The following is a 56,399-nucleotide window of genomic DNA, read 5'->3' on the forward strand; positions in this document are numbered from 1 at the left end:
CAGACCCTCGTGGCGCGCGCCGCCGGCAACGTTCGCGTGGTCTGCCCCGACGTGGCGGGGCGCGGCCGAAGCGACTGGGTGCGCGACCCGGCCCTCTACCAGGTGCCGGTCTATGCGGCCGACATGCTGGCGCTCGTTGCACAGCTGCACCGCGAACAACCGATCGGCACGCTTGACTACCTGGGCACCAGCATGGGCGGGCTGATCGGCTTCGTGCTGGCGGGGCACAAGCAATTGCCGCTGGCCCGGCCGATCCGCCGCTTCATCGTGAACGACGTGGGTCCGACGATCGAGGCCGCGGCGCTCCAGCGCATCGGCGCCTACGTGGGGCAGGGCGGCCGCTACGACAGCCTGCAGTCGGCGGCCGACGCCATGTGGGCGATCTCGACCAGCTTCGGCCCCCATACACCGGACCAGTGGCTTTCGCTGTCGCAGCACATGGTGGTGCCCGCATCGCAGCGCACGGCCGATGGCGCCGGCAAGGTGGAGCCCGGCGAATCCCAGAACGATGCAGCAGGCCCCTGGCTGCTTCACTACGACCCGGCCATTGCCGTTGCGCTGCGCGCCATCACGCCCGAAGCTGCGGCCCAGGGCGGTGCCGTGATGTGGAGCCTCTATGACGCCATCGATGCGCGCACGCTCGTGACGCGTGGCGCCGAGTCGGACCTGCTCTCGCGCGAAACGGCCCTGGCCATGACGCAGCGCGGACCCCGCGCGGCGCTGATCGAGTTCGAGGGCGTGGGCCATGCGCCCACCTTCGTCGACCCCGGGCAGGTGGGCGCCGTCACCAACTTCCTGTTCGATTGAGGCCAACGTGAAGCGCGAGTCTTCGAGTCTCCAAACGGCGCATGCCCCAGATACGGCGGTGGTGGACTATCCCTTGTCCGCCGCCACGGCCGACCGCACGCCGGTGATGGAGAACATGCTCGCGCGTGCGCGCGCTTTCGCCGAGCCGCTGATCGCCGACGAAAAGCTCGACACCGGCGAGAACACGCTCGCGCATGCCGACGCCGTCGCGGCCATCGTCGCGAAGATGGGCGGCTCCGAGGCCATGCAGGCCGCGAGCTATCTGGTCTATGCCTGCCAGCACCTCAACCGCCCGCAGGAGGTCATTGCCAAGGTGTTCGGCGACAACTTCGCGGCGCTGGCGGTTGAGACCACCAAGCTGGTGCGCGTGCAGGAGCAGGCCCGCTCGGCTTCGCAGGGCCATCACCTGGCCGAAGGCGCGGCGGGCGCGCAGACCGAGAACGTGCGCAAGATGCTGCTCGCGTTCTCGCGCGACCTGCGCGTCGTCATGCTGCGCCTCGCATCGCGGCTGCAGACCCTGCGGCATGCCGCCGCCAGCAAGCAGCCGGCTCCCGAAAGCGTGGCGCGCGAGTCGCTGCAGGTGTTCGCGCCGCTCGCCAACCGCCTCGGCATCTGGCAGGTGAAGTGGGAAATCGAAGACCTCTCGTTCCGCTTCCTGGAGCCCGAGACCTACAAGCTGATCGCGCGCCTGCTCGACGAGAAGCGGATCGAGCGCGAAGGCCACGTCGAGCAGCTGCGCTCGCAGCTCGAAAGCGAGCTGCAGGCCGAGGGCGTGCGCGCCACGGTGCAGGGCCGGCCGAAGAACATCTACAGCATCGTCAAGAAGATGCGCGGCAAGTCGCTCGACTTCGCGCAGGTGTTCGACATCCTCGCGCTGCGCGTGGTGGTGCCCGACGTGAAGGACTGCTACGCGGCGCTGGCCTGGGTGCATTCGCATTTCCAGCCGATCGACGAAGAGTTCGACGACTACATCGCGCGGCCCAAGCCCAACGGCTACCAGTCGCTGCACACCGTGGTGCGCGAGATGGTCGATGGCAAGCCCGGCAAGCCGATCGAGATCCAGATACGCACGGAAGAAATGCACGACCATGCCGAGCACGGCGTGGCGGCGCACTGGGCCTACAAGGAAGCCGGCCACAAGGGCTATGCGGGCGTGTGGGCGAGCGGCGAATACGACGCGAAGATCGCGGTGCTGCGGCAGCTGCTGGCGTGGGAGCGCGACCTTTCGGGCGGCTCGCAGGGCCAGGGCCTCTTCGACGACCGCATCTACGTGCTGACGCCCGACGCGGCCATCGTCGAACTGCCGCAGGGCGCGACGCCGGTCGACTTTGCCTACACCGTGCACACCACGCTGGGCCATCGCTGCCGCGGAGCGCGCGTCGATGGGGCCATGGTGCCGCTCAACACGCCGCTGTCCAACGGCCAGACGGTCGAGATCATCGCGGCCAAGGAGGGCGGCCCTTCGCGCGACTGGCTCAACGCAGAGCTCGGCTATCTTGCGAGCCACCGCGCACGCGCCAAGGTGCGCGCATGGTTCAACGCGCAGATCACGCACGAAACCGTGGCACGCGGACGCGAGGCCGTCGAGAAGCTGCTGCAGCGCGAAGGCAAGACCTCCACGCGCCTCGAGGACCTGGCTTCGCAGCTGGGCTTCAAGTCGGCGGACCATCTGTTCGAAGTGGTCGGCAAGGACGAGTTCTCGCTGCGCAACATCGAGGTGCTGCTGCGTCCGCCCGAGCCCGCGCCGAACCCCGACGACGGCGTGCAGATCAAGAAGCCGCGCGCGAGCGAGAAGTCCGGCAAGGGCGGCGTGCTGGTGGTGGGCGTGTCTTCGTTGATGACGCAGCTCGCCAAGTGCTGCAAGCCCGCGCCGCCCGATGCCATCCGCGGCTTCGTGACGCGCGGCCACGGCGTCAGCGTGCATCGCGTCGACTGCAGCAACTTCCGGATGATGGCCTCGCGCGACAGCGAGCGCGTGATCGATGTCGAATGGGGCGCCGCGAAGAGCGGCGAAGCGCCGGTCTATGCAGTCGACGTGGCCGTCGAGGCAGCCGACCGCCAGGGCCTGCTGCGCGACATCTCCGATGTGTTCGCACGCGAGAAGATGAACGTGATCGGCGTGCAGACCCAATCGGTCAAGGGCACGGCATGGATGACGTTCACCGTGGAAATCTCCGATGCGGCGCGGCTCACGCAGGTGCTTGGCGTGGTGACGGCGGTTGCCGGTGTGCGATCTGCACGTCGGCGCTGAAAAAGCGCGTTTTCTCCTGCTACAATAGCTGCTTCTCGGACACATCCTTAGGCGCGTAGCTCAGCTGGTTAGAGCACCACCTTGACATGGTGGGGGTCGTTGGTTCGAGTCCAATCGCGCCTACCAATTTCTGTTTCGACTTCCGGCCAACCACCGGGTCTGTCGAACAGAGCTTTCACCGGGTTCCCCGGTGTTTCAATCGTCCTTGCGGTGAAGCAGACAAAGACCATGGCCATGTTGTTGTGCTACCTTGGCCGCTCTGCAAACCTTTTCCAAATTTCTTGACAAGCGATCTGATGAATACGCGATCAACGCTGGTTGATCGGGCTCATGCCGATATGCGCCTGGCCGCATTGCTCAGGCAGGCTCCCATCGAATTTGCGCGCGCCGTCTATGGCATCAACGACCACGCAGGCGGCCGTACCGACACCATGGCGGCACGCGAAATAGCCCGCGCGATCCGGCAGGGCACGCCCGTCACTCAGGAGCGTGCCGAGCAGCGCTCGCGCGCCTACTTGCCCACCGCCGGCCAGGAACACTGTCCGCGCTGCTGGGTGGTCTACGGCCACAAGAGTCCGCTGCGTTTCAGGGAGGCCACCGAGGAACGCCCCGAGACCGCCACCTGCAGCGGCTGCGGCGCCGAGTACGCAACAACGCTCGGTTGAAGCGGCGCAGGCACGGTCAGGGTAAACCTTGTCGCGATGCAGCAAAACCGCTACCTAGAATCATCGGATGACATGGGCATCCATGTGAAGGAGTCCGCAGTGCAGAGCAAGAAGTCCGGGGTCAAGCCGGTGCAACGTGTAATCAAGAAGTACCCCAACCGAAGGCTCTACGACACCGAGACATCCACGTACATCACGCTCACCGAGGTGAAGCAGCTGGTCATACAGAATGCCCAGTTCGTGGTGCGCGATGCCAAGACCGGCGACGACCTTACACGCAGCATCCTGCTGCAGATCATCCTTGAGGAAGAAGCGGGCGGTGCGCCCATGTTCACCGAACAGGTGCTGGCCAACATCATCCGCTTCTACGGACAGGCGATGCAGGGCTACATGGGCCCCTATCTCGAAAAGAACATCCAGGCCATGACCGAGGTGCAGGCCCAGCTCGCCGAAAAGGCGGAGGGCCTCACGCCCGAGATGTGGTCGCGCTTCATGACCATGCAGTCGCCCATGCTCCAGGGACTCATGGGCAACTACGTCGAGCAGTCCAAGAACGTGTTCCTGCAGATGCAGGAGCAGATGCAGAAGAATACCGAGCAGGTTCTGGGCGCATTCGGCATCAAACGCCCCTGAAATCCCGGCCCCGGCCGATAGCTGGGACAATAGGGGCATATATGAGCGAAGTTGCCTCCCCCGAACGCATGGCCACGCCGGCCGCCCCCAAGGTCGGCTTTGTGAGCCTGGGCTGCCCCAAGGCCCTGACCGATTCCGAACTGATCCTGACCCAGCTGAGCGCTGAGGGCTACCAGACCGCCAAGACCTTCGAGGGGGCCGACCTGGTGATCGTCAACACCTGCGGCTTCATCGACGATGCCGTGAAGGAAAGCCTCGACACCATCGGCGAGGCGCTGGCGGAAAACGGCCGCGTGATCGTCACAGGTTGCCTGGGCGCCAAGACCGGCGACCAGGGCGGCAACCTGGTTCGGCAGATGCATCCCAGCGTGCTGGCCGTGACCGGTCCGCACGCCACGCAGGAAGTCATGGACGCGGTCCACGCCAACCTGCCCAAGCCGCACGATCCCTTCGTCGACCTGGTTCCCAACACCTTCGGCATCGCAGGCTTGAAGCTCACGCCGCGGCACTATGCCTATCTGAAGATCAGCGAAGGCTGCAATCACCGCTGCACCTTCTGCATCATTCCCTCGATGCGCGGCGACCTGGTGTCGCGCCCGGTCGGCGACGTGCTCAGCGAGGCCAAGGCCCTGTTCGAAGGCGGGGTGAAGGAACTGCTGGTGATCAGCCAGGACACCTCGGCCTATGGCGTGGACGTCAAGTACCGCACCGGCTTCTGGGACGGCAAGCCGGTCAAGACGCGCATGCTCGAGCTGGTGCGCACATTGGGCGAGATCGCCGAGCCTTATGGCGCCTGGGTCCGGCTGCACTATGTGTATCCATATCCGAGCGTGGACGAGATCATTCCGCTGATGGCCAGCGGCCAGGTGCTGCCGTACCTCGACGTGCCGCTGCAGCACAGCCATCCCGACGTGCTCAAGCGCATGAAGCGGCCGGCCAGCGGCGAGAAGAACCTGGAGCGCCTGGCGCGGTGGCGCGAGGTCTGTCCCGAACTGGTGATCCGCAGCACCTTCATCGCGGGCTTCCCTGGCGAAACCGAACAGGAGTTCGAGCATCTGCTCGACTTCATCCGCGAAGCGCAGATCGACCGCGCCGGATGCTTTGCCTACAGCCCGGTCGAAGGAGCCACCGCCAACGACATTCCCGGCATGCTGCCGCCGGCTGAACGTGAAGCCCGCCGCGCCCGTTTCATGGAAGTGGCCGAAGCGGTGTCGATCGCCAAGCTGCGACAGCGCGTCGGTGCAACCATGCAGGTGCTGGTGGACTCGGCGCCCGGCATGGGCCGCAAGGGCGGCGTGGGCCGCACCTATGCCGACGCACCCGAGATCGACGGCACCGTGCGCCTACTGCCGCCCGAGAAGATCAGCAAGACGCTCAAGGTGGGTGAATTCACGCGGGCCCGCATCGTGGGCGCCGAGGGCCACGACCTGATCGCGTTGCCGATCTGAACCGTCGCCATCCTGGCGAGAGCGAGAAAGCAGCGCGGCGATCGCCGACTTGAGAACCACGGGCTGAGCGACAGGCGAAAAAGTTGTACGCCTACAGACGCGTGTGGCCTGGGGTTTGAACGTGGCGGCTTGTGTTCTCCAGGAGGTCCCATGTTCTTCCAGCTCTTTCAACCCGGATCCAGCCTTCATCTCAAGAGGGCTGCCACGCTGCTTCAGGAAGCCCAGATGGCGCGACTCGAGCACCAGGCTGCGGCGGAGCATCACGCGGCCCTGGCCAAGATGTATGCGGAGCGCGTGAAGCGCCTTTCCGGCGAGGTCTATCCGCTTCCGGCTCCCAGCGCCGAGGCAGCGGGCACGAAGACCGAGCAGGACAAGCCGGCGATCTATTCGATCGAGAGCAACCGCAGGCCCAAGTCCAACCTGCTGACGTAGTTCAAGAAAAGGAAAAGCCCGCTGGATGCGGGCTTTTCTGTGGGCATGGACAGGGCTGCAAGGGCGCGGCAGTTCTTCTTCTCAGTCATCCGAGCGAGAAACGACCAGGAGGCTCATGAACAACGCCCCGAGAAACATGCCGACTAACAAGGTAAATGCTGTGATCACAATGGTCTCCGCTAAATTGGATATTTTCAAATCAAACGTAACCTTGTGTACACATTCAAGTTACTTCTTGAATCGTTTTTGATGTGAAAGTGTGACTTTTGCTACACCTTGGGGCCGAAAGTCGGAAGCGCATCGCCAGTCTTGGGCGGACGGCCCGGATACAGGTACCTGGAATACTCGCCCGACCGGCCGTACAGCCGCGCCGCGAGTTCCACGGGATCCTCGTTGCGGTGCTTCTCGTAGAGCACGGGGCCCCAGATGATGAATCCATCGATGCTCAGCGAGCGGGGCGCGGGCTCGATGGCCTTCCATGCATGCGCGAACTTTGAAATCCATGCCAGTGCTTCGGCCAGCGCATGGTTGCGAGCAGGGGAGGTGGTGGGTTCGGATGTCGACATGGCGGTTATCCTTTGTGAAAAGACTGTATAAATATACAGTAAAATTCACAATGTCGAGAATTGTTGCCGCCGATCCCAGCCTACTTTTGCGTGCCGAACCAGGCCCAGAGCGCGGCCCCCAGGCCGATCCAGACCGCCAGGACGAGCACGGCGCCGGCAATGCTTCGCGGCTTCGCGCCTTGTTCCTTCATCCACAGGTCGGCGCGCTGGCGGCATTCCTTGAGCACATCGGCCGGAATGAGCCGGATGTTCAGCCAGATCAGGCCGGGCAGCAGCAAGGCGTCGTCGAGGTAGCCCAGAACGGGAATGAAATCGGGGATGAGGTCGATCGGGCTCAGCGCATAGGCGACGACGAAGGCCGCGAGCAGCTTGGCGAACCACGGCGTGCCCGGATGGCGATAGGCGAACCACAGGGTGACGCCATCGCGCTTGATGCGCGAGGCCCATTGCTTGATGCGTTGGAAAATGGTCATGCTCGCAGGCTGCCGACCCGGTGCATTGTTTCGCGTGTTAAGGTGCATCCCGGCTTCAAAGCTGTCGCAACCCCTGCAGATCCGCCGGCAATCCCCCGCGGCGAGCCAATGCCGCGCTCAACAGGAGGGGTTGTGCGGTTCACCTCTACTGCCAACACGGTGTTATCGATTCGGTTGCTCTGCTTCTCGAGACTCTGCGCGATCATTCGTCGATGTACTGCGTCAGAATGGCGGAAAGCCGCTTCTCCACGAGCGGGTTGCTGCATCATTTCATGAGACGAAGCCCGTTCCATTTGTTCGAATCCGTGCCGCCGACAAGCGCTTCGCAGAATGTTCCACCTCAGGATCACGACGCTGTGCGCGGACGCGGCACACAACCGTCGGTGCGGCCAATCCTGGCCGCGATCGGCATCCGTGAGGGAGAACATCCCTCGATCATGTTCCCAGGGAAAAGAAAAAACCCCTGTAAATCGATGATTCACAGGGGTTTCAGCTTGGTAGGGGTGGTGCCCAGAAGAGGACTCGAACCTCCACGATGTTACTCGCTAGTACCTGAAACTAGTGCGTCTACCAATTCCGCCATCTGGGCCCACATAGCTGCCGAAGCAGTTATGTTTTGAATTTCAGGAAAGAGAGAATCATATCAAAAATAATGGCCATTCCAGCGGTCTGCTGGATGAATTTGAAGGAACTGTTCAAGGGCATCGCGACGGACACGGTTTCGTGCAGCGCGACGACGGCGAAGCCGACATCTATCTGCCCCCGAACGAGATGCGTGCGGTGCTGCACAAGGACCGCGTCAAGGCGCGCGTGGTGCGGCAGGATCGGCGCGGACGTCCCGAGGGGCGGGTGGTCGAAATCGTCGAGCGCCCCGAGCAGCCGATCATCGGCCGCCTGCTGCATGAAGGCGGCGTGTGGCTCGTCGCGCCCGAAGACAAGCGCTACGGACAGGACGTCCTGATTCCCAAGGGTGCCACCGGCCCCGCCAAGGTGGGGCAGGTCGTCGTGGTGCAGCTCACCGAGCCGCCGGCGCTGTTCGGCCAGCCGGTCGGGCGCGTGAAGGAAGTATTGGGCGAGATCGACGATCCCGGCATGGAGATCGAGATCGCGGTGCGCAAGTACGGCGTGCCGCACGAATTTTCCGAGGCCTGCCTGGCCGAAGCCAAGGCGCTGCCTGAGAAGGTTCGCCCTGCCGACAAGAAAGGTCGGATCGACCTGACCGACGTGCCGCTGGTCACCATCGACGGCGAGGACGCGCGCGACTTCGACGACGCCGTGTACTGCGAGCCAGCCAAGGTCGGCCGCGGCAAGGGCTGGCGCCTGCTGGTGGCCATTGCCGACGTCAGCGCCTATGTGCAGACCGGCTCGGCCATCGACATCGATGCCTACGACCGCGCCACCAGTGTCTACTTTCCGCGCCGCGTGATCCCGATGCTGCCGGAGAAGCTGTCGAACGGCCTGTGCTCGCTGAACCCCGAGGTCGAACGCCTGTGCATGGTGTGCGACATGCTCGTGGCCGCCGACGGCGAGATCTATGCCTACCAGTTCTACCCCGCGGTGATGTTCAGCCATGCCCGCTTCACCTACACCGAAGTCGCGGCCATCCTTGGCAACACGCGCGGCCCTGAAGCCGCCAAGCGCAAGGACCGCGTCAAGGACCTGCTGAACCTGGCCGACGTGTACAAGGCGCTGCTCAAGCAGCGCGGCAAGCGCGGCGCGGTCGACTTCGAAACCACCGAGACGCAGATCATCTGCGACGACGCGGGCCGCATCGAGAAGATCGTGCCCCGCACGCGCAACGAGGCGCACCGCCTCATCGAAGAGGCCATGCTCGCGGCCAACGTGTGCAGCGCCGACTTCATCGCCGAGGGCAAGCACCCGGGCCTGTTCCGCGTGCACGAAGGCCCGACGCCCGAGAAGAAGGAAATCCTGCGCGGCTACCTGAAGGCCATGGGCGTGGGCTTGAGCATCACCGACGATCCGCGGCCCGGCGAGTTCCAGGCGATTGCCGAAGCCACCAAGGAGCGCCCCGACGCGCAGCAGATCCACACCATGCTGCTGCGATCGATGCAGCAGGCGATCTACACGCCGATCAACAGCGGCCATTTCGGCCTGGCGTACGAGGCCTACACGCATTTCACGAGCCCGATCCGGCGCTACCCCGACCTGCTGGTGCACCGCGTGATCAAGGCCATTCTCGGCAAGACGCGCTACCAGCTGCCGATGCTGCCGACGCCGGGCGAGGCGCATGCCAAGCTCGCCAAGCGGCTGGCTTCGCGCGTCAAGGCGCCGACCACCAAGCCGCAGAAAGCCACGGTCGCGCCGACCAAGGAAGTGCTGGCCTGGGAAGCGGCCGGCCTGCATTGCAGCGCCAACGAGCGCCGCGCCGACGAAGCCAGCCGCGACGTCGAAGCCTGGCTCAAGTGCAAGTACATGCGTGAGCACCTGGGCGAGGAGTATGGCGGCGTGGTCACGGCGGCCACGACCTTCGGCATCTTCGTGACGCTCGATGCAATGTACGTCGAGGGGCTGGTGCACATCACCGAACTCGGCGGCGAATACTTCAAGTTCGACGAGATGCGCCAGGAACTGCGCGGCGAGCGCACCGGCATCCGCTACGCCATCGGCACTCGCGTGCGGGTGCAGGTGAGCCGCGTCGACCTGGACGGGCGCAAGATCGATTTCCGCCTGGTGCGCGAGGGCGAAGACCTCACCACGCGCGCCATGAAGGACAAGGGCGCGGCCCCGGCCGGCGTGCCGGTCAAGGCATCGGCCAAGCGCAGTTCGCGCCACAAGGCCGAAGCCGTTCCAGAGCAGCGCGTCGAGCGCAGCGCCGCCGTTGCCGCTGCGGGCCCGCAGTCGGCGATGCAGGCTTTCAAGTCGGCCGTCAAGAAGGCCGCCAACAAGATGAAGGGCCGCAAACCCCGCCGCGCATGACGCACGGCGCCGCATTGCATCCCATCCATATAGACAAACCGAGAAGGAGACACCGAGCATGAGCGTGGAAAACAACAAGGGCCGCATCGCAATCGTCACGGGCGCCGGCACGGGCATAGGCCGCGCCGCGGCGCTGGCATTGCTGGCCGACGGCTGGAGCGTGGCCCTGGCGGGGCGCCGCCTCGAGCCGCTGGAACAGGTCGCCGAAGAGTCCGGCGCCGGTGCGCGCGCCTTCGCGGTGCCCACCGACGTGGCCAATGCGGAATCGGTGCAGGCGCTGTTCGCCGCCGCGGTGGAGCGCTTCGGCCGCGTCGACCTGCTGTTCAACAACGCCGGCGTGGGCAATCCGCCGGGTCCGTTCGAGGACTGGACGCCCGAGCAGTGGCGCGGCGTGGTCGACATCAACCTGAGCGGCATGTTCTTCTGCATCCAGCAGGCGTTCCGCACGATGAAGGCGCAGACGCCGCGCGGCGGCCGCATCATCAACAACGGCTCCATCTCCGCCACCGCGCCGCGGCCCAATTCCGCGGCGTACACCGCGACCAAGCACGCGGTCGAGGGCCTCACCAAGACCGCTTCGCTCGACGGGCGCAAGTACGACATCGCGGTCGGCCAGATCGACGTGGGCAACGCCATGACGGAACTGGCTGCGCGCATGGCCAAGGGCGTGCCGCAGGCCAACGGCGAACTCGCGATCGAGCCGCTGATGGACGTGAAGATCGTGGGCCAGTCGGTGCTCTACATGGCGAACCTGCCGCTGGAGGCCAACGTGCTGTTCCATACGGTCATGGCGACGAAGATGCCCTTCGTCGGTCGCGGCTAGAACTCGTCAGCAGGGCGCCTGGCGCGCCAGCGCGCCGGCCGTCAGCGGGGGCGCGCCGGCCGGCCAGGTGTCGGCGATGCGGCCGTGGTGCCAGACGGCTTCGCAGGCCGCCTCGAATGGTGGCCGCCGCGCCGCCAGTGCGGCGCCGATCATTCCCGCGAGCACGTCGCCGGTGCCGGCGGTTGCCAGCTTCGCGTTGCCAGTCGGATTGAGCACCGGCGGCGTGCCGCCGCCCTCGGCAATCACTGTTCCCGATCCCTTGAGCACGGCGACCACGCCGTAGCGCGACGCGAGCTGGCGGGCGGCTGCGAGCCTGTCGGCCTGGATGTCGGCGGCCGTGCAGTTCAGCAGGCGTGCGGCTTCGAGCGGATGCGGGGTGATCACCGTCGGCCTGCCGCGCCGGGCGCGCGATGCCAGCTGGGCCTGCAGCGCGCCATCGACCGCGATGGCATTCAGTGCATCGGCGTCGAGCACCAGCGCGGCCGCCGTCGCCAGCACGCGCGGCAGCACCGCGCGGATGTCCGCGCCGCCGCCGCATCCGCAGACCGCTGTCATGCCCGAGAGATCGAGCGACTTGGCGTCTCGCAGCATCAGTTCGGGCTGCGCCAGGTCGACCGGGGCCGCGCTCGCGTCGAGCAGTCCGACGAACACGCGGCCCGCACCCGCATGCAGCGCGGCGGAGCCGGCCAGCAGCGCGGCGCCCGCCATGCCGGATGCACCGCCGATCACCGCGACATCGCCATAGCTGCCCTTGTGCGAGGCGTGGCTGCGCGGGGTATCCGCCGGTGCGCCCGCCAGGCGCGCGACCGGCGCCTCGCCGGCGCTGCTGCAGCCCAGGTCGTCGAACCAGACCGTGCCCGCGGCATCGCGGCCCTGCGCTGTGACCAGGCCGGGCTTGAGGGTCAGGAAGCTCAGGCAGAAGCGGCGCGAAGCGTCAGCTGCACGGGGCTCGGCGTTTGAAGCGCCGGTGTCGGCATTCAGCCCGGAGGGCACATCGACGCTGAGCACCGGCGCGGCCATCTCATGCATCCGCCGCAGCCAATCGGCCATGAGCTTTTCGGGAGGCCGGCTCGATCCGATGCCGAGCAGCGCGTCGATCGCCAGATCGCAGCTCACAGGCGGCTCCGGCGCGAAGATCACCCCGGTATCGCGGGCCCGTTGCAGCGACGCCCTGGCATCCGGCGGCAGCCGGTCTTCATCGCCCGCGAAGGTCGCGATGGGCAGGAAGCCGCGGTGCTGCAGCTGCGCAGCAGCTTCGAATCCGTCGCCGCCGTTGTTGCCCGGCCCGCAGGCGACCCAGATCGTCCGCGCATGCGGCGCCAGTGCCATCGCGAGCCGCGCTACGGCCAGGCCCGCGCGCTGCATCAGCGTGTGAGGGGGCAGGGCGGCCGCCGCTTTCTGTTCGATGCGACGCGTTGCCGCAATGTCGAACAGGTCACAGGCGGTGGCGGGCGTGATGCGTTGCATGGGCCGATTCTGCCCGCCTGAAGCCGCGCCTGCGCAGCTGCGGCCCAGCCTACTGGGCGAGCCGCTCGATGCCCAGGCCTTCGAGGTCGACGCCAGCGTCGCGGCCGCCGATCAGGTCGGCCACCACGCGTGCGCTGCCGCACGACAGCGCCCATCCGCTCGAACCGTGGCCCAGATTGAGCCAGACGCCCGGTACGCCGCTGGTACCGAGCACCGGCGGGCCATCGGGCAGCATCGGGCGCGCGCCCTTCCATTGCTGCACGCCCGACTGCAGCGTTGCGGCGCCCGGAAACCAGTCGTGCAGCACCTTGTAGAGCGTTTGCACGGCCGAGGCATTCATCGAACTCAGGGAGCCGCCGATCTCGGCGCCGCCGGCCACGCGCACGCGCTGGCCCAGGCGCGAGATCGCAACCTTGTAGCGCTCGTCCATCACGGCGCTGCGCGGCGCGTTGAGCGATTCGCGGATCGGCGCGCTGATCGAATGGCCGTACACCGGCGCCAGCGGAATCCGCAACCCGAGCGGCCGCAGCAGCGTGGCCGAGGCAAGACCGGCGCACACCACCACCGCATCGAAGCGCAGCGGCGGCGAGCCACTGGCGAGCGAGACGGAGGTGGGGGCCGCGCGGCTCAGCGGCGCAATGTCGCAGTTGAAATGGAACTGGGCGCCGAGCGCCTCGGCTTCCCACTTGAGAAGCAGTGCGAACTGGCGGCAGTTGGCCACTTCGTCCTCGGGCAGGTGGATCGCACCCGCAAGCGCCGTTTCGGTGCTGAGCGCGGGCTCGATGCGGCGGGCCTCGTCGGCGTCCACCTCCCTGAAGACGCTGCCGGCCGCGCGCAGCACCTCGAGGCCTGGCTGGACCAGTTTTTTCTCGCGCTTGGAGCGCAGCAGCACGAGGTAGCCGTCGCTGCGTTCGTAGCTCAGTTCGCGCGCTTCGGTCACTTCGTGCAGCCGGGTGCGGCTGTAGAACGCCAGGCGCTGCATGCGGGCGCGGTTGGCCAGGTAGGTTTCGAGCTTGCAGGCCTTCTGCCAGCGCGACATCCAGCCGAGGTCGCGTGGGCTCAGCGGCCAGCGCAGCTTGATGGCGCCGTGCGGCGACAGCAGTGAGCGCAGCACCTTGGCGCGCATGCCCGGCGCGGCCCAGGGCGTGACGTAGCCCGGCGCGACCACTCCCGCATTCGCAAAACTGGATTCCTCGGCGGCGGCGCCACGGCGCTCGAACACGGAAACTTCATGGCCATCCGAAACCAGTTCCCAGGCGGTTGTGACGCCGATGATGCCGGCGCCCACGATCGCGATTTTCATTGAATTTTTGAGTAAGAAGAGATGGCCAGCGCCCGTCGATCGGTGCGCGAGGCTATTGTTTTTGCAGCGCTTTTTCTGCTTGCAGCGCGACCGCCAGGACGGCGTCGTCGTGCAGCGAGGCATGCCACAGCATCAGGCCCACCGGCAACTCGCCGGCGGCGTGGCAGGGCAGCGAGATGGCGCAGCCGTCGAGCATGTTGACGATCGACGGGTTGCGCAGCAGCAGCGCATTGATGCGGAAGAATTCGTCATCGCGCTCGGCGCCCGGGGCGACGCCCGCAATGGCGGGCGCGGTGATCGGCACGGTGGGCGAGAGCACCGCGTCGAAAGGGGTCAGCGCCGCCTCGACGCGGATGATCCAGTCGCGCCGGGCGTGCACGAGATCGATGTATTCGTGCGCCTTCATGGAGGCGCCCCGCAGGATGCGCTGGGCCACGCGAGGGTCGTAGCCGGCACCGCTGCGCTCGAGCAGCAGCCGGTGCCAGGCATAGGATTCAGCCGCCGAAAAACCGCCGGTGGCGTTGATCGCCTGCAGTTCCGCGAGTTCCGGCAGCTCGATCTCCTCGATCCGGGCACCACCATCGCGCAGTGTTCGCAACGCATCTTCGAAGGCTCGGGCCACAGCGGGCTCGATGCCGTCGAAGAAAACGTTCTTCACGACGGCAAGCCGGTATGCTCCCAGCGAGGCCGCACCGGCGGTCACACGGCGCGCCGCAAGGATCTCGTGCACGGCGACGGCGTCGCGCACCGAGCGCGTCATCGCGCAGACGGTGTCGAGCGTGGTCGACAGCGGCAGGGCGCCCTGGGTCGGCACCAGCCGGGCGGTGCTCTTGAAGCCCACGATGCCGTTCAGCGCCGCGGGAATGCGGATCGAGCCGCCCGTGTCGGAGCCCAGGCCGATGAAGGCCGCCCCGCTGGCGACCGAGACGGCGGCGCCGGAGGACGAGCCGCCCGGGATGCGCGGCGTGGCCGCATCGCTCGCGTTGGCCGGCGTGCCGTGATGCGGGTTGACTCCCACGCCGGAAAAGGCGAATTCCGTCATGTTGGTGCGGCCCGTCAGCACGCCACCCGCGGCGCACAGCCGTGCCACCGCGACGGCATCGGCCTTGGCGGCCGGCGCATGCGAAAGCACCACGGAGCCCGCCGGAGTCGGCTGCCCCTCGACGTCGAACAGGTCCTTGGCGGTGAAGGCAAGGCCGGCGAGCCGGCTCTGCGGCGCCGAGCCGGCGGCCTGCCGGCGGGCTTCGTCGAACAGCGTGCGGGTGAATACGTGGCTGCAGGCCGGGGACTGGGCAATGCCGATGGCGCGCTCCAATTCGGTGCATGCATCGGTGCCACCTGCCAGAAGGTTCAGACGGGTGGCGTGGAGGTCGTTCATGGGTGGGCTGGGAGGGCGCGGACGGCTCGGTTCCGGGGTGGACAAGGAGAAGGGGCGAAAGAGGGCCGTGCTATACTCTTTGGGTTTCGCTGAACATGTGACGGCTTTCGTCGCACCCAGCCAAACACATTCGCAAACCGGCCCATTCAAGGTGTTGTGACTCCATTCGAAGGAGGCACAAAACGGGCTGGATTTTAGACCCAACCTTTGGAGTAATTTTCAATGTCTACCACCATGCGCGAAATGCTGGAAGCCGGTGTCCACTTCGGTCACCAAACCCGCTTCTGGAACCCCAAGATGGCCCCGTACATCTTCGGCCATCGCAACAAGATTCACATCATCAACCTGGAAAAGTCGCTCCCGATGTTCCAGGACGCGATGAAGTACGCCAAGCAGCTCACCGCCAACCGCGGCACGATCCTGATGGTCGGCACCAAGCGCCAGGCCCGTGAAATCGTGGCTGCCGAAGCCCGCCGCGCCGGCGTGCCTTTCGTCGACACCCGCTGGCTCGGCGGCATGCTGACCAACTTCAAGACGGTCAAGACCTCGATCAAGCGCCTGAAGGACATGAAGGCCCAGCAGGAAGCCGGCCTCGAAAGCCTGAGCAAGAAAGAGCAGCTCACCTTCACCCGTGAAATCGAGAAGCTCGAGAAGGACATCGGCGGCATCCAGGACATGACCGCGCTGCCTGACGCCATCTTCGTGATCGATGTGGGCTTCCACAAGATCGCCGTGGCCGAGGCCAAGAAGCTGGGCATTCCGCTGATCGGCGTGGTCGACTCCAACCACTCGCCCGAAGGCATCGACTACGTGATCCCGGGCAACGACGACTCGTCGAAGGCCGTCACGCTCTACGCCCGCGGCATCGCCGACGCGATCATCGAAGGCCGCAACAGCGCCACCGGCGACGTGGTCAAAGCCATTGCCGAAGGCAGCGATGAATTCGTCGAAGTCGAAGAGGGCGCCTCGGCCTGATCGAGTGCTCTCACGCGCCTGAAGAAGGGGCTTGGTGCCCCTTTTTTTTAATCTGATTTTTTGGACACGGAGATAGAACAATGGCTGCAATCACCGCAAGCATGGTCGGCGAACTGCGCGCAAAGACCGACGCGCCGATGATGGAATGCAAGAAGGCCCTGACCGAGGCCGACGGCAACATGGAAAAGGCCGAAGAGCTGCTGCGCATCAAGCTCGGCAACAAGGCCGGCAAGGCCTCGGGTCGCATCACCGCCGAAGGCGTGGTCACGGCGTTTGTCGACGGCGCTGCCGGCGGCATGATCGAGATCAACTGCGAAACCGACTTCGTCACCAAGAACGACAGCTTCCTGGCCATGGCCAACGCTGCCGCGATGCTGGTCGCCAAGCACAACCCCGCGGACATCGCCGCGCTCGGCGCGCTGCCCTATGAGCAGGACGGTTTCGGCCCCACGCTCGAGGACGTGCGCAAGGGCCTGATCGGCAAGATCGGCGAGAACATGAGTTTCCGCCGCTTCAAGCACTTTGCCGGCAACGGCAAGCTGGCTTCGTACCTGCACGGCACGCGCATCGGCGTGATGGTCGAATTCGAAGGCGACGACACCTCGGCCAAGGACGTGGCAATGCACATCGCCGCCATGAAGCCGGTTGCCATCTCGGCCGCCGACGTGCCTGCCGACCTGATCGAAAAAGAGCGCGCCGTGGCCGCCGGCAAGGCCGAGGAAGACCGCAAGACCGCAGAAGCCGAAGGCAAGAAGCCGCAGCCGGCCGACATCGTTGCCAAGCGCATCGAAGGCGGCGTGCAGAAGTACCTCAAGGAAGTCTCGCTGCACAACCAGCCGTTCGTGAAGAACGACAAGCAGACCGTGGAGCAGATGCTCAAGGCCGCCAACACCAGCATCAAGGGCTTCACCCTGTATGTGGTCGGCGAAGGCATCGAAAAGAAGGTCGATGACTTTGCCGCCGAAGTTGCAGCCCAGGTGGCTGCTGCCAAGGCCGCCGCGTAAAAACTGTTACGCCCCAAGGCAGCGGTGCACGCGTGTGTGCCGCCGCTTTTTCACCGCCTCGTTCTACACTCGCCCCCGCCAACCCAAGTAAGGAAATTGCCCATGTCTGATCCCCGCCCAGCCCACAAGCGAATCTTGTTGAAGCTGTCGGGTGAGGCGTTAATGGGAGATGATGCCTTTGGTATTAATCGTGCGACCATCGTTCGCATGGTCGAAGAGGTGGCGGAAGTGGTGAACATGGGCGTGGAAGTCGCAGTCGTGATCGGCGGCGGCAACATCTTCCGCGGCGTCGCGGGAGGCTCGGTCGGCATGGACCGCGCGACGGCCGACTACATGGGCATGCTGGCCACCGTCATGAATTCGCTGGCCCTGGCCGACGCCATGAACAAGCAGGGGCTGGTGGCGCGCGTCATGTCCGCCATCGCCATCGAGCAGGTGGTCGAGCCCTACGTGCGGCCCAAGGCGCTGCAGTACCTCGAAGAGGGCAAGGTGGTCGTGTTTGCCGCGGGCACCGGCAATCCGTTCTTCACCACCGACACGGCCGCTGCGCTGCGCGGTGCCGAGATCGGTGCCGAACTGGTGCTCAAGGCCACCAAGGTCGACGGCGTCTATTCCGCCGATCCGAAGACCCATCCCGATGCAACGCGCTATTCGTCGCTCACTTTCGACGAGGCAATCGCGCAGAATCTCGGCATCATGGACGCCACGGCCTTTGCGCTGTGCCGCGACCAGAAGCTGCCGATCAAGGTGTTCTCGATCTTCAAGAACGGTGCGCTCAAGCGCGTCGTCATGGGCGAGGACGAAGGCACGCTGGTGCATGCCTGAGGAGTAATTTGAGATGACGACCCCGACCATTGCAGAAATCCGCAGTGCGACCGATGCCAAGATGAATCAGTCGCTTGCCGCGTTCCAGAACAACCTCACCAAGATCCGTACCGGCCGCGCGAACTCCGCGCTGCTCGACTCGATCCACGTCGAGTACTACGGCTCGCAGGTTCCGCTGAGCCAGGTGGCCAACGTGTCGGTGCTCGACTCGCGCACGATCAGCGTCCAGCCCTGGGAAAAGGGCATGGGCGCCAAGATCGAGAAAGCCATCCGCGAAAGCGACCTGGGGCTGAATCCGGCCTCGATGGGCGACCTGATCCGCGTGCCGCTTCCCGCGATGAGCGAGGAGCGCCGCAAGGAAATGACCAAGCTGGTCCGCAACGAAGGCGAAAGCGCCAAGATCGCCACGCGCAACCTGCGCCGCGATGCGAACGAGTCGGTCAAGAAGCTGGTCAAGGAAAAGCTCGCCTCCGAGGACGACCAGAAGCGCGCCGAAGCCGAGATCCAGAAGGTCACGGACCGCCACATCGCGGAAATCGACCGCCTGGTCGCGGCCAAGGAAGCGGAGATCATGGCCGTTTGAGGCTGCGCATGGCCTCTTCTTCGCCGCAGATCCCCCGCCACATTGCCATCGTCATGGATGGCAACGGACGCTGGGCCACGCGGCGGTTCCTGCCTCGCGTGGCAGGACACAAGCAGGGCGTCGAGTCGCTCAGGCGCTGCGTCAAGGCGTGTGTCGATCGCGGCGTGGGCATTCTCACGGTCTTCGCGTTTTCGTCGGAGAACTGGAACCGTCCGCCCGAGGAAGTTTCGGGGCTCATGGAAATCATGGTGGGGGCACTCGCGCGCGAAGTGCCCAAGCTGAGCCGCGACGGCGTGCAGTTGCATTTCGTCGGCGAACGGACCGGGCTTTCCAAGAAAATGGTGCAGGGCCTGGTCGACGCCGAAACCGCCACCGCGCAGAACACCAAGCTGATCCTGAACGTCTGCTTCAACTACGGCGGCCGGTGGGACATTGCCCGCGCCGCGGCCAAGCTGGCCGAGCAGGGCGAAGCGCTCACGGAAGCGAATCTCGACCGCGCCATGGCCCTGGCGCACGTGCCCGATCCCGACCTTCTCATCCGCACCGGCGGCGAGCAGCGCCTGTCGAACTTCCTGCTGTGGCAAAGCGCCTACGCGGAGCTTTTCTTCAGCGACAAGCTCTGGCCCGAGTTCGACCAGGCCGAACTGGATGCGGGAATCGCCGCATTTCAGGCGCGCGAGCGCCGCTTCGGCAAGACCTCGGCGCAAGTCACGGCCGGCAGCGGCTCCGCACCCGATCGCCAGTTGGCCTGAGGGCCTCACGGCCTGTCCCTCCAGCCGCCCAGCCGCATGCTCAAACAACGCATCCTCACGGCCATCGTCCTGTTGGCGATCCTGCTGCCGGCGCTCTTCTACCCGTCGCACGTCCCCTTCGCCTGCGTGATGCTGGTGCTGATCGGTGCCGGGGCATGGGAATGGGGCCGTCTCAACGGCTATGGCCAGCGGCTGTCGGTCTTCCTCGGCGCAGAAACCGTGGCGCTGTGTGCGCTCTCCTGGTGGCTCGGGCTGCTCGATCGGTCGCTGCTGCCCATGTGGCTGGTGGCCAGCGCAGCCTGGGTGCTCGGCGGGGCTGCGTTGCTGCGGGTGGCGGTGCCGGGCTGGCCGCGCATTCCCCGCGGGCTGCGGCTGGTCGGCGGGCTGCTGGCGCTCTGGGTGGCGTGGCTCGCGGCCGTGCAGGCGCGCATGGTCGGCATCAACTTTTTGCTGTCGATCCTCGTGCTGGTCTGGGTGGCCGACGTCTTCGCGTATTTCGCGGGCCGCGCCTTCGGCCTCAAGTTCACGCGCAACAAGCTCGCGCCCGCCATCAGCCCCGGCAAGAGCTGGGAAGGCGTGTGGGGCGGCATGGCGGGCGTCGTGGTGCTGGCCTTTGCGTGGATGTGGGCCGACAGGGCTGCCGGCGCCGCGGTGGCCAGCCTCTACACCCGGCTGTACGAGCGCGGCTGGTGGCTGCTGCTGGTCGGCGTGCTGTTTCTCGCCGCGATGAGCGTCGTGGGCGACCTGGTCGAGTCGCTGATCAAGCGCAGTGCCGGCGCCAAGGACAGCAGCAGCCTGTTGCCGGGCCACGGTGGTGTGCTCGACCGCGTGGATGCCCTCTTGCCGGCGCTTCCCATTGCAATGATGCTGGCTTTCCTGTGAACACACCCAAACAACGCATCACGGTGCTGGGCTCGACCGGTTCGGTCGGCATCAGCACGCTCGATGTCATTTCGCGGCACCCGGAGCGTTTCGAGGTCTTCGCGCTTTCCGCATCGACCAAGGTCGACGAGCTGCTCGCGCAGTGCGCGCGTTTTTCGCCGCGCTATGCGGTCATGGCGAGCGCGCCGCATGCGGCGCTGCTGACCGAAAAGATAGAGCAGAACAATCTCAAGACCACCGTCCTGAGCGGCGTCGATGCTATTGAAAAAATAGCATCGCACGAAGAGGTCGACGCCGTGATGGCGGCCATCGTGGGGGCGGCCGGCCTCGGGCCCTGCCTGGCGGCTGCGCGCGCCGGCAAGCGGCTGCTGCTGGCCAACAAGGAGGCGCTGGTGGTCGGCGGCGAGCTCTTCATGCGCACCGTGCGCGAGGGCGGTGCCACGCTGCTGCCGATCGACAGCGAGCACTCGGCCATCTTCCAGTCGCTGCCTGAAGATCCGTCGACCTGGCCGCGGCGCATCGACAAGATCATTCTCACGGCGTCGGGCGGCCCGTTCCGCACGCGCGCGCCCGATACGCTGGGCACGGTCACGCCCGAACAGGCTTGCGCGCATCCGAACTGGGTCATGGGCCGCAAGATCTCGGTCGATTCCGCCACCATGATGAACAAGGCGCTCGAGGTGATCGAGGCGCGCCATCTGTTCGGCGTGCTGCCCGAGCAGATCGAGGTGGTCATCCATCCGCAGAGCGTGGTCCATTCGATGGTCCAGTTCACGGATGCATCGGTCATTGCCCAACTGGGGACGCCCGACATGCGCGTGCCCATTGCCGTCGGACTGGCCTGGCCCGAGCGCATCGAGAGCGGCGCGGCGCGCCTTGATTTCCGCCAGATGGCATCGCTGAGCTTCGATGCCCCCGACGCGGCGCTGTTTCCCGGGCTGGGCCTGGCCTGGCATGCGCTGCGCGCGGCGCCGGGGACCACGGCGGTGCTCAATGCGGCCAACGAAGTCGCGGTCGAGGCCTTTCTTGATCGGCGCCTGCGCTTCGACCGCATTCATGCGGTCAACATGGAAACTTTGGAAGCCGTCAGCCCCTCCAAGCCCGCATCGCTGGCCGACCTGCTGGCGCTCGACGCCAGCGCCAGGGCGGCGGCCAATGCCGCGGCGCTGCGCTTCGCGGCCTGACACTCCCGTCAACAGAGGATCCGGATGCTCACCGTCATCGCTTTCGTGGTTGCACTCGGCCTCCTGATCGCCGTGCATGAATACGGCCACTACCGCGTTGCCGTCGCCTGCGGCGTCAAGGTGCTGCGGTTTTCGGTGGGCTTCGGCAAGACACTCTACCGCTGGCAGCCCAAGCGCCAGCATCCGGGGCAGGAAACGGAGTTCGTCATCGGCGCGTTTCCGTTCGGCGGTTACGTCAAGATGCTCGATGAGCGCGAGGGGCCGGTGGCGCCCGAGGAGCGCCACCGCGCCTTCAACACGCAGCCGCTGCGCTCCCGCGCGGCCATCGTCGCTGCCGGGCCCATTGCGAATCTGCTGCTTGCCGTGGTGCTCTACACGGCCGTCAACTGGATCGGAGTCGAGGAGCCTGTTGCCAAGCTGGCGCGTCCGGTGGCGGCATCGCTGGCGGAAGCGGCGGGATTACGCGGCGGCGAGCACATCACGCGTGCCGGTTTCGAAGGCGACCTGGAACCCGTGCAGTCGTTCGAGGACCTGCGCTGGCGCATGACACGCGGCGCGCTCGACGGCCGCGACCTGACGCTCGAAGTGGCGGGCGAGGGCGGCCGGCCCGGCCGGCAGGTCGTGCTGCCGCTGAGCCTCATGGAGGCCAGGGACGCCGACCCGCAGATGTTCCGCAAGATCGGCGTGCTCGCACCGCTGACGCGTCCCGAGATCGGCCAGGTGATGGCCGGCAGCGCGGCAGAACGCGCGGGCCTTCGCAGCGGCGACGTGGTCCGCAGCGTCGGCAATGTGCCCATCGTCGATGGGCAGCAGTTGCGCGAGGTGATCCGCACCTCGATCGATGGCGACCAGCCGCGTCCGCAGACCTGGCAGGTGCAGCGCGGCAGCCAGTCGATCGAACTCGAAGTCAGGCCCGAACTGCGCGAGGAGGGCGCGGCGAAGGTCGGCCGCATCGGCGCCTATGTCGGTGCGCCGCCCGAAATGGTGACGGTGCGCCAGGGCCCGATCGATGGCGTCTGGCGCGGTATCGTGCGCACCTGGGAGGTGTCGGCGCTGACCGTCCGCATGATGGGCAAGATGGTGATCGGCGAAGCCTCGCTCAAGAATCTGAGCGGGCCGCTCACGATCGCCGACTACGCCGGCAAGTCCGCGAGCCTCGGGTTGACCCAGTACCTGGTATTCCTTGCACTGATCAGCGTGAGCCTTGGCGTGCTCAATCTCATGCCGCTGCCGGTCCTCGATGGAGGACACCTGATGTATTATCTTTGGGAGGGCCTGACCGGCAAGAGCGTCTCTGACGCCTGGATGGAACGGCTTCAGCGCGGCGGTGTCGCCTTGCTGCTGGTCATGATGTCGGTTGCACTCTTCAACGACGTCACGCGGCTCTTTGGTTAACTTTCTGCCGGCCCTTTCCGCGCCGGCCCAATTCACAGATGAACACAAACTTCAGTCGCTTTCGCCTGCGTAGCGTTGCCGCGGTGGTGGCCAGCGCGTTGGCGGCCACGGCAGCCTGGGCCGTCGAGCCCTTCACGGTGCGTGACATTCGCGTCGAGGGCCTGCAACGCGTCGAGCCCGGCACGATCTTCGCATCGCTTCCGCTGCGTGTGGGCGATACCTACAGCGACGAGCGCGGATCGGCTGCCATCCGTGCGCTGTTCGACCTGGGGTTGTTCAAGGACGTGCGCATCGACGTCAACGGCAACGTGCTGGTGGTGATCGTCGAAGAGCGTCCCACCATTGCCGACGTCGATTTCGTCGGCACCAAGGAATTCGACAAGGCCGCGCTCCAGAAGGCGCTGCGCGAAGTGGGCCTGGCCGATGGCCGCCCGTACGACAAGGCCCTGGCCGACCGCGCCGAGCAGGAACTCAAGCGCCAGTACGTGAGCCGCAGCCTCTACAACGCGCAGGTCGTGACCACGGTCACGCCCATCGAGCGCAATCGCGTCAATCTCACGTTCACCGTCACCGAGGGCGATTCCGCGCGCATTCGCGAAGTGCGTGTGGTCGGCAACAAGGCATTCAGCGAATCGACGCTGCTGAGCCTGTTCGACCAGGACAGCGGCGGCTTCATGAGCTGGTACACCAAGTCCAACCAATACTCGCGTTCGAAGCTCAACGCCGACCTGGAAACGCTGCGCTCGTACTACATCACGCGCGGCTACCTCGAGTTCCGCATCGATTCGACCCAGGTCGCCATCTCGCCGGACCGCAAGGACCTGTCGGTGACCGTCAACATCACCGAAGGCGAGAAGTTCGTTGTGGCCGGCGTCAAGCTCGACGGCAACTATCTCGGCCGCGACGAGGAGTTCAAGTCCCTCGTGACCATCAAGCCCGGTGAGCCCTACAACGGCGAGCAGGTCACCGAAACCACCAAGGCCTTCACCGACTATTTCGGCACCTTCGGCTACGCGTTCGCACGCGTGCAGGCCCGCCCGGAAATCGACCGCGTCAACAACCGCGTGACCCTGACCCTGCAGGCCGAACCCTCGCGCCGCGTTTACGTGCGCCGCGTGGCGGTGGGCGGCAATGCCAAGACGCGCGATGAAGTGATCCGGCGCGAGTTCCGGCAGTTCGAGGCCTCTTGGTACGACGGCGACAAGATCAAGCTCTCGCGCGACCGCGTGGACCGTCTGGGCTTCTTCACCGAAGTGAACGTCGAAACCCAGGAAATCCCGGGTTCGCCCGACCAGGTCGACCTGGTCGTCAACGTGGCCGAGAAGCCCACCGGCAGCCTGCAGCTCGGCGCCGGCTATTCGAGCGCGGAAAAGGTGGCTCTCACCTTCGGCATCTCGCAAGAGAACGTCTTCGGTTCGGGCAACTTCCTGGGCGTGCAGGTCAACACCAGCAAGTACAACCGCACGCTGTCGCTGACCACCACCGATCCGTATTTCACCAAGGACGGCATCTCGCGCACGATCAGCGTCTATCACACCACCACGCGCCCGTACTCGACCAACATCGACGGCGACTACAAGCTCGTGAACCAAGGCGCTTCGATCCGCTTCGGCGTGCCGTTCAGCGAAGTCGACACGGTCTTCTTCGGTGTCGGGCTCGAGCGCTACGCCTTCGATCCGAACTCGACGACGTCGTTCTCCGGGCTCTTCACGCCGGCGTCCTACCTGCGCTATTTCCAATGCCAGAGGGATGCGAGCGGTTTGTTCGTGACCGAGTGCGATCGGAAGAGCGTCTGGGGCGTCCCGCTGACCGTCGGCTGGGGCCGCGACAGCCGCGACAGCGCGCTGGTTCCGACCACCGGGCGCCTGCAGCGTGCCAACCTGGAGCTGGGCGTCGCCGGCGAAATGAAGTATTTCAAGACGAACTACCAGTACCAGGAGTTCTTCGCAATCAACAAGCAGTACACGTTTGCGATCAACGCCGACCTGGGCTATGCCAAGTCTCTTGGCGGCAAGGACTACCCGATCTTCAAGAACTTCTATGCCGGCGGCCTGGGTTCCATCCGCGGCTTCGAGCAGAACTCGCTCGGGCCGCGCGACGTGCCGCTGCCCTGGCAGACGGAAGGCGCAGCGCTCGGCGGCACCAAGAAGGCCGTGTTCAATGCCGAACTCAGTACGCCATTCCCGGGCGCCGGCAACGACCGCACGCTGCGCCTCTATGGCTTCTTCGATGTCGGCAACGTGTTCGGCTCGCGCGCCCCCGGCATCACGGACGCGCAGTACGAGGCCCAGAAAAAGCTGCGTGCCTCGGTGGGCCTCGGGGTCAGCTGGATCTCGCCGCTGGGCCCGCTGCGTCTGGCCTACGCCTTCCCCATCAAGTCCCAAAAGGAAGTGCTGGATCCGAATACCGGCGTCATCCTGATCCCGAAGGATAGAATCCAGCGCTTGCAATTCCAGATCGGAACGTCTTTCTAAATGAAGCATTTGATTCGCGCCGCCGCTGGCGCGTTGTTGATTCCCGTTTTCGCGCTCGCTGCGGCGACTGCTGCCCAGGCGCAGGAAACCTTTCGCATCGGCTTCGTGAATCCGGATCGCGTGCTGCGCGAGGCGCAGCCGGCCAAGGCTGCGCAAGCCAAGCTCGAGGCTGAATTCCTCAAGCGCGAAAAGGATCTCACGACGCAGGGCGAAGCACTGAAGACGGCCTCCGAACGGTTCGAGCGCGAAGCCCCCACCCTGTCCGAAAGCCAGCGCACTGCGCGCCAGCGCGCGCTGGTCGACCAGGACCGTGATTTCCAGCGCCGCCGCCGCGAGTTCCAGGAAGATCTCAACGCGCGCAAGAACGAAGAGCTCCAGCAGGTCTACGAACGCGCCAACCGCGTCGTGAAGCAGGTGGCCGAGGCTGAAAAGTACGATGCCATCCTGCAGGAAGCGATCTACATCAATCCCAAGCACGACATCACTGACAAGGTGATCAAGGCCCTGAACGCCTCGACCGCTGCTCCTTCGGCCGGCAAATAACGCCGCGAATCGGCGTGGGACTGCAGCTCGGAGCCATTGTCAGCGCCCTTGGGGGCGAGCTTCACGGGGACCCGGCGCTGTCCATCGAGCGGCTTGCGCCGCTGCAGAATGCACAGCCCGATGCGCTCAGCTTCCTGAGCCATCCCAAGTACCAGCAGGAACTGGCGGCCTCCAGGGCGGCCTGCGTGATCGTCGCGCCGGCCATGCGCGAGGCCGCGGCCGCGCGCGGGGCGTTCATCGTCGCGGCCGACCCCTACCTCTATTTCGCGCGCCTCACGCAGCTGTGGAAGGCGCATCACGCGCGGCCCGAGGCCGACCGCATCCATCCCTCCGCGGTGATCCATCCCGAGGCCCTGGTGGACGCCACGGCGCGCATCGGCGCCTTGTGCGTGGTGGAGCGGGGCGCGCGCGTCGGCGCCGGCACGGTCCTCAAGTCGCGCGTGACGATCAGCGAAGACTGCGTGGTCGGCGAGCGCTGCCTGCTGCATCCGGGTGTGGTGATCGGCGCCGACGGCTTCGGCCTGGCGCCGCACGAGGGCGCCTGGGTCAAGATCGAGCAGCTGGGCGCGGTGCGCATCGGCAACGACGTCGAGATCGGCGCTAACACCTGCATCGACCGCGGCGCGCTCGACGACACCGTCATCGAGGACGGCGTCAAGCTCGACAACCTGATCCAGATCGGCCACAACGTGCGTGTCGGCAAGCACACCGCCATGGCCGGCTGCGTCGGCGTGGCGGGCAGCGCCACCATCGGTGCGCACTGCACCTTTGGCGGCGGTGCGATCGTGCTCGGCCATCTCACGGTGGCCGACGGGGTTCACGTGTCCGCGGCCACCGTGGTGACCCGCTCGATCCGCAAGCCCGGCCAGTACACCGGCATGTTCCCCATCGACGACAATGCGAACTGGGAAAAGAACGCGGCAACGCTCAAGCAGTTGCACAGCCTGCGCGAACGACTCAAGGCGCTCGAAAAGGCCCCTCAGAAAAAGTGAAGACGATGCAGGAACAGAAAATCATGACGACGACGCTCGATATCCATCAAATCCTCAAGCTGCTGCCCCACCGCTACCCGTTCCTGCTGGTGGATCGCGTGCTGGACATGGAAAAGGGCAAGCGCATCACGGCGCTCAAGAACGTGACGATGAACGAGCCGTTCTTCAACGGCCACTTCCCCCACCGTCCGGTGATGCCGGGCGTACTCATGCTCGAAGCCATGGCGCAGGCGGCCGCGCTGCTGTCGTTCCATTCGCTCGACATCGTGCCTGACGACAACACGGTCTACTACTTCGCGGCCATCGACGGCGCGCGCTTCAAGCGCCCCGTGGAGCCAGGCGACCAGCTCACGCTCGAAGTCGAGATCGAGCGCATGAAGGCCGGCATCTCCAAGTTCAAGGGCCGCGCGCTGGTGGGCAGCGAACTGGCCTGCGAGGCCACGCTGATGTGCGCGATGCGCCAGATCAACTGATCTCGCGGCGGTTACGACAAGGCATGACGCAGGTTCATCCCACAGCGCTCGTCGACCCGAAGGCACAGCTGGACGCCTCCGTTTCGGTCGGGCCCTACACCGTGATCGGTCCGCACGTGCGGGTTGGCGCCGGCACGACCATCGGTGCGCATTGCGTGATCGAGGGGCGCACCACCATCGGCCGGGACAACCGGATCTTTCAGTTCTCCTCGCTCGGCGCCATTCCGCAGGACAAGAAATACGCGGGCGAGCCCACCGAACTGGTCATCGGCGACCGCAACGTCATCCGCGAGTTCTGCACCTTCAACCTCGGCGTGCCGGGCGCGGGCGGCATCACGCGGGTGGGCTGCGACAACTGGATCATGGCGTACACGCACATCGCGCACGACTGCCGTGTCGACGACCACACCACGCTGGCCAACAACACCACGCTGGCCGGTCACGTGCACCTGGCCGACTGGGTCACGATCGGCGGCCTGACGGGCATCCACCAGTTCGTCTCGGTCGGTGCCCATGCCATGGTCGGCTTCGCCAGCGCCGTGTCGCAGGACGTGCCCCCCTTCATGCTGGTCGACGGCAATCCGCTGGCGGTGCGCGGCTTCAACGTCGTGGGCCTGCGCCGCCGCGATTTTTCGGCCTCCCGCCTGGCGGCGGTCAAGCAGATGCACCGCCTGCTGTACCGGCAGGGCAAGACGCTCGAAGAAGCGCGCGCCGGCATCGCTGCCCTGGCCACCGAAACGCCGGAAGCGGCCGCAGACGTGGCGCTGATGGAGCAGTTCCTGGCCACATCGACACGCGGCATTGCGCGTTGAAGTAAGCGAGACGGCCGCCATGGGCAAGGACGAACAGCGACGCTTCGCGCTGGTCGCGGGAGAAGCTTCCGGCGACCTGCTCGCCGGCCTTCTTCTCGACGGCCTGCAGGCGCGTTGGCCGTCGCTCCAGACCATGGGCATCGGCGGGCCCCGCATGCTTGCGCACGGGCTGCAGAGCTGGTGGCCGCAGGAAAAGCTCGCGGTGCGCGGCTACATCGAGGTGCTGCGCCACTACGCCGAGATCGCCGGCATCCGCCGGCAGCTCAAGGCGCGGCTGCTGCGCGAATGGCCCGAGCTCTTCATCGGCGTCGACGCCCCCGATTTCAACCTCGACCTCGAAGCCGGACTGCGCAGCCGCGGCATGAAGACCGTGCATTTCGTCTGCCCGTCGATCTGGGCCTGGCGTGCCGACCGCATCGACAAGATCCGGGCCGCGGCTGACCACGTGCTGTGCATCTTTCCGTTCGAGCCGGCGCTGCTGGCCGAGCAGGGCGTGCAGGGCAGCTACGTCGGCCATCCGCTGGCCAACGTGATTCCGATGGTGCCAGACCGCGCCGGGGCGCGCGCGGCCCTCGGCCTCGCGCCGGATGCGCAGGTCGTGGCCCTGCTGCCCGGCAGCCGCCGCTCGGAAGTGCGCTACCTTGCCGCCCGTTTTTTTGCCGCCGCGGCGCAGATGCTGCAGGCGCGGCCCGCGCTCCGGTTCGTCGCCCCCATCCTGCCGGGGCTGCGTGTCGAGGTCGAGGCGCTGCTGCAGGCCAGCGGTGCGGCGGGGCGGGTACAACTGCTCGACGGCCAGTCGCATGCCGCGCTGGCCGCCTGCGACGCCACCCTGATCGCCAGCGGCACCGCCACGCTCGAGGCGGCGCTGTTCAAGCGGCCGATGGTCATCGCATACAACATGAATGCGCTTTCATGGCGTCTGATGCAGCGCAAGCAGCTCCAGCCCTGGGTCGGCCTGCCCAACATCCTGTCGCGCGAATTCGTGGTGCCCGAGCTGCTGCAGGAGGCCGCCACGCCGCAGGCGCTGGCCGAGGCCACGCTGGCCTGGCTCGACGCGCCCGAGAAAACGCGGGCGCTGCAACAAAAATTTTCAGAGCTGCACGTGCAACTGCAGCGCGATACGCCCACACTTTGCGCCGATGCGATCCAGAAAGTTCTTGAAGGCTGAGCAGGCGGCCCTCGTGTGGGACGCGCCGGGCCTCGTAGCGGGCGTCGATGAAGCGGGCCGCGGGCCGCTGGCCGGCCCGGTCGTGGCGGCAGCCGTCATCCTAGACGACCAGCGGCCGATCCGCGGCCTGGCCGATTCCAAGACGCTCACGGCCCTGCAGCGCGAACGCCTGAACGACCAGATCCTTGCCAAGGCGCTGTGCTGCTCGGTGGCGCAGGCCACGGTCGAGGAAATCGACACCCACAACATCCTGCAGGCCACCATGCTCGCCATGCGCCGTGCGGTCGAGGGCCTGCGCCTGAAGCCCGCCAAGGTGCTGGTCGACGGCAACCGCCTGCCCACGCTCGACGTGCTGGCCGAGGCCATCGTCAAGGGCGATGCGCGGATCAAGGCGATCTCCGCCGCCTCGATCCTGGCCAAGGTCCACCGCGACCGGCTGTGCGAGCAGCTGCACCTGGAGTTTCCGTACTACGGCTTTGCCGGCCACAAGGGCTACGGCACGCCGGAGCACCTGGAGGCGCTGCAGCGCCATGGCGCGTGCATTCATCACCGCAGGTCGTTCAGCCCGGTGGCCGCGGCACTGGCGCGCACTGCGGAGGGTGCGGCTGCGCTCGTGCTCGAGGCCTCGATGCCGGTTCCGGCCGAAATCCCGACCGCCGAGACCGTGCACCTCGACCTGCGCGCCGCGCCCTGAGCCGAAGCATGACCAGCCCCACCGGCGCGAACCACATCAGTTCGCGCGACAACCCGCTGCTCAAGGACCTGCGCAAACTGGCCCAGGACCCCGGCGCCTATCGCCGGCTCGGCCGGATCTGGCTCGAAGGCGACCATCTCTGCCGAGCGGCGCTCGCACGCGGCATCCGGCCTGCGGTCGCCGTCTTCTCGGAGTCCTTCTGGCCGTCGGTACCTGCCGAATGGGTGAATTCTGCTATCAAAACGGTAGTAGTCAACGACGATCTACTGCGGGCTGCCAGCGGCCTGGAGTCGCCGGCGCCGATGGGCTTCGTGCTCGATCTGCCGGCGCGGCCGCCCTTGCTTCCCGATGCGCCCAGCGTGGTGCTTGACCGCCTGCAGGACGCCGGCAACGCCGGCTCCATCCTGCGCAGCGCGGCCGCTTTCGGGTTCAAGCAGGTGATCGCGCTCAAAGGCACGGCGGCCTTGTGGGCGCCGAAGGTGCTGCGTGCCGGCATGGGCGCGCATTTCGGGTTGCGGCTGATCGAAGGCGTGGAGGCCGATGCCCTCGACGAACTGAAGGTGCCGCTGGTGGCCACCAGTTCCCACCGGGGCGACTGGCTGCACCAGGCGAGGCTGCCGCATCCTTGCGCATGGCTGCTGGGCCATGAAGGGCAGGGCGTTTCACCGGCGCTGGAAGCCCGCGCCAGCCATCACATCCGGATCGCGCAGCCGGGCGGCGAGGAGTCGCTGAACGTGGCGGCCGCCGCTGCGATCTGCCTGCATGCGAGCGGCGCAGCGGCGCTTGCCCAGGCAGCTTCCTGATCTCCGAATGCCGCATAGGCATGGGTCGCGAATGTTTTCCGGCCCTGCGGCCCGAGAGGGCGACGCCGCCGGGCTACAATCGGGGGCTTACTCGCAATAGCGTCGCCCGGCCGCCTTTAACGCCAAAATCCCCTTAAGCAGCAGTCCGCAGGCAACGCGCCTGGGGCTCCGGGCGACCGTAACCATCCGGAGAACCCAGTGCTTTTGTCTCTCAAGGGAAGTTTCCCGCCCGCCATCCTGGCGCTCGCAGACGGCACGGTCTTTCAAGGCAATTCGATCGGGGCCGCCGGCTCCACGACCGGCGAGGTGGTGTTCAACACCGCCATGACCGGTTACCAGGAAATCCTCACCGACCCGAGCTACTGCCAGCAGATCGTGACCCTCACGTATCCGCACATCGGCAACTACGGCGTCAACGGTGAAGACATCGAAGCCGACAAGATCCATGCCGCGGGCCTGATCATCAAGGACCTGCCCCTCGTCGCCTCCAACTTCCGCAAGACCGCCACGCTGAGCGAATACCTCGTGGCCGGCAAGACGGTGGCCATCGCGAACATCGACACCCGCAAGCTCACGCGCCACCTGCGCACCCATGGCGCGCAGAATGGCTGCATCCTGGGCCTGGCCGCGGGCGAGGCTGTGACGCAGGCGCTGGTCGACAAGGCCATCGCCGCCGCCAAGGCCGCGCCCAGCATGGCCGGCCTTGACCTCGCCAAGGTGGTGTCGGTCCAGCAGACCTACGAATGGACCGAGACCGAGTGGAAGCTGGGCGCGGGCTACGGCGTGCAGATCACGCCGAAGTTCCACGTGGTGGCCTTCGACTACGGCGTCAAGAAGAACATCCTGCGCATGATCGCCCAGCGCGGCGCCCGCATCACCGTGGTGCCGGCGCAGACGCCCGCGGCCGACGTGCTCAAGCTCAAGCCCGACGGCATCTTCCTGGCCAACGGCCCGGGCGACCCGGAGCCCTGCGACTACGCCATCAGCGCGGTCAAGGAGCTCATCGAGACCGGCATTCCCACCTTTGGCATCTGCCTGGGCCACCAGATCATGGCGCTGGCTTCGGGTGCCAAGACCTTCAAGATGAAGTTCGGCCACCACGGCGCGAACCATCCGGTGAAGGACCTGGACGACGGCCGCGTGAGCATCACCAGCCAGAACCACGGCTTCGCGGTCGACGAGAAGTCGCTGCCCGCCAACCTGCGCCCCACCCACATCAGCCTGTTCGACAACACGCTGCAGGGCCTTGCGCGTACCGACAAGCCGGCGTTCTGTTTCCAGGGCCACCCGGAAGCCTCGCCCGGCCCGCACGACATCGGCTACCTGTTCGACCGCTTCACCGCGCTCATGGAGCAGGCACGTGGCTGATGCACCCGCGGTGCTCGACGTCTCGGTGCTCGCCGCGTTGCGCGATGCCGAGGGCAAGATCTATGTGCTGCGCGGCCTGAAGGTCATGCTGGCGCAGGACCTTGCCGCGCTCTACGGCGTCGAGACCCGGGTGCTGCTGCAGGCCATGCGCCGCAACCTCGATCGTTTTCCCGCGGACTTCGCCTTCACCCTCGAGAACCACGACCTCGAGGCTTTGAGATCACAGCTTGTGATCTCAAAACCCGAGAAGTCGGGCTCGGGCGGCGCGCGCTACCGCAGCGTGGCCTTCACCGAGCAGGGTGTGGCCATGTTGTCGAGCGTGCTGCGCAGCGAACGCGCCGTGGCCGTCAACATCGAGATCATGCGAACCTTCGTCAAGCTGCGCAGCATGCTGTCGGAGCATGCCGATCTCAAGCGCAAGCTGAATGCGCTGGAACAGCGATACGACCAGAACTTTCGCGATGTATTCAACGCGATCCATCAATTGATGGATGAGCCGAAGCCGGGCGCCTACAGCGGCCGCGGCATCGGTTTCACCAAGGACAAATAAGATGCCCAAGCGCTCAGACCTCCAATCCATTCTCATCATCGGCGCCGGCCCGATCATCATCGGCCAGGCCTGCGAGTTCGACTACTCCGGCGTGCAGGCCTGCAAGGCATTGCGCGAGGAGGGCTACAAGGTCATCCTGATCAACAGCAACCCAGCGACGATCATGACCGACCCGGCCACGGCCGACGTGACCTACATCGAGCCCATCACCTGGCAGACGGTCGAGAAGATCATCGCCAAGGAGCGCCCCGACGCGATCCTGCCGACCATGGGCGGCCAGACCGCGCTCAACTGCGCGCTCGACCTCTGGCGCCACGGCGTGCTCGACAAGTACACCGGCGCGGCCACCAACAAGCCGGTCGAGCTGATCGGCGCCACGCCCGAAGCCATCGACAAGGCCGAGGACCGCCTGAAGTTCAAGGACGCGATGACCAAGATCGGCCTGGGCTCGGCGCGCTCCGGCATCGCCCACTCGATGGACGAGGCCTGGGCCGTGCAGAAGTCGGTCGGCTTCCCGACGGTGATTCGCCCCAGCTTCACGCTCGGCGGCACCGGCGGCGGCATCGCCTACAACCCGGAAGAGTTCGAGACCATCTGCAAGCGCGGCATCGAAGCCTCGCCCACCAACGAGCTGCTGATCGAAGAGTCGCTGCTCGGCTGGAAGGAGTACGAGATGGAAGTCGTGCGCGACAAGGCCGACAACTGCATCATCGTCTGCTCGATCGAAAACCTGGACCCGATGGGCGTGCACACCGGCGACTCGATCACCGTGGCACCGGCGCAGACGCTCTCCGACAAGGAATACCAGATCCTGCGCAACGCCTCGCTGGCCGTGCTGCGCGAGATCGGCGTCGATACCGGTGGCTCGAACGTGCAGTTCTCGATCAACCCGAAGGACGGCCGCATGGTCGTCATCGAGATGAACCCGCGCGTGTCGCGTTCGTCGGCGCTGGCCTCCAAGGCCACGGGCTTCCCGATCGCCAAGGTCGCGGCCAAGCTGGCCGTGGGCTACACGCTCGACGAGCTGCGCAACGAGATCACCGGCGGCGCCACGCCCGCGTCGTTCGAACCGTCGATCGACTACGTGGTCACCAAGATCCCGCGTTTCGCGTTCGAGAAATTCCCGCAGGCCGATTCGCGCCTCACCACGCAGATGAAGTCGGTGGGCGAGGTGATGGCCATGGGCCGCACCTTCCAGGAATCGTTCCAGAAGGCGCTGCGCGGCCTCGAGGTGGGCGTGGACGGCCTCAACGAGAAGACGCAGGACCGCGAAGTGCTCGAGAAGGAACTCGGCGAGCCCGGCCCCGAGCGCATCTGGTATGTCGGCGATGCCTTCGCCATGGGCCTGAGCGTGGATGAGGTGTTCGCGCTGACCAAGATCGACCCGTGGTTCCTGGTGCAGATCGAGGAAATCGTGAAGATCGAGCTCGAACTCGAAACCAAGTCGCTGGCCGACATCGACCGCGACACGCTGCTCGCGCTCAAGAAGAAGGGCTTCTCCGACCGCCGCCTCGCCAAGCAGCTCAAGACCACCGACACGGCCATCCGCGAGAAGCGCCGTGCGCTCGGCGTGCGCCCGGTCTACAAGCGCGTGGACACCTGCGCGGCCGAGTTCGCGACCAACACGGCCTACATGTATTCGACCTACGAGGAAGAGTGCGAAGCCGATCCCACCGACAAGAAGAAGATCATGGTGCTCGGCGGCGGTCCCAACCGCATCGGCCAGGGCATCGAGTTCGACTACTGCTGCGTGCATGCCGCGCTCGCCATGCGCGAGGACGGCTACGAGACCATCATGGTCAACTGCAACCCCGAGACCGTGTCGACCGACTACGACACCTCCGACCGCCTGTATTTCGAGCCGCTCACGCTCGAGGACGTGCTGGAGATCGTCGACAAGGAAAAGCCGCTCGGCGTGATCGTGCAGTACGGCGGCCAGACGCCGCTGAAGCTCGCGCTCGACCTCGAGGCCAACGGCGTGCCGATCATCGGCACATCGCCCGACATGATCGACGCGGCCGAAGACCGCGAGCGCTTCCAGAAGCTGCTGCACGAGCTCAAGCTGCTGCAGCCGCCGAATGCCACCGCGCGCACTGAACCCGAGGCGCTCGAAAAGGCCGCGGCGCTGGGCTACCCGCTGGTGGTGCGCCCGAGCTATGTGCTTGGCGGCCGTGCGATGGAAATCGTGCACGAGCAGCGCGACCTCGAGCGCTACATGCGTGAAGCCGTGAAGGTCAGCAACGACTCGCCGGTGCTGCTCGACCGCTTCCTCAACGACGCCGTCGAATGCGACGTCGACTGCATCCGCGACGCCGAAGGTGCCACCCTGATCGGCGGCGTGATGGAGCACATCGAGCAGGCCGGCGTGCACTCGGGCGACTCCGCCTGCTCGCTGCCGCCCTACAGCCTGAGCGCCGAGACCATTGCCGAGCTCAAGCGCCAGAGCGCCGCCATGGCTGCCGCGCTCAACGTGGTCGGCCTGATGAACGTGCAGTTCGCGATCCAGCAGAAGGATGGCAAGGACGTCATCTACGTGCTCGAGGTGAACCCGCGGGCCTCGCGCACCGTGCCCTACGTGAGCAAGGCCACCGGCATCCAGCTCGCCAAGGTGGCGGCTCGCTGCATGGCCGGCCAGTCGCTCAAGTCGCAGGGCGTGACCAAGGAAGTCACGCCGCCTTACTTCAGCGTGAAGGAAGCCGTGTTCCCGTTCGTCAAGTTCCCGGGCGTGGACACCATCCTCGGTCCCGAGATGAAGTCGACCGGCGAAGTGATGGGCGTGGGCAGGACCTTCGGCGAAGCCTTCGTGAAGTCGCAGCTCGGCGCCGGCACGCACCTGCCGAAGTCGGGCAAGGTCTTCATCTCGGTGAAGAACAACGACAAGGCGCGCGCCGTGGAAGTGGCGCGCGGCCTGGTCAAGCTGGGCTTCGAGATCATCGCCACCAAGGGCACGGCCGCCGCCATCGGCGCCGCGGGCATCGAATGCGCGACGGTGAACAAGGTGACCGAGGGCCGACCGCACATCGTGGACATGATCAAGAACAACGAGATTGCGCTGGTCATCAACACGGTGGAAGAGCGCCGCAACGCGATCACCGATTCGCGCCAGATCCGCACCTCGGCGCTGCTCGCGCGCGTGACCACCTTCACCACGATCTTCGGCGCCGAAGCCGCGGTCGAGGGCATGGGCTTCATGGACGAGCTCGGCGTGATCTCGGTGCAGGAGATGCACGCGCAGCTGGCTGCCGCCTGAGCGTGGCCATGGAAACCCAGCTCGTCGAACTGGACCTGAGCGACTGGCGCGCGGCCACGCCCAACGAGGCGTGGATCGCGCAGCTGGAAGCGGGCAAGGTGCTCTATTTCCCGCGCCTGGGTTTCGAGCTGCTGCCCGAAGAACGCAGCCTGCTGACGCCCAGCCTGCTGTCGCCCGATGTGCGCAACATCAGCCTCGATGCCAACGGTAAGCTCAAGGGCGTGGCCGGCGACGAGGCGGTGCAGCGTGCGGCCGCCGCGATGGTGGGGCGGTTCCGTGCGCAGGCACAGCAGCTGATCCACGGCCTGCTGCCGCACTACACGCCGGCCCTGCGCCTGGCGCCGACCAGCTACCGGCCGGCAAAGGTCGAGACGCGCGTGCAGTCGTGGCGCGCCGACGACCGCCGGCTGCATGTCGATGCCTTTCCGTCGCGGCCGAACTACGGCGAGCGCATCCTGCGCGTCTTCACCAACGTCAATCCCGAGGGCGCACCGCGCGTGTGGCGCGTGGGCGAGCCCTTCGAGGACATCGCCAGGCGCTTCCTGCCGCGTGCCAAGCCCTATGTGCGCTGGCAGGCCAAGCTGCTGCAGGCGCTGCATGTGACCAAGTCGTTCCGCAGCGAGTACGACCACCTGATGCTGCAGCTGCACGACGGCATGAAGGCCGACATGGCCTACCAGGAAAATTCGCCGCAGGAGAAGGCCGAATTCCCGCCGGGGTCGGTGTGGGTGTGCTTCTCGGACCAGACCTCGCACGCCGTCATGGCGGGCCAGTACATGCTCGAGCAGACCCTTCATCTGCCCGCGTCGAAGCAATACAATCCGGATTCGAGCCCGCTCGCCATCCTGAGCCGGCTGACCGGACGCACACTCGTCTGATCCTGTCCCCCAATCGACCGCCGAACGGCAGCGTTCGGCGGTTTCGCTTTATGGAGAACCAAACATGGCCACCATTCCAATTACCAAGCGCGGTGCCGAGAAGCTGCGCGCCGAGCTGCATCAGCTCAAGACCGTGGACCGCCCCTGGGTCATCAATGCGATCTCCGAAGCCCGCGCGCAGGGCGACCTGAGCGAGAACGCCGAATACGAAGTCGCCAAGGACCGCCAGGGCTTCATCGAGGGCCGCATCCAGGAGGTCGAGGGCAAGCTTTCGGCCGCCCAGATCATCGACCCGGCCGAACTCGACGCCGGCGGCAAGGTGGTGTTCGGCTCCACGGTGGAACTCGAGGAAGAAGAATCGGGCGAGGCCGTCAAGTACCAGATCGTCGGCGAGGACGAGGCCGACCTGAAGCTCGGCCTGATCAACATCTCCAGCCCGATCGCGCGCGCGCTCATCGGCAAGGAAGAGGGCGACACCGCCGAGGTGCAGGCGCCCGGCGGCCTCAAGCGCTACGAGATCGTGGCGGTGCGCTACATCTGACCGGCAGGATGAAAGACCGCCTCGCGCTGATGCTGGCCGCCTTCTGGTGGGGCAGCCTCACGACGATCGGTTTCCTCGTGGTGCCGATGCTCTTCGCGAAGCTCGGCAGTCCCGCAGTGGCCGGAAATTTCGCGGGCCAGCTGTTCGAGGCGCAGAGCTGGATTGCGATCGGCTGCGGCCTGCTGCTCCTGGTTCACTTCCGCACGAAGATGGACCAGCGCATCGACAGCGCCTCAATGAGCGCCATCTTCCTGATCCTGGGGGCGCTCCTGCTGGCTTTGCTCCAGCAATATGCCGTGGCGCCGCGCATTCTTGCGCGCGACAACCTCAAGCTGTGGCACGCCGTGGGAAGCGGCATGTATGTGGTCCAGTGGCTCTGTGCCGGTGCGCTGCTGTGGCGCATGGGCGGCCGGGCGCCTGCTGCGGCCTGAATGCCGGCGGCGGCAGGACGACTTGCGCCGTCCCCGCCGCCATTCCGTTCATTCCTTCCAGAACCTGGCGACCCAGTTCGCCGGCCGGATGTAGCGGAAAGCCCGGTTGCGCCGGCCCGCCAGCGCGTCGGGCGGATTGCATTCGCCGTGGAACACCATGATGCGCGCGCCCTCCGGCACAAAGGGCTCTTCCCAGTAGTTGGTCGGCCACATCGGGATGCCGTGGTACTTGAAGCTCGGGCACCAGGCCGCGGGCCAGTAGCCCAGCTTGCCCTGCTTGTGCAGCACGTCGGACAGATAGGCCTGCTCGTTGCGGTACTCGGCCTGGACCTTGTCCATGTTGGCGCGGAAATACGCCAGCACGTCGGCATGGGCGCCCAGCTCGAAGCGGTAGACCGACGAGTTTCCCGTGATCCGCTGGCGCCGCCAGGGGCGCGCGTAGTCGTGGATGATCAGGAACTCGCCGGGGTATTCGAAGAAGGCATCGAGGCTGCCGACGACGACCACGTCCACGTCCAGGAACAGGGCAGTGCCGCGCAGGCCGTGCAGGTCTTTTTCGAAGGTGGTGAGCTTCTTCCACGCGCCGTCGCGCTGGCCGGGCGCCAACTGCAGGTTCAGCGGGGGGATCGGCAGGCAGGTCACTTCGGGGCGGATGCCGGTGCCGTCGTCCGTCAGGCACACGAACTTGAAGTCGCCGCTGAGATTGCGGCGCACCATCGCGTAGAGGCGGTTGACGTATTCGGGGCCGTATTTCGTGCCCCACTTCATGCAGAGAATGTGGCGCTGTGCGCCTTGCGCTGGCGCCAAGTTCAGTCTGCCTGGTTGCGTTTCTTGGCCGAGAGCGGCCGCTTGGCCTTGGCGCGCTTGATGGTGCCGCCGGGCGTGAGGCGCTGGTTGCCGAGCACGCGCAGGGTCTTGATCTCGGGCCGCTGGCCGCCGCGCTTGCTGTACTTCAGCACCTTGATGTCGCGCGGGCCTGGCATGCGGTCTTCATCGACCACGCGCTCTTTCTCGGGCTTGGGGCGCCACAGCACCAGCAGCTTGCCGATGTGCTGGATGGGGGCGGCGCCGAGCTCGTCGGCGAGCTCTTGCAGCATGGCATCGCGGGCCAGGCGGTCGTCGGAGAAGACGCGGATCTTGATCAGGCCATGGGCCTTGAGCGCCGCGTCGGCCTCTTTCTTCACGGCAGGGGTGAGCCCGTCTCCACCGACCATGACGATCGGATCCAGGTGGTGAGCTTCGGCGCGGTGCACCTTGCGCTCGGCAGGGGTAAGTTGAATGGCGGGCATCCCCGTATTATCGACGCGTTACAAAGACCTCCATGAGCACCAAAGCCAAAAGCAAAAAAGTCAACAAAGCCTGGCTGCACGACCACATCAACGACCCGTACGTGAAATTGGCCACGCGCGAGGGATACCGCGCACGCGCCGCCTACAAGCTCAAGGAAATCGACGAATCCCTCGGCCTGGTGAGGCCGGGCCAGCTGGTGGTCGACCTGGGTTCCACGCCCGGAGCCTGGAGCCAGTACCTGCGCCGGCGCATGTCGCCCGAAGGCGCCGCGGCCGGCGAGCTGAACGGCACCATCATCGCGCTGGACATCCTGCCGATGGAGCCGATCGAGGGCGTCACCTTCCTGCAGGGCGATTTCCGCGAAGCGGAACTGCTGGAGCAGGTGCTGGGCGTGCTGGCCGGCCGGAAGGCCGACCTGGTGGTTTCCGACATGGCGCCCAACCTGTCGGGCATCCATTCGGCCGATGCGGCTCGCGTGGCGCACCTGATCGAGCTTGCCATCGACTTCGCCCAGCACCACCTGAAGCCCGAGGGGGCGCTGGTGGCCAAGCTCTTCCACGGCAGCGGCTATGACGAGCTGGTGAAGCTGTTCAAGGCGAACTTCCGCGTCGTGAAGCCCTTCAAACCTAAGGCTTCGCGCGACAAATCGTCGGAAACCTTCCTTGTCGGCATGGGTCTGAAGGCTCAGGAAACGCTTTGATACCTTGACGCCGGGGCCCGCAAAGCGTGCCCATGGGGCGCAAACCCTTGTCAGGCTATGGCTGCTTTAGGGAAATGCCCGCTTTTCGCAGCTTGAAAAGCCTAAAATGGGGCGCAATTGCGTATCCATAGCGCGTTCTTTTCACAATCTTGTCACGCGCTTTCGACTGGAGCTTCGTTTGAACAATCAGTGGTTTTCCAAAGTTGCCGTATGGCTCGTCATTGCCATGGTGTTGTTCACTGTGTTCAAGCAGTTCGACACCCGCGGCGGCGTCGGCTCAGGGACGGTGAGCTATTCGGAGTTCCTGGATCAGGTCCGAAACAACCAGATCAAGAGCGCCGTCATTCCTGAAGGTGCCGGCGGCGGAGAAATCGTGGCCGTCACCAACGAGGATCGCAAGATCCGCACGACCGCCACCGTGCTCGACCGCGGCCTGGTGGGCGACCTGATCGACCACAACGTCAAGTTCGACGTCAAGCCGCGCGAAGAGGGCTCGCTCCTCATGACGCTGCTGGTGAGCTGGGGGCCGATGCTGCTCCTGATCGGGGTCTGGATCTATTTCATGCGGCAGATGCAGGGCGGTGGCAAAGGCGGGGCATTCAGCTTCGGCAAGAGCAAGGCCCGCATGATGGACGAGAACAACAACACGGTCACTTTTGCCGACGTCGCGGGCTGCGACGAGGCCAAGGAGGAAGTCCGCGAGGTGGTCGATTTCCTGAAGGACCCGCAGCGCTTCCAGAAGCTCGGCGGCCGCATTCCGCGCGGCCTGCTGCTGGTCGGCCCTCCGGGTACCGGCAAGACCTTGCTGGCCAAGTCGATTGCCGGCGAAGCCAAGGTCCCATTCTTCTCGATCTCGGGTTCGGACTTCGTCGAAATGTTCGTCGGCGTGGGCGCGGCCCGCGTGCGCGACATGTTCGAGAACGCCAAGAAGAACGCGCCCTGCATCATCTTCATCGACGAAATCGATGCGGTGGGCCGTCAGCGCGGCGCCGGCCTGGGCGGCGGCAACGACGAGCGCGAACAAACCTTGAACCAGATGCTGGTCGAGATGGACGGCTTCGAAACCAACCTGGGCGTGATCGTGGTGGCTGCCACCAACCGCCCGGACATCCTGGACGCTGCACTGCTGCGCCCGGGCCGCTTCGACCGCCAGGTGTACGTGACGCTGCCCGACATCCGCGGCCGCGAGCAGATCCTGGGCGTTCACATGCGCAAGGTGCCGCTGGGCCAGGACGTGAACCCGAGCGTCATCGCGCGCGGCACGCCCGGCATGTCCGGCGCCGACCTGGCCAACCTCTGCAACGAAGCCGCGCTGATGGCCGCGCGCCGCAATGCCCGCGTGGTCGAGATGCAGGACTTCGAGAAGGCCAAGGACAAGATCTTCATGGGCCCCGAGCGCAAGAGCATGGTCATGCCCGAGGAAGAGCGCCGCAACACGGCCTACCACGAGTCTGGCCACGCGCTCATCGGCAAGCTGCTGCCCAAGTGCGACCCGGTCCACAAGGTCACCATCATCCCGCGCGGCCGCGCGCTGGGCGTGACCATGAGCCTGCCCGCTCAGGACCGCTACAGCTATGACCGCGAATACATGCTGAACCAGATCAGCATGCTGTTCGGCGGCCGCATCGCCGAAGAAGTGTTCATGCACCAGATGACCACCGGCGCCAGCAACGACTTCGAGCGCGCGACCTCCATCGCCCGCGACATGGTCACGCGCTACGGCATGACCGATGCGCTGGGTCCGATGGTCTACGCGGAGAACGAAGGCGAAGTGTTCCTCGGCCGCTCGGTCACCAAGACCACCAACATGAGCGAGCAGACCATGGAAAAGGTCGATGCCGAAGTGCGCCGCATCATCGACGAGCAGTACGCCCTGGCGCGCCGCCTGATCGAGGAAAACAGCGACAAGATGCACGTCATGGCCAAGGCCCTGCTCGAATGGGAAACCATCGATACGGAACAGCTCGACGACATCATGGCCGGCCGCGCGCCGCGTCCGCCCAAGGACTGGACGCCGCGCATTCCGCCCTCGGGCAGTGGCGGCAGCGGCGGCACGCCGGCAGTCAATCCGGATCCGGCACCCACAGTGGCCTGAAGTGAATCCGGTGTTTCACACCAACGGGGCCATGGGCCCCGTTTTCGATGAAGGTGCCGCATGACGATGGCCCGCGCGGTGGCCTGGCGGGCCGGCCGTTTTGCAATCGATCTCGCGCAGCCGCGCGTGATGGGCATCGTCAACGTCACGCCCGATTCCTTCTCCGATGGCGGGGCGCATGCGTCCGCCGAGGCTGCGCTGCGGCATTGCGAGCAGTTGCTGAAGGAGGGCGCCGACATCCTCGACATCGGCGGCGAATCTACCCGCCCCGGCAGTCCGGCCGTGCCGCTCGATGTCGAACTGGCGCGCGTGCTGCCGGTGGTCCGGGAGGCCGTCAAGCTCAACGTGCCGCTGTCCATCGACACCTACAAGCCGGAGGTGATGCGCGCGGTGCTCGAGCTGGGCGCCGACATCGTCAACGACGTCTGGGCGCTGCGGCAGCCCGGGGCGCGTGAGGCGGTGGCTGCGCATCCCTCCTGCGGCGTCTGCCTGATGCACATGCATCGGGACCCGCAAACCATGCAGACCGCGCCCATGCAGGGCGACGTGGTGCCCGAGGTGCTGTCGTTCTGGGCCGAGCAGGTGGCGCAGCTTCGGGCGCTGAAGGTCGATCCATCGCGAATCACGCTGGACCCGGGCATCGGCTTCGGCAAGACCGCGGCGCAGAATTTTGCGCTGCTGGCGCGCCAGCGCAAGCTGCTCGAAGCCGGCTATCCGCTGCTGCTGGGCTGGTCGCGCAAGTCGTCGATCGGCACGGTCACCGGTATTCCAGCGGCAGCAGAGCGCCTGGTGCCCAGCGTGACGGCGGCGGTGCTCGCCGTGGACCGGGGCGCGGCCATCGTGCGGGTGCACGACGTGCGCGACACCGTGGCGGCCATCGCCGTATGGCGCGCCATGAAGGCCGAAGAGACACATTCACAACTCACTCGACAACAAGAACAAGTTCCATGACCCGCAAATACTTTGGCACCGACGGCATCCGCGGCACGGTCGGCCAGTCGCCCATCACGCCCGATTTCGTGCTGCGCCTCGCGCATGCCGTGGGCCGCGTGCTCAAGAAGAGCGAGGCGCGCCCCACGGTGCTGATCGGCAAGGACACGCGCATCTCGGGCTACATGCTCGAGTCCGCACTGGAGTCGGGTTTCAACTCCGCTGGGGTCGACGTGGTGCTGCTGGGACCGCTGCCGACGCCGGGCGTGGCGTACCTGACGCGGGCCCAGCGTGCGAGCCTGGGCGTGGTGATCAGCGCCAGCCACAACGCCTATCCCGACAACGGCATCAAGTTCTTCAGCGCGCAGGGAACCAAGCTCGACGACGCATGGGAGCTTGCGGTGGAAGCCGCGCTCGAGGAGCCCCCCGTGTGGGTCGACTCTGCCAACCTCGGCAAGGCACGCCGCCTCAACGACGCGCCGGGCCGCTACATCGAGTTCTGCAAGAGCACCTTCGCCAACGACCTGACCCTGCGCGGCATGAAGCTCGTGGTCGATGCGGCGCATGGTGCGGCCTACCAGGTGGCGCCGAACGTGTTCCACGAACTGGGCGCCGAGGTCAGCAGCATCGGCTGTGCACCCGACGGCCTCAACATCAACAAGGGCTTCGGCGCGACCCATCCGGCCGCGCTGGTCGAAGCCGTCACCGCGCAGAAGGCCGACTACGGCATCGCGCTCGACGGCGACGCCGACCGCCTGCAACTGGTCGACGCCAGCGGGCGGCTGTTCAATGGCGACGAGCTGCTCTACCTCATGGTGGCCGAGCGCATGGCGCGCGGCGACAAGCCGGCGGGCGTGGTCGGCACGCTCATGACCAACAAGGCCGTCGAGGTGGCGCTGCGCGGGCAGGGCATCGAGCTGGTGCGCGCCAAGGTGGGCGACCGCTATGTGCTCGAGGAACTCGAAAAGCGCGGCTGGCTCCTGGGCGGCGAGGGCTCGGGCCATCTGCTGGCACTCGACCGCCACACCACCGGAGACGGCATCGTGAGCGCGCTGCAGGTGCTGCAGGCCTGCGTGCGCAGCGGCAAGACGGTGGCGCAGCTGCTCGCGGAGATCACGCTGTTCCCGCAGGTGCTGATCAACGTCCGCCTGGCGCCGGGACAGGACTGGAAGAACAACGATGCGCTGGCTGGCGAAACGCAGCGCATCGAAGCCGAGCTCGGCGACAGCGGCCGCGTGCTGATCCGCGCGAGCGGCACCGAACCGCTGGTGCGCGTGATGGTCGAGGCGCGCGATGCGAAACAGGCTGAATCCTGTGCGAAGCGGCTTGCCGCAACCCTGGAACCGGCGCGGTGACGATGATCGAGGTTGTGCTCGCGGACTACCGCGACGCCGCGCACGCAGCCGCTCTGGTCGACCTGCTCGACGCCTATGCACGCGATCCCGCGGGCGGCGGCACGCCGCTCGAAGCGGGCGTGCTGGCCGGGCTGCCGGCGGCGCTGGCGGCGCGGCCGCAAGCATTCAGCGTGCTCGCGTACGACGGGCCAATGCCCGTGGGCCTGGTCAACTGCATCGAGGGCTTTTCGACCTTCGCCTGCAAGACGCTGGTCAACGTGCACGACGTCGTCGTGCTGCCCAGCCATCGCGGCCGGCGCATTGCGCAGCGCATGCTTGCGCGGGTGGAGCAGGAGGCCCGCGCGCGCGGCGCCTGCAAGCTCACGCTCGAGGTGCTGTCGGGCAATGCGCCAGCGCTGCGCAGCTACGAGCGCGAGGGGTTCGCCGGCTATCAGCTCGATCCGGCGTTCGGGCACGCGGTGTTTCTGCAGAAGAAGCTCTGAAAAGAAAAAGGGCCGGGCGCGTTGGCGCCGTCGGCCCTCACCCCAACCCTCTCCCGGAGGGAGAGGGGGTAAGACGAATCAGAAGCGCGTGACGGGCATGTCGGCATCGCCTTTGTTCGGCGCGTACTTGCCCAGCTCCCACTTGGCGATCGCATTGCGGTGCACTTCGTCCGGGCCGTCCGCAAAGCGCAGCGTGCGGGCTCCGGCGTAGGCGTAGGCCAGCGGGAAGTCGTCGCACATGCCGCCGCCGCCATGCGCCTGCATGGCCCAGTCGATCACCTGGCAGGCCATGCTCGGCGCCACCACCTTGATCATCGCGATCTCGTTCTTCGCGACCTTGTTGCCGGCCACGTCCATCAGCCATGCGGCCTTGAGCGTGAGCAGGCGTGCCATGTCGATCTTGCAGCGTGCTTCGGCGATGCGTTCCTGCGTGACGGTCTGCGAGGCGACGGTCTTGCCGAAGGCCACGCGCGAGGAGGCGCGCTTGCACATCAGCTCGAGCGCGCGCTCGGCCAGGCCGATCAGGCGCATGCAGTGGTGGATGCGTCCGGGGCCGAGGCGGCCCTGGGCGATTTCGAAGCCGCGGCCTTCGCCGAGCAGCATGTTGTCGGCTGGCACGCGCACATTCTCGAAGTACATCTCGACGTGGCCGTGCGGCGCGTCGTCGTAGCCCATCACGTTGAGCGGGCGCACGATGCGGATGCCTTTGGCATCGGCCGGCACGATGATCATGCTCTGCTGCGAATGCCGCGGCGCATCGGGGTCGCTCTTGCCCATGGTGATGAAGACGGCGCAGCGCGGATCGGCGGCGCCCGAGATCCACCACTTGCGGCCGTTGATCACGTACTCGTCGCCCTGGCGCTCGATGCGGGTCGAGATGTTGGTGGCGTCGCTGGAGGCCACGTCGGGCTCGGTCATGGCAAAGGCCGAGCGGATCTGGCCTTCGAGCAGCGGCTTGAGCCAGCGCGCCTTGATGGCTTCGGAGCCGTAGCGGGCAATGGTCTCCATGTTGCCGGTGTCCGGTGCCGAGCAGTTGAAGGCTTCCGAGGCCCATGGCACGCGGCCCATGATCTCGGCCAGCGGCGCGTATTCCTGGTTGGTGAGGCCCGCGCCTTCGTAGCCCGAGGCGGCTGCGCTGTCGACCGGCAGGAACAGGTTCCACAGGCCCTGGGCCTTGGCCTTTTCCTTGAGCTTCTCGACGGTCTTGAGCGCGGTCCAGCGCTTGCCCGCGGCCGTGTTGGCGGCCAGCTCGGCGGAATACTCGGCTTCGGCCGGATAGATGTGCGCGTCCATGAATGCGCTCACGCGCTTCTGGAGCTCCTTGGTTTTTGCCGAGTATTCGAAGTCCATCGTCTGTCTCCTGGTGGGGTGTGGGGGGCGGTTACGCCTTTTGGGCAAACTGCCAGGCCATTTCGGCCATGGGGCGCGCGCCGCGGGCCGAGGCCACGGCCTGCTCGCTCGATGCGGTGCCTGCCTCGACTCGCTTGGCAATGCCTTGCAGGATCGCGGCCATGCGAAAGAGGTTGTAGGCCTGGTAGAAATTCCAGTCGGGCGCCAGCGCCTCGGGCGTGGTGATGCGCGTGCGCTCGCAGTAGCGGCGGATGTATTCGCTCTCGGTGGGAATGCCCAGTGCTGCGACATCCACGCCGCCGATGCCGCGCCCCGTCGTGGGGGGCATGTGCCACGACATGCAGTGATAGCTGAAGTCCGCCAGCGGATGGCCCAGCGTGGAGAGCTCCCAGTCGAGCACCGCGATGATCCGCGGCTCGGTGGCATGGAACATCACGTTGTCGAGGCGGTAGTCGCCGTGGACGATCGAGATCTTGCTTTCGTCGCGCGCGCTCGCCGGCATGTGCGCGGGCAGCCAGTCGATCAGCCGCTCCATGGCCTCGATGGGCCGCGAGAGTTCGCCGGCGCCATCGGCCGAGGCCTTGTACTGCTTGCTCCATCGGCCGATCTGGCGCTCGAAGTAGTTGCCGGGCTTGCCGTAGTCGGCGAGGCCGCGCGCAGCGAAGTCGACCGTGTGCAGCGCCGCGATGACGCGGTTCATCTCGTCGTAGATGGCCGTGCGCCCGGCGTTGTCCATGCCGGGTAGCGACTGGTCCCACAGCACGCGGCCCTGCATGAATTCCATCACGTAGAAGGCGCGGCCGATCACGGCTTCGTCCTCGCACAGGCAGTGCATGCGGGGCACCGGCACGTCGGTGCCGGCCAGGCCGCTCATGACCTTGAATTCGCGCTCCACGGCATGGGCCGAGGGCAGCAGCTTGGCAACGGGGCCGGGCTTGGCGCGCATCACGTAGCTTTGCGTGGGCGTAACGAGCTTGTAGGTCGGATTCGATTGGCCACCCTTGAACATCTCGACCGTCAGCGGGCCCTGGAAGCCGTCGAGGTTCTTCGCCAGCCACGCTGCGAGCGCTTCGACGTCGAAGGCATGCTGCTGCGAGACCGCACGGGTGCCGATGAAGTTGGAGAAGTCCTGGCTCATGTCAATGATCTGCTTCCGAGACGCGCATCAGCGCTGCGCGATCCAATACGACCAGGCCGCCCGGCTCGATGCGGATGGTGCCCTCGCGTTCCATGGTCTTGAGTTCCTGGTTGACTCGCTGGCGCGACGCGCCGAGCAACTGGGCGAGTTCTTCCTGCGCGAGCTGCAGGCCGATGCGCATCTGGCTGCCGTCTTCCAGGTTGGGCACGCCGTAGCTGCGCACCAGGTGGATGAGCTGCTTGGCCAGTCGTGCGCGCAGGGGCAGGGTGTTGAGGTCTTCCACCAGCCCGAACAGCGTGCGGATGCGGCGCGCCTGCAGCCGCATCAGCGCTTCGTACAGCTCCACGTGCGCAGCCAGGATCTTCTGGAAGTCGGCCCGCGCCACGCACAGGATGGTGGTGTCCCCATGCGCATAGGCGTCGTGCGTGCGCCGGTCCCCGTCGAACATCGCCACGTCGCCGAACCAGATGCCCGGCTCCACGTAGGTCAGCGTTACCTGCTTGCCCGAGACGGCCGTCGAGCTGACGCGCACCGCGCCCTTGGCGCAGGCGATCCAGTGGTCGGGAGGATCGCCGCGGGCAGCGATCAGGTCGCCGTCCTTGAAGCGTTTGACGAAAGCGCATCGGAGAATGTCGTGCCGTAGCGATGGAGAAAGAGAAGAAAACCAGCGACCGCTGTTGATCGCTTCACGTTCTTCGATGGTAAGAATGGGGTCGTCCATTGGTCTGTCCTGTCGGCGACTGAAAAACTGGAGGGTGTCGCAGGAGCGACGGCGTGCCGCTACTCGTAGTGCGGTGGTTTCTTCTCGATGAACGCGGCAATGCCGATGCCCGCATTCGGGTGGTGCAGGTTGCGCACGAAGTGGTCGCGCTCCTGCGAGAGCTGCAACGCAAAGGTGGCGCCGGGCGCTTCGCTGAGCAGTTCCTTGATGCTGGCCAGCGAATTGGGCGCACGCTCATTGAGCCGGGCCGCCAGCGCCAGGGCGCTTGCAAGCGCCTGGCCGTGCTCGCTCAGTTCATTGACCAGCCCGAGCGCATGCAGCCGCGGCGCGCCGATGCGCTCGCCGCACATCAGCCACTCGCTGGCGAGTTGGCGCGGCAATGCACGGCCCAGCTGCCAGCTCAGGCCGCCATCGGGCGAGAGCGCCACGTTGCTGTAGGACGCCGCAAAGACGGCGTCGCGCGCGGCCACCACGAAATCGCAGGCCAGGGCCAGCGAGAAACCGGCGCCTGCAGCCGCGCCTTCCACCGCTGCGATGATGGGCTTGGGAAAGGCGCGGATCGAGTCGATCCAGTTGTGCAGCCCTTCGATACTTTCGGCCTGCACGGAAGGGTCGCGCTGCCGGTTGTCGGACAGCCGCTGCAGCGAGCCACCGGCACAGAACCATGCGCCTTCGCCCACGATGACGACGCTGCGGATTTCGTCGCTGCTCTCGGCGCCGTTGAGCGCCTCGATGCCGGCGGCGTAGATCTCGGGGCCCAGTGCGTTGCGCTGGGTCGGGTTGGCGATCGTCAGCACCATGGTGCGTCCCTCGCTGGTGCTCTTCAGTTCGGCGGTCATCGCTGTGATGCTTTCGTTTTTTGGTGTTGATCTGCTTATTCTTCTTCGTGCAGCAGGCTCAGGCCGATCGCGCCGCGGCGGCGCAGCCACGGGCTCGGGCGATAGCGCGGATCGCCGTAGACGGTCTGCAGGTTGAACAGCACTTCGAGCATGTTGGTCGGGCCGTACAGGTTGCCCATGGCCAGCGGGCCGCGCGGATAGCCCAGGCCCAGCTGCACCGCGGTTTCGAGGTCGGCCGGCGAGCAGACGCGCTGCTGGCACATGTCGGCGGCAATGTTCACGATGGTGCCGATCACGCGCTGCGTCACGAAGCCGCCGCTGTCGCGGATCACGCTCACGGCCTTGCCATCGCGCGCGAAGAGCGCATGCGCCGCATCGCGGATGTCGCGCCGCGTGGCGGGGTTGGTGGCGAGCACGCGGCGCCTGGTGGCGGCATCGTCGATCAACATGTCGATGCCCATCGTGCGCGTGGCGTCCAGGCGCTCGACAGCGGCCACCGTGGTCACGTCGAAGCCCAGCGGGGCCACCAGGATCAGCGACGTGGGCGCCGCCGTGGCGCCGCTGTCGATCTGCGCGCCCAGCGCGTTCACCAGCCGCAGCAGCTCGGCCCGCCGCGCGGCGCGGGGCGAGACCCAGACCGAGGGCATCGCCGCCACCACCGGCGGCGCCGGCTCCGCAGGCTGCTGCATCACGCCGTCGTTGTAGCGGTAGAAGCCCTCATTGGTCTTGCGGCCCAGCACGCCGGCGGCAAGCCGTTGGGCGGTGACCACGCTGGGCCGGAAGCGCGGCTCCTCGTAGTACTGGTGATAGATCGATTCCATCACGGGATGCGACACGTCGAGCGCGGTCAGGTCCAGCAACTCGAAAGGCCCCAGGCGAAAGCCCGCCTGCTCCTTCAGGATGCGGTCGATGGTGGCGAAATCGGCCACGCCTTCGCCCACGATGCGCAGCGCTTCCGTGCCATAGCCGCGGCCCGCGTGGTTGACGATGAAGCCCGGCGTGTCCTGCGCCTGCACGGCGCTGTGGCCCATCTGCACCGCATAGCCTGCGAGCTGCTTGCAGACCTCGGCCGAAGTCTTGAAGCCGGCCACCACCTCGACCACTTTCATCAGCGGCACCGGGTTGAAGAAGTGAAAGCCCGCCACGCGCTCCGGATGCGCGAGCCCGGCCGCGATGGCCGTGACCGACAGCGACGAGGTGTTGGTGGCCAGCGCGGCCGTGGGTGCGACCACTGTTTCGAGCTCGCGGAACAGCTTGCGCTTGACCTCGAGATCTTCGACCACCGCTTCGATCACCAGGTCGCACTGGGCCAGCGCCCCGACCGAGTCGACCGCCTTCACGCGCGCGATCTGCGCATCGCGCGCCGCGGCGTCGATCTTGCCCTTCTCGTGCAGCTTGTTCCATTGGGCCGCGAGGGCTTCGCGTCCGCGTTCGGCGGCACCTGCAAAACTGTCGAGCAGCAGCACTTCGCTGCCGGCCTGGGCTGCGATCTGTGCGATGCCTCGGCCCATGGCGCCGGCGCCGACGACGCCGATCCGGGTGTAGTTGACTGTCATTGAAAAAAGATCTTCGCTGGTTGGTGGGCGTCCGGGTCCGCTTGCAGGCACCGGGCCCGGAGTTTTGCGCAGCCTTCGATTTTGCAGCCATCGGCCGCCGGGCCATGCCGGGTTTTACGCGGGGCCGCGCTGTCAGGCCGGCCGGCGGCTGCGGTCGATGGCCACACTCAGGCCGATGGCCGCGAGCAGCAGGGCAAAACCGGCCCAGTTCATCCATGCCACCGCGTCGTTGGCAAGAAGCCATCCACCCAGGCCGGCGCCCACCGCCTGGCCGACATAGATGCCGGAACTGTTCAGCGCCACCGAGCCCGGCGCGAGCGCGGGGGCCAGCCCGACCAGCCTTGCCTGCTGCGCCGAATTGGTCGCGAAGCAGCCCAGGCCCCAAGGCACGAGCACCGCCGCCAGCCACGGCAGCGTGCCGGCCCATGGCCACAGGAAGAGGCTCAGCGCAATCAGCGAACTCGTCAGGAGCACCATGCGGCCCGCGCCCACGCGGTCGATGAACCGGCTCACGAGCATGTTGCCCGCGAGGCCGAATACGCCGAACAGCGCCCACATCAGGCTCAGCATGGTGGGATCTGCGCCGAAGTCCCGCTTCAGGATCGGCCCGAAATAGCTGAACAGCACGAACTGGCCGGCGCCCTGCAGCGCCGTGACCGAGACGATGCCCATCAGCACCGGGCTGCGCAGCACGCCCGCCCAGGCGGCTGCCGTCAGCGCCGCGGGGCGAATCCCCTGCGGCAGGGTCAGCCAGACCGATGCCGCGCTCGCGACGCTGAGCAGTGCAATCGCACCGAAGGCCATGCGCCAGCCGAGATGGCCGCCCACCAGCGCACCGATAGGCAGGCCGAGCACCGAGGCCAGCGACCAGCCCAGAAAGACGAAGGTCACGGCGCGGCCGCGATGCTCCGGCGGCACCAGCATGCCGGCGCAGGCCGCGGCCTGGGGCGTGAAGATCGCAGGCGCTACCACCGTGAGCATGCGCACCGGCAGCAGGGCGCCGAAGCTCGGCATCAGCGCCGCAGCGGCGTGCCCGGCCGCGTACCAGAGCAGGGTGAGGGCGAGCAGCCGGCGGCGGTCCCAGCCTGCGACCGCTGCCGCGAGCAGCGGCGCGCCCAGGCACATCACGACCGCGGCGACCGTGATCAACTGGCCCGCAGTCGCCACCGAGACAGACAGCGACGCGCTGATTTCGTTGAGCGTGCCCGGCACCACCATCACGCCCGTGCCGATCACGAAATTGCCGGCCAGCAAGGCCCACAGTGCGCCACGCGGCGCGGGCCGGCTCACTGAAGAACCTTCGCCTTCGGCTGCGGTCTCCGCCCCGGGGCGGCCCGGCGGCTCATGGAATCACCGGCGAACCTGCAGCGCGCCGGGGTTCACGATGTTGGTGGGATTGCCCTTGATGAAGCTCACGACATTGTCGAAAGCCTGGCCGAAGTAGCTTTCGTAGCTGTCCTGCTCGACATAGCCGATGTGCGGCGTGCAGATGCAGTTCTCCAGCCGCAGCAGCGCATGGCCCTGCAGCGGCGGCTCGCTCTCGAACACGTCGACCGCCGCCAGTCCGGGCCGGCCGCGGTTGAGCGCAGCGAGGAGTGCATCGGCCTCGACCAGTTCGGCGCGCGAGGTGTTGACGAAGAGCGCCGTCGGCTTCATGCGCGAAAGGTCTTCGAGCTTGACCAGGCCGTTGGTTTCCTCGTTGAGCCGCAGATGCACCGACAGCACGTCGGCCGCGGCGAAGAACTCGTGGCGGTTCTGCGCCACCTGGAAGCCGTCGGACCGCGCCTTGGCGCAGCTTGCCTCGCGCCCCCAGATCACCACCTGCATGCCGAAGGCCTGCCCGTAGCGCGCCACCAGCTGGCCGATGCGGCCGTAGCCCCAGATGCAGAGCGTCTTGCCCTTGAGCACCGAGCCCAGCCCGAAATTGGGCGGCATGGAGGCCGACTTGAGCCCCGACTGCTGCCAGGCCCCGTGTTTGAGGTTGCTGATGTACTGCGGCAGGCGGCGCATGGCCGCCATGATCAGCGCCCAGGTCAGCTCGGCAGGCGCCTGGGGCGAGCCGGTGCCCTCGGCCACCGCCACGCCGCGCTCCGTGCAGGCCGTGACGTCGATATGGCCGCCGACGCGTCCGGTCTGCGAAATGAGCTTGAGCTTGGGGAGCTTTTCGATCAGCTGGCGGGAGATCTGGGTGCGCTCGCGGATCAGCACGATCACGTCGGCATCCTTCAGCCTGACCGAAAGCTGCCCGATGCCCTTGACCGTGTTGGTGTAGACCTTGGCTGCGTACGCGTCCAGCTTGGCGGCGCAGCGCAGCTTGCGCACGGCGTCCTGGTAATCGTCGAGGATCACAATGTTCATGGCGTGCCATTGTGCCTCGCAGCATTGGCGTGACGCGCGTGTGAACGTTTGGATACCCACCCCGGGCAGTGGTCACCGGGGTGCACGGGTTCAGTGCAACTGGGTGGAGCGGGGCGCGGGGCTGATGGTTTCCATCGCCTCGAGTGCCGCCAGCCGGTCGAGCTCGGCGCAGACGTCGGCCATGCGGCCCGAAATCACCATGCGGTTGGTGTTGCGTCTTTCGCCCTGCGGGCCGTCGACCACGCGGATGACGCGCAGCGGCCGCACGGGCGCCGGCGCCGCTTTGGGGGTTGCCGCGTGGTCGCGGGCCGCGCAGGCCGGCCGGACCGCGACGTAGCGCAACCCGGCGGAGCTGCTGCCGGTGTCGCGCCGCGCCGGGCGGCGTGCCGGCAACAGCCGGCTTGCAAGCGATTGCAGCGGCATCCACAAATCAGCGATGGCGAGGAGGGCGATTCCCATGTGAACTCCAAAAAAGTCTGAGGTTGAACACAGGCAGGATTTCTTTGAATGGACGCAACAGGGTGATGGCGACAAAGCGCCATACGCCCGCCACCTGTTGCGGCCGGATGGGTTGCTGCTTTCGGCAGGCCGCGAAGGCCTACATCAGCATGGTGTTGCGGATCAGGCCCACCGCCAGGCCTTCGATTTCGAAGGGCTCGCCGGGCTGGACCACGATGGTCGGGTAGTCAGGGTTTTCAGCATGCAGCTCGATGACCTGCTTGTTGCGCTTGAGGCGCTTGACCGTGACTTCGTCACCCAGGCGCGCCACCACGATCTGGCCGTTGCGCGCTTCTTTGGTGGCCTGGACCGCGAGCAGGTCGCCGTCCATGATGCCGGCGTCGCGCATGGACATGCCGCGCACCTTGAGCAGGTAGTCGGGCTGGCGCTGGAACAGCGTGTTCTCGACGTAATAGGTCTGGTCGACGTGTTCCTGCGCGAGGATGGGCGAGCCCGCCGCCACGCGGCCGATCAGAGGCAGCGCGAGCTGCGACATGCCGGGCAGCGAGAGCGAGAATTGGCCGCCTTCGCGGTGGCGCGTCTCGTTGAGCGAGCGCAGCGCATCGCCCTTGAGCCGGATGCCGCGCGAAGTGCCGCTGACAAGTTCGATCACGCCCTTGCGGGCCAGCGCCTGCAGGTGCTCCTCGGCGGCATTGGCCGACTTGAAACCCAGCTCATTGGCGATTTCGGCCCGCGTGGGCGGCGCGCCGGTACGGGCAATGGCGCTCTGGATCAAGTCCAGGATCTGCTGCTGGCGGGCGGTAAGCTTCACGGCGAACTGCATATGTGGTTCCTTGCGGCACTGGCTGAATATCCAGTACCTGTATTTTTAACCAGTTTTTAAAAGTTGGCAACCCATGGTTAATTCCCCTTCCTCCGGCCTGCGGCGCATCGTGGTCCTGGGCACCGGCGGCACCATTGCAGGCCGGGCCGCGAGCGGTGCCGACAACATTGGCTACACCGCTGGAGAGGTGGGCGTGGCGGACCTGCTCGGCGGCATCGATGCGCCCGCAGGCGTGGCGCTCGTGGCGGAGCAGGTGGCGCAGCTCGACAGCAAGGACATGGCTTTCGACGTCTGGCTGCAGCTCGCCACGCGCTGCACGTTCTGGCTGGCCGAGGCCGACGTGGCGGGCGTGGTGATCACGCACGGCACCGACACCATCGAGGAAACGGCTTTCTTCCTCCAGGCGGCGCTTGCGTCCGGCAAGCCCGTGGTGCTGACCTGCGCCATGCGCCCGGCCAGCTCGCTCTCGCCCGACGGTCCGCAGAATCTGCGCGATGCCATCGCCGTCGCGGCCACATCGGCGGCGCACGGTGTGACGGTGGTCTGCGCGGGTGCCATCCACGGCGCGCTCGATGTGCAGAAGGTGCACACCTACCGGCCGGACGCGTTTTCATCGGGCGATGCCGGGCCGATCGGCTATGTGGAAGAGGGCGCGGTGCGGCGCCTGCGCGACTGGCCGCAGGCGGCGGGCGGGGCCGCGAAGCTTCCTGAAGCGAAGGCAGGGGCGGAGGTGCGCTGGCCGCGCGTGGAGATCGTCACCAGCCATGCGGGCGCAAGCGGCGCGCTCGTCGACCTGCTGCTGCAGGAGCGCGCATCGGGCGCTGCCGAACCGATCCGCGGACTGGTCGTGGCCGCAACCGGCAATGGCACGGTGCACCATGCGCTCGAGGCGGCGGCGCTGCGGGCGCAGGCCGCGGGCGTGGCAGTGCTGCGTGCCACCCGTTGCGCGAACGGACGCATCCTGCCCAAGCCCGGCGATCCGCTGCGGGACGCCGGTGCGCTCACGCCCGTCAAGGCGCGCATCGCGCTGATGCTGGAACTGATGGAAACGGCGGCCGCCTGAGCGGCGGCCGCGGGCAGCCGAGGAGGCTCAGCTGCTGAGGGCCGCGAGTGCGCGCTGCTTGATCTCTTCGACGCTGCCCACGCCCTGGATCGCGCGGTACTTCGGCGCCGAAGCCGGATCGGCCTTGGCCCAGGCCGAGTAGTAGTCGACCAGCGGACGCGTCTGCTGGCTGTAGACCTCGAGCCGCTTGCGCACGGTTTCTTCCTCGTCGTCCTTGCGCTGGATCAGGTCTTCGCCCGTGACGTCGTCCTTGCCTTCCACTTTGGGCGGATTGAACTTGACGTGGTAGGTGCGGCCCGACGCAGGATGTGAACGGCGGCCGCTCATGCGTTCGATGATGTCGCTGAACGGCACGTCGATTTCGAGCACGTAGTCGAGCTTGACGCCAGCCGCCTTCATGGCGTCGGCCTGGGGAATGGTGCGGGGGAAGCCGTCGAACAGGAAGCCGCTGGCGCAATCGGGCTGCGCGATGCGTTCCTTCACGAGGTTGATGATCAGGTCGTCGCTCACGAGCCCACCGGACTCCATGACGGCCTTGGCCTGCTGTCCGAGCGGGGTGCCGGCCTTGACGGCGGCGCGCAGCATGTCGCCGGTCGAAATTTGAGGGATGCCGTATTTCTGGCAGATGAAGGCTGCTTGCGTGCCTTTGCCCGCCCCGGGCGCGCCCAGCAAAATTAGTCTCATGGTGTCCTCGGAGGGTTCTTCGATCTTGTGTCGCGCCAAGCGTCAGCCCGGGAGCGGGGCAAGGCGGAGTTGCGTCGAGGATAGCATGCGAGCGCGTGAAGAATTTCCGCTGCCACGCTTGCGGCAGCGCACTTTTTAGCGCGCCGGTTCGGCGGCGAAGACCGCGCGCACGCGCTCGAGGTCCGCGGGGGTATCGACGCCGGGCCCGGGTGCGACATGGCTGACGTGCACCGCAATGCGATGCCCGTGCCACAGCGCACGCAGCTGTTCGAGCGCTTCGGTGGCCTCGACGGGCGCAGGTGCCAGCGAAGGAAAGCTGCGCACGAAGCCGGCGCGGTAGCCGTAGATGCCGATGTGCCGCAGCGGAGCCGGTGCGGGCAGCACGGAGGGTGGCGCGCCATTGGCGGAACCGTCGCGCCACCATGGAATGGGCGCGCGGCTGAAGTACAGCGCGTTGCCTTGTGCATCGAGCACCACCTTCACCACGTTCGGGTTCAGGAAGTCGTCGAGCGAGTCGATCTCGTGGGCCGCCGTGCTCATGGCGGCTTCCGGATGTGCGGCCAGCGCGGATGCGACGGCGTCGATCAGCGCGGGGTCGATCAGCGGCTCGTCGCCCTGGACGTTGACGACGATGTCGTTGCCGTCCAGCCCCAGTTGTTCGCAGGCTTCGGCCAGGCGGTCAGAGCCGCTCGGGTGGTCCTGGCGGGTCAGGATGGCTTCCACGCCATGCCTTGCGCACGCCTCGACGATGGCCGCGTCGTCGCCTGCCACCACCACGCGCGCGGCGGCGGATTGG

Annotated in this window: 54 protein-coding genes and 2 tRNA genes (2 of these 56 only partly in view); 37 read left to right on the forward strand and 19 right to left on the reverse strand. The window is 66.5% G+C overall.

The window, feature by feature from the left end:
- The 7 genes from FB547_RS26135 to FB547_RS26165 form a co-directional block, all read left to right on the forward strand.
- On the forward strand, window positions 1-807 hold the 3' portion of the coding sequence (locus tag FB547_RS26135) for an alpha/beta fold hydrolase (protein ID WP_261380406.1). Its footprint begins 153 nt before the window's first position; 807 of the gene's 960 nt are visible here — the last part of the coding sequence; its start codon lies beyond the left edge, outside the window; its stop codon occupies window positions 805-807.
- Between the two features lie 106 nt (window positions 808-913).
- Window positions 914-3,058, forward strand: a complete 2,145-nt coding sequence (locus FB547_RS26140) for a RelA/SpoT family protein (RefSeq protein WP_225612912.1) — start codon at window positions 914-916, stop codon at window positions 3,056-3,058.
- 49 nt (window positions 3,059-3,107) lie between these two features.
- Window positions 3,108-3,184: transfer RNA gene (locus FB547_RS26145), tRNA-Val, on the forward strand.
- 170 nt (window positions 3,185-3,354) lie between these two features.
- A complete protein-coding gene (locus tag FB547_RS26150; protein WP_225612902.1) occupies window positions 3,355-3,723 on the forward strand; it encodes a hypothetical protein in 369 nt (122 codons plus the stop codon).
- 72 nt (window positions 3,724-3,795) lie between these two features.
- Window positions 3,796-4,356 carry a polyhydroxyalkanoate synthesis repressor PhaR gene (gene phaR / locus FB547_RS26155; RefSeq protein WP_041946121.1) on the forward strand — a complete coding sequence of 187 codons (561 nt, stop codon included), beginning with the start codon at window positions 3,796-3,798 and terminating at the stop codon, window positions 4,354-4,356.
- A gap of 41 nt (window positions 4,357-4,397) precedes the next feature.
- A complete protein-coding gene (gene rimO / locus FB547_RS26160; RefSeq protein ID WP_145746571.1) occupies window positions 4,398-5,804 on the forward strand; it encodes a 30S ribosomal protein S12 methylthiotransferase RimO in 1,407 nt (468 codons plus the stop codon).
- A 150-nt stretch (window positions 5,805-5,954) separates the two neighbouring features.
- Window positions 5,955-6,236 carry a hypothetical protein gene (locus FB547_RS26165; RefSeq protein ID WP_145746572.1) on the forward strand — a complete coding sequence of 94 codons (282 nt, stop codon included), beginning with the start codon at window positions 5,955-5,957 and terminating at the stop codon, window positions 6,234-6,236.
- A 269-nt stretch (window positions 6,237-6,505) separates the two neighbouring features.
- Here FB547_RS26165 and FB547_RS26170 read toward each other — a convergent pair whose 3' ends face one another.
- The 3 genes from FB547_RS26170 to FB547_RS26180 form a co-directional block, all read right to left on the reverse strand.
- Entirely contained in the window at window positions 6,506-6,802 is a 297-nt protein-coding gene (locus FB547_RS26170; RefSeq protein ID WP_145746573.1) for a hypothetical protein, read from the reverse strand.
- Window positions 6,803-6,882: 80 nt separating this feature from the next.
- Window positions 6,883-7,275, reverse strand: a complete 393-nt coding sequence (locus FB547_RS26175) for a YkvA family protein (RefSeq protein WP_145746574.1) — start codon at window positions 7,273-7,275, stop codon at window positions 6,883-6,885.
- A 504-nt stretch (window positions 7,276-7,779) separates the two neighbouring features.
- Window positions 7,780-7,864, reverse strand: a tRNA-Leu gene (locus FB547_RS26180).
- Between the two features lie 80 nt (window positions 7,865-7,944).
- Between FB547_RS26180 and rnr the strand changes: the two genes are divergently transcribed.
- On the forward strand, window positions 7,945-10,212 hold the full coding sequence (gene rnr / locus FB547_RS26185) for a ribonuclease R (protein ID WP_225612913.1): 2,268 nt from the start codon (window positions 7,945-7,947) through the stop codon (window positions 10,210-10,212).
- 58 nt (window positions 10,213-10,270) lie between these two features.
- Complete coding sequence (locus FB547_RS26190; RefSeq protein ID WP_145746576.1) at window positions 10,271-11,035, forward strand: SDR family oxidoreductase; 765 nt, start codon at window positions 10,271-10,273, stop codon at window positions 11,033-11,035.
- Window positions 11,036-11,041: 6 nt separating this feature from the next.
- Here the strand turns inward: FB547_RS26190 and FB547_RS26195 are convergent, their stop codons facing one another.
- The 3 genes from FB547_RS26195 to FB547_RS26205 are packed head-to-tail and all read right to left on the reverse strand — an operon-like array spanning window position 11,042 to window position 15,183.
- A complete protein-coding gene (locus FB547_RS26195; protein WP_145746577.1) occupies window positions 11,042-12,502 on the reverse strand; it encodes an NAD(P)H-hydrate dehydratase in 1,461 nt (486 codons plus the stop codon).
- Between the two features lie 49 nt (window positions 12,503-12,551).
- Window positions 12,552-13,805 carry a D-amino acid dehydrogenase gene (locus FB547_RS26200; protein WP_145746578.1) on the reverse strand — a complete coding sequence of 418 codons (1,254 nt, stop codon included), beginning with the start codon at window positions 13,803-13,805 and terminating at the stop codon, window positions 12,552-12,554.
- Window positions 13,806-13,857: 52 nt separating this feature from the next.
- Complete coding sequence (locus FB547_RS26205) at window positions 13,858-15,183, reverse strand: amidase (RefSeq protein ID WP_145746579.1); 1,326 nt, start codon at window positions 15,181-15,183, stop codon at window positions 13,858-13,860.
- A gap of 222 nt (window positions 15,184-15,405) precedes the next feature.
- On the opposite strand from FB547_RS26205, the gene rpsB reads away from it, so the two are divergent.
- The 22 genes from rpsB to FB547_RS26315 all read left to right on the forward strand — a co-directional run bounded on the left by rpsB (window position 15,406) and on the right by FB547_RS26315 (window position 37,760).
- Entirely contained in the window at window positions 15,406-16,158 is a 753-nt protein-coding gene (gene rpsB / locus FB547_RS26210) for a 30S ribosomal protein S2 (protein WP_145746580.1), read from the forward strand.
- Between the two features lie 80 nt (window positions 16,159-16,238).
- Complete coding sequence (gene tsf / locus FB547_RS26215; protein WP_124960539.1) at window positions 16,239-17,162, forward strand: translation elongation factor Ts; 924 nt, start codon at window positions 16,239-16,241, stop codon at window positions 17,160-17,162.
- 102 nt (window positions 17,163-17,264) lie between these two features.
- The gene (pyrH, locus tag FB547_RS26220) at window positions 17,265-17,987 is read left to right on the forward strand and encodes a UMP kinase (protein ID WP_018905021.1); all 723 of its coding nucleotides are present in this window, start codon (window positions 17,265-17,267) and stop codon (window positions 17,985-17,987) included.
- Window positions 17,988-18,000: 13 nt separating this feature from the next.
- Window positions 18,001-18,570 carry a ribosome recycling factor gene (gene frr, locus FB547_RS26225; protein ID WP_012747710.1) on the forward strand — a complete coding sequence of 190 codons (570 nt, stop codon included), beginning with the start codon at window positions 18,001-18,003 and terminating at the stop codon, window positions 18,568-18,570.
- A gap of 8 nt (window positions 18,571-18,578) precedes the next feature.
- Entirely contained in the window at window positions 18,579-19,322 is a 744-nt protein-coding gene (gene uppS, locus FB547_RS26230) for a polyprenyl diphosphate synthase (protein ID WP_145746581.1), read from the forward strand.
- 36 nt (window positions 19,323-19,358) lie between these two features.
- The gene (locus tag FB547_RS26235; RefSeq protein WP_145746582.1) at window positions 19,359-20,204 is read left to right on the forward strand and encodes a phosphatidate cytidylyltransferase; all 846 of its coding nucleotides are present in this window, start codon (window positions 19,359-19,361) and stop codon (window positions 20,202-20,204) included.
- Window positions 20,201-21,388, forward strand: a complete 1,188-nt coding sequence (gene ispC, locus FB547_RS26240; protein ID WP_145746583.1) for a 1-deoxy-D-xylulose-5-phosphate reductoisomerase — start codon at window positions 20,201-20,203, stop codon at window positions 21,386-21,388. The genes FB547_RS26235 and ispC overlap by 4 nt, the downstream gene beginning before the upstream one ends.
- Window positions 21,389-21,412: 24 nt before the next feature.
- A complete protein-coding gene (gene rseP, locus FB547_RS26245) occupies window positions 21,413-22,783 on the forward strand; it encodes an RIP metalloprotease RseP (protein WP_145746584.1) in 1,371 nt (456 codons plus the stop codon).
- Between the two features lie 38 nt (window positions 22,784-22,821).
- Window positions 22,822-25,257 (forward strand): outer membrane protein assembly factor BamA, encoded by a 2,436-nt coding sequence (bamA, locus tag FB547_RS26250; RefSeq protein ID WP_145746585.1) that lies wholly within the window; start codon window positions 22,822-22,824, stop codon window positions 25,255-25,257.
- Complete coding sequence (locus FB547_RS26255) at window positions 25,258-25,800, forward strand: OmpH family outer membrane protein (RefSeq protein ID WP_025569540.1); 543 nt, start codon at window positions 25,258-25,260, stop codon at window positions 25,798-25,800.
- Between the two features lie 14 nt (window positions 25,801-25,814).
- On the forward strand, window positions 25,815-26,792 hold the full coding sequence (lpxD, locus tag FB547_RS26260; RefSeq protein ID WP_145746586.1) for a UDP-3-O-(3-hydroxymyristoyl)glucosamine N-acyltransferase: 978 nt from the start codon (window positions 25,815-25,817) through the stop codon (window positions 26,790-26,792).
- Window positions 26,793-26,815: 23 nt separating this feature from the next.
- Complete coding sequence (fabZ, locus tag FB547_RS26265; RefSeq protein WP_021007523.1) at window positions 26,816-27,265, forward strand: 3-hydroxyacyl-ACP dehydratase FabZ; 450 nt, start codon at window positions 26,816-26,818, stop codon at window positions 27,263-27,265.
- Between the two features lie 23 nt (window positions 27,266-27,288).
- On the forward strand, window positions 27,289-28,077 hold the full coding sequence (lpxA, locus tag FB547_RS26270) for an acyl-ACP--UDP-N-acetylglucosamine O-acyltransferase (RefSeq protein WP_145746587.1): 789 nt from the start codon (window positions 27,289-27,291) through the stop codon (window positions 28,075-28,077).
- A gap of 19 nt (window positions 28,078-28,096) precedes the next feature.
- The gene (lpxB, locus tag FB547_RS26275) at window positions 28,097-29,245 is read left to right on the forward strand and encodes a lipid-A-disaccharide synthase (protein WP_145746588.1); all 1,149 of its coding nucleotides are present in this window, start codon (window positions 28,097-28,099) and stop codon (window positions 29,243-29,245) included.
- On the forward strand, window positions 29,217-29,939 hold the full coding sequence (rnhB, locus tag FB547_RS26280) for a ribonuclease HII (RefSeq protein ID WP_145746589.1): 723 nt from the start codon (window positions 29,217-29,219) through the stop codon (window positions 29,937-29,939). Before lpxB ends, rnhB begins: the two co-directional genes overlap by 29 nt.
- A gap of 8 nt (window positions 29,940-29,947) precedes the next feature.
- Window positions 29,948-30,742: a TrmH family RNA methyltransferase gene (locus FB547_RS26285; RefSeq protein ID WP_145746590.1), complete on the forward strand. Its 795-nt coding sequence runs from the start codon at window positions 29,948-29,950 to the stop codon at window positions 30,740-30,742.
- Window positions 30,743-30,940: 198 nt separating this feature from the next.
- A complete protein-coding gene (gene carA / locus FB547_RS26290) occupies window positions 30,941-32,110 on the forward strand; it encodes a glutamine-hydrolyzing carbamoyl-phosphate synthase small subunit (RefSeq protein ID WP_145746591.1) in 1,170 nt (389 codons plus the stop codon).
- Window positions 32,103-32,660 (forward strand): ORF6N domain-containing protein, encoded by a 558-nt coding sequence (locus FB547_RS26295; protein WP_145746592.1) that lies wholly within the window; start codon window positions 32,103-32,105, stop codon window positions 32,658-32,660. The genes carA and FB547_RS26295 overlap by 8 nt, the downstream gene beginning before the upstream one ends.
- Before the next feature lies 1 nt (window position 32,661).
- Window positions 32,662-35,910, forward strand: coding sequence for a carbamoyl-phosphate synthase large subunit (gene carB, locus FB547_RS26300; protein ID WP_145746593.1), 3,249 nt, complete (start codon window positions 32,662-32,664; stop codon window positions 35,908-35,910).
- 8 nt (window positions 35,911-35,918) lie between these two features.
- Window positions 35,919-36,788, forward strand: coding sequence for a Kdo hydroxylase family protein (locus tag FB547_RS26305; protein ID WP_145746594.1), 870 nt, complete (start codon window positions 35,919-35,921; stop codon window positions 36,786-36,788).
- A 64-nt stretch (window positions 36,789-36,852) separates the two neighbouring features.
- A complete protein-coding gene (greA, locus tag FB547_RS26310; RefSeq protein WP_012747727.1) occupies window positions 36,853-37,329 on the forward strand; it encodes a transcription elongation factor GreA in 477 nt (158 codons plus the stop codon).
- Window positions 37,330-37,337: 8 nt separating this feature from the next.
- A complete protein-coding gene (locus tag FB547_RS26315; RefSeq protein ID WP_145746595.1) occupies window positions 37,338-37,760 on the forward strand; it encodes a DUF4149 domain-containing protein in 423 nt (140 codons plus the stop codon).
- 48 nt (window positions 37,761-37,808) lie between these two features.
- Here the strand turns inward: FB547_RS26315 and FB547_RS26320 are convergent, their stop codons facing one another.
- Window positions 37,809-38,528: a glycosyltransferase gene (locus tag FB547_RS26320; RefSeq protein WP_225612903.1), complete on the reverse strand. Its 720-nt coding sequence runs from the start codon at window positions 38,526-38,528 to the stop codon at window positions 37,809-37,811.
- A gap of 41 nt (window positions 38,529-38,569) precedes the next feature.
- The gene (locus FB547_RS26325) at window positions 38,570-39,049 is read right to left on the reverse strand and encodes a YhbY family RNA-binding protein (protein ID WP_012747730.1); all 480 of its coding nucleotides are present in this window, start codon (window positions 39,047-39,049) and stop codon (window positions 38,570-38,572) included.
- A gap of 32 nt (window positions 39,050-39,081) precedes the next feature.
- Between FB547_RS26325 and FB547_RS26330 the strand changes: the two genes are divergently transcribed.
- From FB547_RS26330 to FB547_RS26350, 5 genes are all read left to right on the forward strand, one after another.
- Window positions 39,082-39,750, forward strand: a complete 669-nt coding sequence (locus FB547_RS26330) for an RlmE family RNA methyltransferase (protein ID WP_145746597.1) — start codon at window positions 39,082-39,084, stop codon at window positions 39,748-39,750.
- Window positions 39,751-39,928: 178 nt separating this feature from the next.
- Window positions 39,929-41,845: an ATP-dependent zinc metalloprotease FtsH gene (gene ftsH / locus FB547_RS26335; RefSeq protein WP_012747732.1), complete on the forward strand. Its 1,917-nt coding sequence runs from the start codon at window positions 39,929-39,931 to the stop codon at window positions 41,843-41,845.
- Between the two features lie 60 nt (window positions 41,846-41,905).
- On the forward strand, window positions 41,906-42,796 hold the full coding sequence (folP, locus tag FB547_RS26340) for a dihydropteroate synthase (protein ID WP_145746598.1): 891 nt from the start codon (window positions 41,906-41,908) through the stop codon (window positions 42,794-42,796).
- The gene (gene glmM / locus FB547_RS26345; protein WP_145746599.1) at window positions 42,793-44,130 is read left to right on the forward strand and encodes a phosphoglucosamine mutase; all 1,338 of its coding nucleotides are present in this window, start codon (window positions 42,793-42,795) and stop codon (window positions 44,128-44,130) included. The genes folP and glmM overlap by 4 nt, the downstream gene beginning before the upstream one ends.
- Before the next feature lie 2 nt (window positions 44,131-44,132).
- Entirely contained in the window at window positions 44,133-44,612 is a 480-nt protein-coding gene (locus FB547_RS26350; protein ID WP_145746724.1) for a GNAT family N-acetyltransferase, read from the forward strand.
- Between the two features lie 78 nt (window positions 44,613-44,690).
- On the opposite strand, the gene FB547_RS26355 is transcribed toward FB547_RS26350, so the two are convergent.
- From FB547_RS26355 to lexA, 9 genes are all read right to left on the reverse strand, one after another.
- Window positions 44,691-45,962: an acyl-CoA dehydrogenase family protein gene (locus FB547_RS26355; protein ID WP_145746600.1), complete on the reverse strand. Its 1,272-nt coding sequence runs from the start codon at window positions 45,960-45,962 to the stop codon at window positions 44,691-44,693.
- A 31-nt stretch (window positions 45,963-45,993) separates the two neighbouring features.
- Entirely contained in the window at window positions 45,994-47,100 is a 1,107-nt protein-coding gene (locus FB547_RS26360; RefSeq protein ID WP_145746601.1) for a phosphotransferase, read from the reverse strand.
- A gap of 1 nt (window position 47,101) precedes the next feature.
- Window positions 47,102-47,821, reverse strand: coding sequence for a Crp/Fnr family transcriptional regulator (locus tag FB547_RS26365; protein WP_012747738.1), 720 nt, complete (start codon window positions 47,819-47,821; stop codon window positions 47,102-47,104).
- A gap of 59 nt (window positions 47,822-47,880) precedes the next feature.
- Window positions 47,881-48,660, reverse strand: a complete 780-nt coding sequence (locus FB547_RS26370; RefSeq protein ID WP_145746602.1) for an oxepin-CoA hydrolase, alternative type — start codon at window positions 48,658-48,660, stop codon at window positions 47,881-47,883.
- Between the two features lie 35 nt (window positions 48,661-48,695).
- Window positions 48,696-50,216: a 3-hydroxyacyl-CoA dehydrogenase gene (locus tag FB547_RS26375; protein WP_145746603.1), complete on the reverse strand. Its 1,521-nt coding sequence runs from the start codon at window positions 50,214-50,216 to the stop codon at window positions 48,696-48,698.
- Window positions 50,217-50,348: 132 nt separating this feature from the next.
- Window positions 50,349-51,506, reverse strand: coding sequence for an MFS transporter (locus FB547_RS26380; protein ID WP_145746604.1), 1,158 nt, complete (start codon window positions 51,504-51,506; stop codon window positions 50,349-50,351).
- Between the two features lie 60 nt (window positions 51,507-51,566).
- A complete protein-coding gene (locus FB547_RS26385) occupies window positions 51,567-52,574 on the reverse strand; it encodes a D-2-hydroxyacid dehydrogenase family protein (RefSeq protein ID WP_145746605.1) in 1,008 nt (335 codons plus the stop codon).
- A gap of 90 nt (window positions 52,575-52,664) precedes the next feature.
- Entirely contained in the window at window positions 52,665-53,033 is a 369-nt protein-coding gene (locus tag FB547_RS26390; protein WP_145746606.1) for a hypothetical protein, read from the reverse strand.
- Window positions 53,034-53,172: 139 nt separating this feature from the next.
- Complete coding sequence (lexA, locus tag FB547_RS26395) at window positions 53,173-53,856, reverse strand: transcriptional repressor LexA (RefSeq protein ID WP_018904999.1); 684 nt, start codon at window positions 53,854-53,856, stop codon at window positions 53,173-53,175.
- A gap of 73 nt (window positions 53,857-53,929) precedes the next feature.
- Between lexA and FB547_RS26400 the strand changes: the two genes are divergently transcribed.
- A complete protein-coding gene (locus FB547_RS26400; protein WP_145746607.1) occupies window positions 53,930-54,919 on the forward strand; it encodes an asparaginase in 990 nt (329 codons plus the stop codon).
- A gap of 27 nt (window positions 54,920-54,946) precedes the next feature.
- On the opposite strand, the gene adk is transcribed toward FB547_RS26400, so the two are convergent.
- Both adk and kdsB read right to left on the reverse strand, forming a co-directional pair.
- Window positions 54,947-55,603 (reverse strand): adenylate kinase, encoded by a 657-nt coding sequence (gene adk / locus FB547_RS26405; RefSeq protein ID WP_145746608.1) that lies wholly within the window; start codon window positions 55,601-55,603, stop codon window positions 54,947-54,949.
- Between the two features lie 135 nt (window positions 55,604-55,738).
- A protein-coding gene (gene kdsB / locus FB547_RS26410; protein ID WP_145746609.1) for a 3-deoxy-manno-octulosonate cytidylyltransferase crosses the window boundary here: on the reverse strand, window positions 55,739-56,399 show its 3' portion. 113 nt of this gene lie beyond the right edge of the window; only the last 661 of its 774 coding nucleotides appear in the window; the start codon falls outside the window, past its right edge; it ends in the stop codon at window positions 55,739-55,741.

The organism is Variovorax beijingensis, assembly GCF_007828835.1.
GTDB lineage: Bacteria > Pseudomonadota > Gammaproteobacteria > Burkholderiales > Burkholderiaceae_C > Variovorax > Variovorax beijingensis_A.

Bases quoted from the DNA above. Each gene is read 5' to 3' on its own strand.
- FB547_RS26140 (WP_225612912.1), top strand. From the start codon at position 914: ATGGAGAACATGCTCGCGCGTGCGCGCGCTTTCGCCGAGCCGCTGATC.
- FB547_RS26150 (WP_225612902.1), top strand. From the start codon at position 3,355: ATGAATACGCGATCAACGCTGGTTGATCGGGCTCATGCCGATATGCGC.
- phaR (WP_041946121.1), top strand. From the start codon at position 3,796: ATGGGCATCCATGTGAAGGAGTCCGCAGTGCAGAGCAAGAAGTCCGGG.
- rimO (WP_145746571.1), top strand. From the start codon at position 4,398: ATGAGCGAAGTTGCCTCCCCCGAACGCATGGCCACGCCGGCCGCCCCC.
- FB547_RS26165 (WP_145746572.1), top strand. From the start codon at position 5,955: ATGTTCTTCCAGCTCTTTCAACCCGGATCCAGCCTTCATCTCAAGAGG.
- FB547_RS26170 (WP_145746573.1), bottom strand. From the start codon at position 6,802: ATGTCGACATCCGAACCCACCACCTCCCCTGCTCGCAACCATGCGCTG.
- FB547_RS26175 (WP_145746574.1), bottom strand. From the start codon at position 7,275: ATGACCATTTTCCAACGCATCAAGCAATGGGCCTCGCGCATCAAGCGC.
- FB547_RS26190 (WP_145746576.1), top strand. From the start codon at position 10,271: ATGAGCGTGGAAAACAACAAGGGCCGCATCGCAATCGTCACGGGCGCC.
- FB547_RS26195 (WP_145746577.1), bottom strand. From the start codon at position 12,502: ATGCAACGCATCACGCCCGCCACCGCCTGTGACCTGTTCGACATTGCG.
- FB547_RS26200 (WP_145746578.1), bottom strand. From the start codon at position 13,805: ATGAAAATCGCGATCGTGGGCGCCGGCATCATCGGCGTCACAACCGCC.
- FB547_RS26205 (WP_145746579.1), bottom strand. From the start codon at position 15,183: ATGAACGACCTCCACGCCACCCGTCTGAACCTTCTGGCAGGTGGCACC.
- rpsB (WP_145746580.1), top strand. From the start codon at position 15,406: ATGTCTACCACCATGCGCGAAATGCTGGAAGCCGGTGTCCACTTCGGT.
- tsf (WP_124960539.1), top strand. From the start codon at position 16,239: ATGGCTGCAATCACCGCAAGCATGGTCGGCGAACTGCGCGCAAAGACC.
- pyrH (WP_018905021.1), top strand. From the start codon at position 17,265: ATGTCTGATCCCCGCCCAGCCCACAAGCGAATCTTGTTGAAGCTGTCG.
- frr (WP_012747710.1), top strand. From the start codon at position 18,001: ATGACGACCCCGACCATTGCAGAAATCCGCAGTGCGACCGATGCCAAG.
- uppS (WP_145746581.1), top strand. From the start codon at position 18,579: ATGGCCTCTTCTTCGCCGCAGATCCCCCGCCACATTGCCATCGTCATG.
- FB547_RS26235 (WP_145746582.1), top strand. From the start codon at position 19,359: ATGCTCAAACAACGCATCCTCACGGCCATCGTCCTGTTGGCGATCCTG.
- rseP (WP_145746584.1), top strand. From the start codon at position 21,413: ATGCTCACCGTCATCGCTTTCGTGGTTGCACTCGGCCTCCTGATCGCC.
- bamA (WP_145746585.1), top strand. From the start codon at position 22,822: ATGAACACAAACTTCAGTCGCTTTCGCCTGCGTAGCGTTGCCGCGGTG.
- FB547_RS26255 (WP_025569540.1), top strand. From the start codon at position 25,258: ATGAAGCATTTGATTCGCGCCGCCGCTGGCGCGTTGTTGATTCCCGTT.
- fabZ (WP_021007523.1), top strand. From the start codon at position 26,816: ATGACGACGACGCTCGATATCCATCAAATCCTCAAGCTGCTGCCCCAC.
- lpxA (WP_145746587.1), top strand. From the start codon at position 27,289: ATGACGCAGGTTCATCCCACAGCGCTCGTCGACCCGAAGGCACAGCTG.
- lpxB (WP_145746588.1), top strand. From the start codon at position 28,097: ATGGGCAAGGACGAACAGCGACGCTTCGCGCTGGTCGCGGGAGAAGCT.
- rnhB (WP_145746589.1), top strand. From the start codon at position 29,217: ATGCGATCCAGAAAGTTCTTGAAGGCTGAGCAGGCGGCCCTCGTGTGG.
- FB547_RS26285 (WP_145746590.1), top strand. From the start codon at position 29,948: ATGACCAGCCCCACCGGCGCGAACCACATCAGTTCGCGCGACAACCCG.
- carB (WP_145746593.1), top strand. From the start codon at position 32,662: ATGCCCAAGCGCTCAGACCTCCAATCCATTCTCATCATCGGCGCCGGC.
- FB547_RS26305 (WP_145746594.1), top strand. From the start codon at position 35,919: ATGGAAACCCAGCTCGTCGAACTGGACCTGAGCGACTGGCGCGCGGCC.
- greA (WP_012747727.1), top strand. From the start codon at position 36,853: ATGGCCACCATTCCAATTACCAAGCGCGGTGCCGAGAAGCTGCGCGCC.
- FB547_RS26315 (WP_145746595.1), top strand. From the start codon at position 37,338: ATGAAAGACCGCCTCGCGCTGATGCTGGCCGCCTTCTGGTGGGGCAGC.
- FB547_RS26320 (WP_225612903.1), bottom strand. From the start codon at position 38,528: ATGAAGTGGGGCACGAAATACGGCCCCGAATACGTCAACCGCCTCTAC.
- FB547_RS26325 (WP_012747730.1), bottom strand. From the start codon at position 39,049: ATGCCCGCCATTCAACTTACCCCTGCCGAGCGCAAGGTGCACCGCGCC.
- FB547_RS26330 (WP_145746597.1), top strand. From the start codon at position 39,082: ATGAGCACCAAAGCCAAAAGCAAAAAAGTCAACAAAGCCTGGCTGCAC.
- folP (WP_145746598.1), top strand. From the start codon at position 41,906: ATGACGATGGCCCGCGCGGTGGCCTGGCGGGCCGGCCGTTTTGCAATC.
- glmM (WP_145746599.1), top strand. From the start codon at position 42,793: ATGACCCGCAAATACTTTGGCACCGACGGCATCCGCGGCACGGTCGGC.
- FB547_RS26350 (WP_145746724.1), top strand. From the start codon at position 44,133: ATGATCGAGGTTGTGCTCGCGGACTACCGCGACGCCGCGCACGCAGCC.
- FB547_RS26355 (WP_145746600.1), bottom strand. From the start codon at position 45,962: ATGGACTTCGAATACTCGGCAAAAACCAAGGAGCTCCAGAAGCGCGTG.
- FB547_RS26360 (WP_145746601.1), bottom strand. From the start codon at position 47,100: ATGAGCCAGGACTTCTCCAACTTCATCGGCACCCGTGCGGTCTCGCAG.
- FB547_RS26365 (WP_012747738.1), bottom strand. From the start codon at position 47,821: ATGGACGACCCCATTCTTACCATCGAAGAACGTGAAGCGATCAACAGC.
- FB547_RS26370 (WP_145746602.1), bottom strand. From the start codon at position 48,660: ATGACCGCCGAACTGAAGAGCACCAGCGAGGGACGCACCATGGTGCTG.
- FB547_RS26375 (WP_145746603.1), bottom strand. From the start codon at position 50,216: ATGACAGTCAACTACACCCGGATCGGCGTCGTCGGCGCCGGCGCCATG.
- FB547_RS26385 (WP_145746605.1), bottom strand. From the start codon at position 52,574: ATGAACATTGTGATCCTCGACGATTACCAGGACGCCGTGCGCAAGCTG.
- FB547_RS26390 (WP_145746606.1), bottom strand. From the start codon at position 53,033: ATGGGAATCGCCCTCCTCGCCATCGCTGATTTGTGGATGCCGCTGCAA.
- lexA (WP_018904999.1), bottom strand. From the start codon at position 53,856: ATGCAGTTCGCCGTGAAGCTTACCGCCCGCCAGCAGCAGATCCTGGAC.
- FB547_RS26400 (WP_145746607.1), top strand. From the start codon at position 53,930: ATGGTTAATTCCCCTTCCTCCGGCCTGCGGCGCATCGTGGTCCTGGGC.
- adk (WP_145746608.1), bottom strand. From the start codon at position 55,603: ATGAGACTAATTTTGCTGGGCGCGCCCGGGGCGGGCAAAGGCACGCAA.